The organism is Methanolobus vulcani, from assembly GCF_006546655.1.
Lineage (GTDB): Archaea > Halobacteriota > Methanosarcinia > Methanosarcinales > Methanosarcinaceae > Methanolobus > Methanolobus vulcani_A.
In genome coordinates this window covers 288,357-344,850 of the sequence record NZ_VIAQ01000012.1, presented here as the reverse complement: position 1 = coordinate 344,850, position 56,494 = coordinate 288,357, and the positions used below count along the sequence as shown (strand labels likewise).

Below are 56,494 nucleotides of genomic sequence, written 5' to 3'. Positions count from 1 at the left end.
GCGGTTAATTATGGGGCCTATTTTCCTGACAGCGCCTTCATCATGTAACCTTTCAAGTCTTTCAATAACTTCATCTTCACTGATGCCCAGTTCTTCTCCCAGTTTTTCGTAAGGCTCAGTTTCCAGAGGAAAACCAAACTGGATAGTATTGAGTATCTTTTTATCGGTATCATCAAGAAATATCATTCAAATCACTGTTTTTTAGGTACATATATACAGTACGGCTCTTCTTCCAGGTAGTCGCCTGTAGCAGCATAAGCTCGGGCACGGCAGCCTCCGCATACTGTATTATATTCGCATCTTCCGCATTTACCCTTGAGTTTGGAAACATCACGCAGGTCGTTGAATACTTTGGAGTTCTCCCAGATGTCCTTGAAACTCTGCTCTTTTATGTTTCCTGCAAGTGCGGGAAGATATCCGCAAGGGAATACATCTCCTGTGCTTGATACGAAGCAAAATCCAGTTCCTCCGAGACATCCTTTGGTCATTGCTTCGTAGCCGTGTGTCTTGACACTGATCTCGATGCCTTCTTTTTCCGCACGCTGACGCATTATTCTGAAATAATGAGGTGCACAGGTTGCTTTGAGCTGTATGCCTGCATCCTTCTGCCTGTCATAGAACCAGTTGAGTATTCTTTCATATTCCACAGGCGGAATCTCTTCATTTTCAAGTTCCTTGCCTCTGCCTGTTGGTACAAGCAGAAAAATGTGAAGTGCATCTGCACTAAGTTCCTTTGCCTTTTCCAGTATTTCCGGAATTTCATCAATGGTGCGTTTTGTAATTGTTGAATTGATCTGGAATCCTACGCCTGCACTTTTAAGATTCTCAATTCCTGTTGTTGCACCATCAAATGCCCCCGGCACGCAACGGAAGTCATCGTGGGTTTTGGAGCTTGAACCATCAAGGCTTATGCTCACTCTCTGTATGCCTACACTTTTTATTTTATCTGCCATTTCAGGTGTGACTAAAGTTCCGTTTGTTGCCATGGCAACACGCAGGCCTTTTTCTGTGGCATACTTTGCTATTTCAAAAATGTCATCTCTTACCAGTGGCTCTCCGCCACTAAGTATGAGTATTGGGTTTCCCATTTCCTTTATTTCATCTACGAAATGGAGTGCTTCTTCAGTTGTAAGTTCGCCCTCGGGTTTTTTTTCGGTTGATGAGCCTCTGCAATGTTTGCATGAAAGGTTGCATCCTGCTGTTGTTTCCCAGGCGATGAGTCTTGGAGGTTTTACCATAATTGATCATAAAAATTTTTGTTCGTATACTTATATTACCTTTTTATAGGATGGAACTATACTACTGCACACCCATATTAATACTTGATTATCAGGCCGGACCACTTATGCATATATTGGTTCATTCGTGCTTGATTGTTGATCGAAGGGTTCGTCTTAATGCCAATGACGGACAAATAGGCTGATATAGAGGTGATTCTTTATAGGCGCGTTAGAGATTGCATTTGCAATTACGTGGATTACGTTGATGCTATACCTTGCATACATTATAAGTTCACGTAGAAAGCTGATGCGTCAATTTAGCAGGATAGAAAAGTGATTCTGGTAAATGACCATTGTAGAGGTACTTCCTATGGATAAAACACAAAAAACGATAGTTGCAGTTGTATTTATTACAGTTGTTGCTTTTGTAGGTCTCTGGAACGTTGACCTTTCACAGGGCTATTATATGGTATCTGAAATTTCTCAGAATTCTGAGAAGTTCGTAGGGCATGATGTCAATACAATGGGTATGATCAAGAACGGAACTCTTGATATATCTACAGATGGCACTTCTTTTGCACTTCAGGATCTTGAAGAACCTTCTTATGAAATTAATGTGGAGTATACAGGCTCGCTTCCGGCCAACCTTGTTGAAGGGCAAAGTGTTAGTATAAGTGGAAAAATGCTTTCCTCTACTATGGTTGAAGCAAGTCAGATAGTAATGAGCTGTCCTTCTAAATACTCGGAGTAAGCAGGCGTGGTTATGATACAAATAGAAGATCTGGATGAATATCAACTAATCAAGATGGCCAAGGATGATATGGTCCGGTCTATGGATGATAGTTCCCAGATGAAAAAGATGCTTCTGCATATATGCAGTTCCGGTGGAAAGAATATTCGTCCTGTTATGCTTATATTATGTACTGAGATGTGTGGGGGAAATTCAACAGAAGGTGTTAAAGCTGCACTTGCAATTGAATTTATTCATTCCGCATCTCTTATTCATGATGATGTACTTGACGGAGGTCTTGTACGTCGTGGTGTCGAGTCGGCACACAAAAAATATGGAATACCTGCAGCGATACTTTGTGGTGACTTCCTGATCTCTAAAGCAATCTCTCTAATTTCAGGTTACGGTAACAATGCAGTAAATGAATTCGGTCGTGCCGGGATGTATATGGCTGAAGGTGAAACCATCGATATTTCAAGTGTTGATGATGAGTTCCAGGATAAGAACTACTTTGAGTGCATTAGCAAAAAGACCGGTTCTCTTTTCGCTGCCAGTGCTGCTATTGGTGCATATGTTGCAAATGCAGATGCTGAGACTGCCAAAAAACTAAGGTCTTTTGGTGAAAACGTAGGTAATGCCTATCAGATAGTTGATGATCTGCTTGAGTATCTTAATGAGCTTGAAGATAAGAGTTCTACTTATGAGTCAGTTACGTTACCTCTAATATATGAAAGATCCATGGGCCGTGATAAGGCTGTGGAGATGACTGTAGAGCAGGTTCGTATCTGTGTTAAGAATGCAAAAGACATCCTTGCTTCTTTTCCTTCTTCTGATGCAAGGGATAAACTGGAGTTAATAACTGACCTTATTACAGTGGATATGCTTCCTGCTGATATCCTTTAATTTTATTCAATTACCAGGTGACTTCATGAGGGTTTATGATAAATCAGTAATTAAAGTAAATGCCAGCATTGAAAACGGACGTGTGGTCCTTGATACAGAAGGTCCGCTATCTCCTGTTGCAAAACCTATTATTAAACGTATCAACAAGATATTTCTTGAGGAAAAACCCATCTATTCTGACGAGGATAATATTATCTTCTCCACATGGGCCCCTCCGATGCCCGGTGATATTTTTAATAGGATGATCAGTGCACAGGTGGCTTCTATTTTAAAGAAAAGGGTGCCTGATCAGTTCTCTATAGGTATTACTACGCATTGTCCTTATAATTGCATACATTGCGGTGCAGCCGGTACCGTTGCAGATCCTATTGTTACATTTGATGAGGTTAATAGTGCTATACAACAGGCTATTGATCTTGGTTCTTATTACATAGCTTTTGATGGCGGGGAAACTTTGCTCAGGAAGGACTTTGAGCAAATGGTGGCAAAAGTGGATAAGACTCGTGCTGTTGTTTCATGTTTCACTTCCGGGTTCAGTTTAACTGAACAAAGGGCCAGGGATCTAAAGGCAGCCGGGCTTTTTGCTGCACATCTGAGCCTTGACAGTCCTGATGAGGCTGAACATGATCGTGTGAGAGGTACTGAAGGAGCTTTCCAGAACACTCTTAATGGTATAAGGCATTTTGTCAATGCAGGTGTTCTTGCAGATCTTTTTGTGGTTGTTTCACCTCATAATATCGATGACCTTGATGGTTTCTATAATTTTGCAGCTGACATGGGTATGCAGGAAATGTCAATTTACGAGATCATAGCTGTAGGACGCTGGCTGGATCATGAGGATGAGGTAATAAGCTCTAAGGATGTTGACAGGCTTGGAAAATTCCAGAAATCAATGAATAAGAAAGAGGATGGTCCAAGGGTAACTTCATTCCCGAATTTTATGGGTCCTGATGAGTTTGGTTGTTTTGCCGGCAGAAGGTGGATGCATGCAACTGCAGGGGGAGATGTTTTGCCCTGTGCTTATACTCCTCTGTCATTCGGGAATATTCGTGAGGAAAGTCTTGCTACCATATGGGAAAGAATGGGTAAACATGAAGCATATAATTGTTCTGCAGAATACTGTATGATGCGCAACCCGGAATTCAGGAGCAAATATATCCATACTATTCCAGAAGGAATACCGCTTCCGGTTATGCTAGATAAATCTATGCATTGATTGAAAAAATTCATTATTTGGGATAATCATTAATAATCGCCATACGATGGCGATATTTAATTGTAATATATTAGAATAATCTGTGGTACTATAATGATAAATCATTACTATTTTTGGCTCGCTGGTACCCGGAAAACCGAATACTTTATATGTGAGCTAGCAATAGGAGATGTTGATTTATTCGGGATAATAAGCAATTCATCACATGAGGATTAGCATGGCCAAAGAAAAAATCTTGTCGGAAATCAAAGAGGCAGAAGACAATGCACGCAAAATGGTTGACGACGGTAAGAAAAAGAAAAATGACCGTATCGCCAGTGCACGTGCCGAGGCCAGGGAAATCATAAAACAGGCCGAGCTTGATGCACAAAAATCTGCACAAAGTGCAATGAAATCTGCAGAAGAGTCAATCGCTTCAGATAAAGCAAAGATCATCGAAGGTGGAGAGAGTGAAGCTAAAGGTATAGCGTCCGCTGCTACTCCCAAGATCGATGAAGCTGTCGAGTTACTTATAAACGAATTCGAGAGGGCAATACATGCTTGATCTAAAGCAGATGAACCGTGCTGTGATTGTCGGTCATAAAAATATTTTTGAAGATACCGTCGACGCTCTGCACAAAGCAAATCTGTTCCAGATCGAAGATTACAATGAAGATGATTCCGGTCTCCGTATTGGCAGACCTTTTGAGAATGTAGATGAAGTTTCCAAGAAACTTATCAAGATAAGATCCATTGCAAATATGCTCGGTATCAAAGATGCTGCAGCTAAGAAGCAAGACAAGAAAGCACTTCTTTCTTCTCTGGATACTACTCTTGAAGAGCTTGATGCTGAACTTGATGTCAAGGCTGGACAGAAAAGCAATCTTGAAGCCGAGCTCAAAGAACTTGATTCTCTTAAAAAAGAATTACTTCCATTTGCAAATATTCCTATTGATCTGGACTATTATAGTGGTTATGAGCATCTCTCTGTTTTTGCAGGTGCTATTAAAGAAGATGTGGAATCTTCTATTTCAAAGATTACTTCTTCATATGAGTCATTCTATGATGCTAAAGAAGGTACATTGGTCTTGTTCGTAACCGCTGAAAAGTCAGGAGAGGTTGCTGACCTGCTTGCAAAATCTGGTTTCAGGGAGAGTCGTATCCCTAGCGGATCAGGTGTTCCATCTAGCCTGCTTTCTACCTGCGAATCCAAGGAAGCAGATCTGGTGAAAAAGATAGCATCTATAGATGCAGAAATGGACTCTCTTAAGGATAAATATGCTGACTTTATAATGGCCAGCAATGAGGTTCTTTCAATAGAGGCGCAGAAATCAGAGGCTCCTCTTAAGATTGCAACTTCTGATAGTACTTTCATAATCGATGGATGGGTTCCTGCCAATGACTTTGCTGAACTTGAACGTGTCGTCAAGGAAGCAACAAATGGTCGTGCATTCGTCTCCATGCAGGAGATGACAAAGGCAGATGAAAAGATAGTTCCTATTGAGTATAACAACTCTAATGTAACTGCTCCGTTCCAGGAAATCCTGGATCTTTATGCAAGGCCGGTATACAAAGAACTAGACCCAACCGCATTGCTGTTCATTTCTTTCCCTCTATTCTATGGAATGATTCTTGGGGATATCGGTTATGCATTAATATTGCTTGCAATGGCAGTAGCTATTAAGAAGATTGTTTCTTCTGATGCAGTTAAGCCACTCATGAATATCCTTATATGCTGCCAGGTATCTACTCTGATATTTGGTTTGTTATATGGTGAATTCCTGGGTTTCTCACTTGCAAGTCTTCACACAGAACATGAATCGGTATCTGGATTAATTCCTGGATTCGAGACTATTGAACTTTTTGCATCTCCCGTCGGGGATGAAATGATTACTTTCCCTGTTCACAGGACTCACCTTGTGATGACTTTGATTATTGCCACCGCACTTATAGGCTTTATTCATATCAACATCGGTTACCTGCTTGGTTTCATTAATGAGAACAAGAAACATGGAATGTCAGCAGCTATTTTTGAAAAAGGCAGCTGGTTTGTAATTGAGATTGGACTTCTATTGGCTATTCTCGGATATGCAGCACTCTCCTCTTCTGCAATTGCAATGGTAGGTGTTGTTGTGTTCGTAATAGGTGTGATCATGCTCTTGAAGGGAGAAGGTATCAAAGGACCTGTCGAGTTGCCGTCACTTCTCAGTAACTCACTGTCTTACACTCGTATTATAGCTGTAGGATTATCATCCATCTATATTGCATCAACTGTGAACCTTATCGCTTTCGAGATGATATGGGAACCAGGAACTCCAATAGGTGCAACAACAATATTCGCAATTATCGTGTTCTTAGGTGGACACGGATTAAATACTGCTCTGAGTATTATGGCCCCCGGTTTACACGCACTCAGGTTGCAGTATGTAGAATTCTTCGGAAAATTCTACGAAGGAGGGGGACGCAAATACGATCCATTCGGATATATTAAAAAATACACGGAGGAATAAGAAAATGGCAACAGAAACAGTAGCCTTAATGGGCAACGAAGGATTAAAAGCAATTGGTGCAGGACTCGCAGTAGGACTTACAGGACTTGCATCTGCAATCGCAGAAAGAGACATTGGTAGTGCAGCAGTAGGAGCAATGGCAGAGAACGAGAGTCTTTTCGGTAAGGGTCTTATCCTGACTGTAATCCCAGAAACAATTGTAATTTTTGGTCTGGTAGTTGCATTGTTGATCAGCTAATTTAAGGGCGTGTTTTTCGCTCTTAAATTTTCCAAAGGTGTTGAGCATGGGACTAGAAACTGTTGTTAAAGATATCATGGATGCTGCACAGGCAGAAGTTTCCAACATGGATTCTGAAGCAGATGCAGAAGTAGCCTTGATTCTGGATGAAGCAAAACAGAATGCTAAAAGGATTATGGGCGAGCGTCTTGCAAAAGCAGAAGATGATATTAAAAAGATAAGGCAGCAAGATATATCCAGTGCAAATCTTGAAGTGAAGCGCACATTGCTCAATGCACGCAAGGAAATACTCGATAAAGTATATGTCCAGGCTGTAGAAACCATCTCTGGTTTTTCTCCAGAGAAAAATGAAGAACTTCTCAAGGAACTCATTGCAGAAAATGAGGCAAACGGTAGTAAGATTTATTCTAACACTGAATCCGAGGAGCTTGTCAAGAAGTTATCTTCTCTCGAATACGCAGGTAACATCGATTGTCTCGGTGGCGTTGTTATCGAGAATGAAGATGGTACTATCAGATTGGATTATACCTATGATGTTATCCTTAAAAGCGTGAATGAGCAGTTCTTGAAACAGACATCTGATATCTTATTCGGGTGATTTCTAAATGCAGCTGTTGCAGAAATTTAAGCGTGGTAATTCCAAAAAGTCCCTGTCAAAGGGTCATGCGAATTATGCATATACCATAGCACGTGTACGTGCAATGAAAAGTAAGCTTCTGCCAAAGGAGACCTATCCTAGGCTCATGAACATGAGCATTGATGAAATTACCAGATTCATTGAAGAATCTGAGTATAAAGAGGATATCGATCAACTGGCAAGGCAGTATGAAGGCGTGGATCTTATTGAGCATGCCCTTAACAGAAATCTCGCAGAAACCTTCACGAAATTACTTTATATTTCTGAGGGAGATGTGAATTTCCTTATCGGTGAAAAACTCAAAAAGTATGATATCTGGAATATAAAGACCATTCTGCGTGGTAAATATTGTAATGCATCTACAGAAGAGATTCTTGATGCAATTGTTGCAGGAGGAAGACTGAATTATTCTTCTCTTTCAGAGCTTGCAGCAAAAGCAACTTATGAGGATGTCATCTCTGAGCTTGCAAACACGGAATATTACCCGATATTAGAGAATTATGATGGTACAAATCTTTCTGAGATTGAGAACAAGCTTGATAAAATGTACTATACAGGTCTGTTTGACGCAGTCGGCGGATCAAAGTCTAAAGATCGCAAGCTGTTTGAGGAATTCACCAGGATGGGTATTGATCTGAAAAACCTTATTACTCTCTTCCGTTTGAAGAAGTCAGGAATAACTGATCCTGAAGCAATGGATTTGATGATTGATGGTGGATTAAGGTGCAACCTTAAAGAAACTGGGAAATTGTTGCCTCTTTCCTTTGCAGATTTTGTATCTGAGCTGGAAAGTAATCCTTACTGGGATGTAATTTCAGATATTGTAAAACCTGATATGACTTCATTGGTTGATGTCGAGACCAGACTGAAAAATCACAGGCTTAAATCTGCAGCAAGCTTCTCACATGTTTATCCGAATTCAATTGTACCAATCATGGACTACATGCTAAGTAAGCAGAACGAGATAAGCAACTTGCGGATTATTATTCGCGGAAAAGCTGCCAACCTGGAAGATGATGTAATCAAGGAACAGTTGGTGATCTGATGGAATTAGCAGTGGTCGGCAATAGCGAGTTTGTAACGGGTTTCAGGCTTGCTGGTGTCAAAAAGATATTTGAAGTTAATAATGGCGAACTTGAGCCTACTGTAGAGAAAATACTTGAGGATCGAGAAGTCGGCATTCTGATAATGCACGGTGATGATCTGAATGAACTACCGGAGATGTTGAGATACACTATCAGCGATTCTGTTGAGCCAACTGTTGTGACTCTCGGTGGTAGTGGTGAAAGTTCGAACTTAAGGGAAAAAATAAAGCAATCGGTAGGTGTAGATCTGTGGAAATGAAAGGTGAAATTTATCGTGTGGCCGGACCTGTCGTTACGATTATGGGTATCAAGCCAAAGATGTACGATGTGGTACATGTTGGTCACGAAGGTCTTATGGGCGAAGTTATCAGAATTGAAGGTGACAAAGCTACTGTTCAGGTATATGAGGATACATCTGGTATCAAGCCAGGTGAGCCTGTAGTGAACACTGGTATGTCTCTCTCTGTAGAACTCGGTCCAGGTTTATTAGAAAGTATTTATGATGGTATTCAGAGACCTCTGAAAGTTCTCCAGGAAAAGATGGGAGACTTCATTAATAGAGGTGTGACTGCCAATGGTCTTGACCGTGAAAAATTATGGGAGTTCAAGCCAACAGTATCAAGTGGCGACTCTGTAACCGGTGGTCAGACAATTGGTGTTGTACAGGAAACAATGAACGTTGAGCACAAGATCATGGTGCCACCAACAGTTTCCGGTACGGTTGAAGAAATAAAGTCCGGAAAGTTCAAGGTAGACGAAACAATCTGTGTGCTCGCAGACGGTACTGAAATTTCCATGATGCAGAAGTGGCCTGTAAGAATGCCACGTCCAGTAGAGAAGAAGTTCATTCCAAAAAGACCTCTTATTACAGGTCAGAGAATTCTTGATGGTCTCTTCCCTGTTGCAAAGGGCGGTACAGCAGCTATCCCTGGTCCATTCGGTTCAGGAAAGACTGTTACACAGCAGCAGCTTGCAAAGTGGAGTGACACTGATATTGTAGTATATATCGGATGTGGAGAACGTGGAAACGAGATGGCTGATGTACTGAACGAGTTCCCGGAACTCCAGGACCCAAAGACCGGTCGTCCACTCATGGAACGTACAGTTCTTATTGCAAACACATCCAACATGCCTGTAGCTGCTCGTGAAGCATCTGTTTACACAGGTATCACAATTGCAGAATATTACCGTGACATGGGTTACGATGTATCACTCATGGCTGACTCTTCATCCAGATGGGCAGAAGCAATGAGAGAAATTTCCTCAAGGCTTGAAGAAATGCCTGGTGAAGAAGGTTATCCAGCATACCTTTCTGCAAGGCTCTCAGAGTTCTATGAGCGTGCAGGTGCAGTAAAGTCACTTGCAGCAGAAGAAGGTTCAATTACAGTTATTGGTGCAGTATCACCACCTGGTGGTGACTTCTCAGAGCCTGTTACACAGAACACTCTCCGTATCGTAAAAGTGTTCTGGGCGCTGGATGCAAAACTTGCACAGAGGAGGCACTTCCCATCCATTGACTGGCTTACAAGTTACAGTCTGTACACTCAGGGTCTTTCCGACTGGTTCTCAGAAAACGTTGCACCAGACTGGGTACCACTCAGGGACAATGCAATGGATCTTCTCCAGCAGGAATCCGAACTTCAGGAAATTGTACAGCTCGTTGGTTCCGATGCACTTCCGGAAGACCAGCAGTTGGTTCTTGAGATCTGCCGCATGCTCAGGGAATACTTCCTTCAGCAGAACGCATTCCACCCTGTTGATACATACTGTCCATTCGATAAGCAGTACAAATTACTCAAAGCAATCTCCAAGTACAGTGACATGGCACAGGCAGCACTGGAATCTGGTATCCCTATGAAAGATATCCTTTCAGTAGAATCCAAAGATGAACTTGCAAAGGTCAAGTACGAAGAAGAATTTGATTCCGCACTGAATGTTGTTATGGAAAAGATGGACAAGGAATTTGCAGCACTTGGAGGCAATTAAGATGACCAAGGAATATAAGACAATCACAGAAATCGCTGGACCACTGATCTTCCTCGAGAAGACCGAACCAGTAGGTTACGGTGAACTTGTTCACATCAACCTTCCAGACGGTACAACAAAGAGAGGTCAGGTTCTTGATACTTCCGCTGACGTTGTAGCAGTTCAGGTATTCGAAGGTACAGGCGGACTCAACGAAGAGTCTGGTGTAGTGTTCTCCGGTGAGACAATTAAGCTCCCTGTATCAAAGGACATGCTCGGACGTATCTTATCCGGTGCAGGTGAACCACTCGATGGCGGACCACGTATTGTTCCAGAAGACAGAGTAGATGTAAACGGTGCATCAATGAACCCGTATTCAAGGATGCCACCAGAGGACTTTATCCAGACAGGTATCTCTACAATTGATGGAACAAACACCCTCGTTCGTGGACAGAAGCTTCCTATCTTCTCAGGATCAGGTCTTCCACACAATGAGATTGCACTTCAGATTGCACGTCAGGCAAAAGTTCCAGGTTCCGATGAACCTTTCGCAGTAGTATTTGCTGCAATGGGTATCACAAACGAAGAAGCTCAGTACTTCATGGAGGACTTCGAGAAGACTGGTGCTCTTGAAAGAGCTGTGGTTTTCCTGAACCTTGCAGACGACCCTGCTGTAGAACGTATCATCACACCAAGGATGGCTCTTACAGCTGCAGAGTACCTTGCATACGAACACGATATGCACGTACTTGTTATCCTTACTGACATCACAAACTACTGTGAAGCACTCCGTCAGATGGGTGCAGCCCGTGAAGAAGTACCAGGTAGACGTGGTTATCCCGGTTACATGTACACTGACCTTGCATCACTCTACGAGCGTGCAGGTGTTATCAAGGGATTGAAGGGTTCAGTTACTCAGTTCTCAATCCTCACCATGCCTGGTGACGATATCACTCACCCGATTCCTGACCTGTCAGGATATATCACAGAAGGTCAGATCGTAGTTTCCAGGGAACTTCACATGAAAGGTATCTACCCACCAATCAATGTACTCCCATCACTGTCACGTCTGATGAACTCAGGTATCGGTGAAGGAAAGACCAGAGACGACCACAAGGCAGTATCTGACCAGATGTATGCAGGATATGCAGAAGGTCGTGACCTCAGAGGTCTTGTAGCTATTGTAGGTAAGGAAGCACTGTCCGAAAGGGACCAGAAGATTCTTGAATTCGCTGACCTGTTCGAAGACAGATTCGTACGTCAGGGAAGAGATGAAGACAGGTCAATTGAAGATACTCTTCAGGTTGGCTGGGACATTCTCTCTGAGCTTCCTGTGGCTCTGCTTACCAGGATCGATAACAAGTATATCGAGAAGTACCACCCTGCTCACAAGAGCAACTAACTGAAAGGTGATCCAACATGGGCGTGAAAGATGTAAAACCAACTCGATCAGAACTTATTGAGATCAAGAAAAAGATTAAGCTCTCACAGAGTGGTCACAAGCTGCTTAAGATGAAGAGAGACGGTCTTATCCTTGAGTTCTTTGAGATTCTCAGCAAGGCTAAGGATGTCAGATCTGAGCTGGATGCCGCCTATGAAGAAGCTTCCCGTAAGATCGGTATTGCAAATGCTGTTGACGGTACAATTACCGTCAAATCCACAGCTTTTGCACTTAAGAGCAAGCCTGAGATTGAGCTGGAAAGCCGTAACATCATGGGTGTAGTCGTTCCAAAGATCGAATCATCCAGTGTTAAGAAGTCCATAAACGAAAGAGGTTATGGTATTCTTGGTACCAGTTCATACACCGATGAGGCAGCAGATGCTTATGAGAATCTTGTAGAAAAGATTATCCTTGCAGCAGAGATAGAGACAACCATGAAAAAGCTTCTTGATGATATCGAGAAGACTAAAAGGCGTGTCAATGCTCTCGAGTTCAAGGTCATACCTGAACTTCAGGAAGCAATGGTCTTCATTAGGCTCCGTCTCGAAGAGATGGAGAGGGAAAACACCTTCAGACTCAAGAGGATCAAAGGATAATCCTTTGATAATCCTTTTTTATGAATGATGTTCCAGAAGATCGACCAAATGTGGTCGATCGTTTTTTTCTAAAAATGATGCAACCTGAGAACCTAGGTAGAATTCTCAGATGGGCATGGTATATATCGCTTTTTATGCTAATATTGGGTTATCTCATTATATTTTCAAAAATAAAGCATGTGTTGCCAATATAAACCTATTATTCTAATTATCTTTTTTCAATTTGTTTTTCTTGAAACATCAGCACGATTGAACAATAATTTGTGTATGAGATAAATGGCTGTTACTCAGGAACTTTCAACAATGATGATAAGTTGTAAAACAACAGCTTCTTTAAGCCGGACGTAGATTATGAAATAATATTTAGTTTTGAATCTCTCTCAAAACCCCAAACACCTTCTCAGCATGCTCTTTTACTCTCACGTTGTCCCAGATTTTTGCAATATTACCTTCCGGGTCAATGAGAAAAGTGCTTCTCACGGTTCCCAGATACTCCTTGCCGTAATTCTTTTTCATTCTCCATACATCATACTTCTGGTGAATTGATGTATCTTCATCAGAAAGGAGTGTAATTCCAAGTTCCTTTTTCTCAATGAATTTTATATGGGATTTTATACTATCTTTACTGACTCCGAGGATTATCGCATTTTCAGATTCAAAATCATCTTTCAGGGCTGTAAAATCCTGTGCTTCCTTTGTACATCCTGAAGTATTATCTTTCGGATAAAAATAAAGAACAATCCATTTCCCTTCAAAATCCTTAAGACAAACATTGTTTTCATTCTGGTCAGGGAGACAAAAATCAGGAGCTTTCTGGTTTTCTGTAAGTGAATTCTTGCTCATGTTTTATCTTATGTATTTTTTCATTTAAAGAGTTTAAGCAAGAAATAAAGGTCAGTGATTCGTTCTGCAAAAGAGAGTTTGGGTTGGTTTCTAATCGGGGGCAGAGTTGTAAGTATATGTCAGACCAACCCACCGATTACTAAGTAATAGCTCTATATATATTTGAGCTACATTATGTAAATAGAACCCAATATTTTATATTGGGAGTTTATATCCGCATACAGCTTGTGCCAATTAGGTAAATGAACATATCTGTATAACTGGAGTATATCATAATGGAACTACTGGATATTCAAAACCTTTCTGTTAGTTTTGATGGAAAAACAATCCTTTCAGATTTTAATCTCTCAGTTGTAAAAGGAGATAAAATACTCATCAAAGGTAAATCTGGAATCGGCAAATCAACACTTTTCAGAATGATAATGGGGTTTGGAAAACATCATTTAGGTGAAATATTTCTGGATAAAGTAAAGGTTGATAGTGATAACATATGGGATATCAGAAAAAAAGTTGCTTATGTACTCCAGGATACGGATATAGCGGAAGGAAAAGTAAGTGATCTTGTTGATGAGGTATTTTCATTCAAGGCAAACAAGGATGCCTATGGAAAAGAACAACTTGAAAGAATAATGTCAGATCTATTCTTATCTCCAAGGATACTGAACAAGGAATACATGAAGCTTTCAGGTGGTGAAAAACAGCGAATATGTCTTATGCTGGCATTATTGTCAGGAAAGGATATCTTCCTGCTGGATGAGGTCACGGCTGAACTTGATGTTACATTGAAACAGAAGGTTGTAGAAATGTTCTTTGACAACCCTCAGTGGACAGTACTTTCTATCTCTCACGATAGGGAATGGGAAGACAAAGCTACGAAGGTCATTGATTTTTCAGGCAAGGTGAACTGATGGAAAGTTACGATATCAGTCTGGAAGGTATGCTTTTTTCATTCCTTCTTCTGTTGATCCCGATTATTATAAGCTATTATCTGGGTATGAAATTAATATCCTCGATTATTGAAAGTGCCTTTCGCATGGTTCTTCAGCTTCTTTTTGTAGGCGTTTTCCTTACTTTTGTGTTCGATCAGAACATTGCACTGCTGAATATTGCATGGGTACTTGTAATGATCTTTGTGGCATCACATACAGTACTGAAGAATGCAGAGCTGAAGGCAGGTAAACTGCTTCCTATGCTTTTGCTTTTTATGGCAGTTACTAATTATGCTATGTTGCTATATTTCAACAGGTTCATAATAGACCTGAACAACGTTTTTGATGCAAGGTATTTCATACCCATTGGAGGCATGGTACTTGGTAATTCTCTGAGGGCCAATATCATAGGAATGGAGAATTTTTGCAGTGATATCCAGAGAAATGAGAACCGTTACCTTTTCCGCTTATCGATGGGTGCTGAAAAGACAGAGGCACTTGTCCCATACCTGCGTAAAAGTTTAGGGGTTGCATTGAAACCAACTTTAGCGAACATGGCTACCATAGGTATTGTATTTATCCCGGGAATGATGACAGGACAGATACTAGCCGGTGCGAGTCCGCTGGTTGCTATAGAATACCAGATAGCCATTATGATCGCTATCTTTGTGACAACGATGGTAAATGTGCTACTTGGTCTACTTGTCCTGATGCAGAGGGGATTTGATGGGTACGGTATATTTAGGAAAGAACTGATAAGGAGTTCCTGAAACATTTCAATTCAAATTGCTACTAAGGTGAAGTCCAATCACTCCAATTGCTATGAGAGCCAGAAATCCGATTCTGACGGGTGGCATCGGTTCCCCAAATCCAAAATGGCCTATAAGTGATATCATAGCAACTCCAATTCCTGCCCAGATTGCATAGGCTATGCTAACATCTATTTTTTTCAGGGCAATTGTAAATGATATGAAACTGATTCCATAGAATACAAATATGAGTATGGATGGCAGTGGCTTTGTCAGGCCTTCTGATATTTTCATGCAGGTGGTCCCACAAATCTCAAAAATGATGGCAAATGCCAGATAAATATAGCTCATTATTCCTCTGTATTTTATTTAATACATCATCTTTTAAGATTTATTAAGCTTCGTCATTATCTCTGCCAAGTTTGTCTATATTTCAAACAAATAAGGCTATTAGTGCTACATGAATGTCATATCGTTCACTTAAACCAAATGCTTTTGTATTACTCCTGTATTTATCAGGGGTATATCTGTTTCAGGAAGTCTTCCTATGATCAAAAAAATAGATATCAGAGGAATAATTAATTCCATGGGTCTTGTTTTTGGAGATATTGGTACGAGTCCGATATACACTCTATCGGTTATATTTATCATTACAAAGCTGACAGAGGAACACGTACTTGGTGTTCTCTCCCTTATTTTCTGGACCCTTATCATACTTGTGACTATAGAATATTCATGGCTGGCAATGAGCCTTGGTAAAAAAGGCGAAGGCGGCACTATAGTATTAAAAGAGATTCTAGTTCCGCTGCTCAAATCCGGCAGACAGGTAAGTGTTATTACATTCTTATCTTATGTGGGTATATCTTTCCTTTTGGGAGATGGCGTTATCACTCCAGCAATCAGTATTCTAAGCGCTGTGGAAGGGTTGCGTGTGATTCCTGGCCTTGAATCTATTACACAGAACACATTGATTTTGATTGCCGGGATTATTGCAATAGGTCTTTTTTCTATTCAAAGGAAAGGTACTGAAAAGATAACATGGGTCTTTGGGCCATTAATGGTTATATGGTTTGCTACACTTGCTTTTTCTGGTGTTATTTCTATTTTCTCTACTCCTGAAGTGATAAAAGCCATAAATCCTTATTATGCAGTTGAATTTGTTTTAACTAATGGATGGACAGGTTTCTTTGTATTGTCTGAAGTAATTCTTTGTGCAACGGGTGGCGAGGCGCTATATGCTGACATGGGGCATCTGGGTAAAGAACCAATCATAAAAGCATGGAGAATAGTATTTGTAGCGCTGGTTCTCAATTATCTGGGACAGGGAGCTTTCATGCTTCGCAATCCTGACTCGACCAATGTTTTGTTTGAAATGATCTATCAGCAGGAACCTGTTATATACATTCCATTCTTGATTATGAGTATATTTGCTACTATAATAGCTTCGCAGGCTATGATAAGCGGTATGTTCTCAATAGTTTACCAGGGAATAAGCACAAGAATAGCACCTCTTCTGAAGATAGATTACACATCTGAAGAGATGAAATCCCAGATTTACATAAGCGTTGTTAACTGGTTACTTCTGGTTTCTGTGCTGTTTGTAATGTATGAGTTCAAGGAATCTCATAAATTAGCTGCAGCATACGGGCTGACAGTAACCGGAAGTATGGTGATAACCGGAATCATGATGACTCTGATCTTTTATATCAGAAAACAGATGTTCAGGTCAGTACTTGCGTTCCTTGTAACAATTGTTGATTTTGTGTACTTGCTGGCTAATATGTACAAGATCCCACATGGTGGTTACTGGTCAATTACTATAGCAACTGCTCTTCTTTGTCTTATATTGATCTACACCACCGGGCAGAAAAGACTATACAGATTGCTAAGGCCAATGCCATTTGCTGATTATCTCAAAAAGTATAATCAGGCTTACATGAGGGCATCTAAAATAAAAGGAACAGCTCTTTTCTTTGCACGGGATATGTCTTTTGTTCCTCCGTATATTACGCATACGATGTTTGATAATGGGATTATTTATGAAGACAATGTTGTAATTTCAATTTCTTTGAGCGAAGAGCCGTTTGGTGTAAACACAAAGTTTAGAGAAGAGATTGCCAAAGGTCTGCGTGTATTTGAGATCAAAATGGGGTATATGGAAGTTATCGACCTGGTTGCGATGCTCAAAACCGAAGGAATAGATGAACGCACTATATTCTATGGTGAAGAAGAGATTATTACGGACAATATAATCTGGAGAATATTTGCCCTGATTAAGAAATTATCTCCTTCTTTTGTCCAGTTCTATAAGCTTCCTTCTGAGAAACTTCATGGAGTAGTCACCAGGTATGAGATGTGATTCATATCCATTTCATGAAGATTTTATAAATGGAAATTGTAAGCAGAAAATTTCCAAAAAATAATGGATAATGCCATTATCCATTATTCGGGATCGTATGCAATGGGTGCTTACTCCCCTTTACTATATGTTCTTACAGATTCGATTTTTTCCCAGTCATAGTAGGTATTGATTTTCTGACCGTTTTCCTCCTCTGTAATGCGTATAAATTGCTCCCCGAGGAAAAGAACCACTTTAGAGTAAACTTTACCTTCATTTACCTGAATGTTTACTCCTTCCCTGAGTTTTCTTGACATTGTCCCGTGAAGTGGGGATGATGCATATTCAAATACTTTCTCCCATGTGTCTTTCATTATTTCACCTTTAATTCAAAATAGTGCTTTTAATTCAGTCCATGTATGGTATTTATCATACATCGGATTCTTATGTGGGAGTCTTTTATATATAAGAGTTACTTGTATTTCAGGTGTAATATAGATATAATAGTTAATCAAATAGAATGTAAATCAATATAAAGTTACAACTAATTTGAAGTTTTGAGTTTAAATCTATTAATCCAGATATTCTTTCCGGCAAGGTGAAAATACTTCAACTGCAACAGAATCTTCAATAACCTGTGCTTCATGTGGGATATTGGAAGGGATGTTCCATGAATCACCAGCAGTTACTTCATATGTTTCATCACCGATAGTAAGTAACATTTTTCCAGAAATCATGTATCCTGTTTGTTCATGAAAATGCTCGTGTGATGGTAAATGACTTTCTTTTTGCAGTAAAAATTCAGTCATCAAAGTTTTTTCCCCGTAAACAATCGTTTTCATCATAATTCCGGGAAGCACTTCTTTGTAATCTGATTCGCTATGTTTTGTGAACATGACATAAGCTTACAGCTTATGTTAATTTATTATTTTGCATTCAAAAGAGTAAAAATGAATATCTTTCTTACCCTTCAGCAGGTAAGAAATTATTTTCTGTTTAGTTTTATCAGTACATCGTACTAATGGAAGGTCTTAAAAGCCCCGCAGCGCATGCTGATTTTTTTGATGCTGCACATTTGAAATTCTCTGGCTTTACATCAAGTTGTTCAAAATCTTTCCAGACTCTGAAATGTCTGAAACGCTGTTGCGTCTTTCTGGACAGCTTCCATTCCATTTTAATATCTCCATTTACAGATTTGGTATTCCGTTTTAAGATTTCTGTGAGGTATTCTTCCTCAATAAGTGCTCTTGTTTTCTCCCATATAAGGTAAACGCATGTAATCTCCATAATCTATTGTTTTTTTCTGTTCATCAGTGCACATTTTATATTTTGTAGATCTCTTAGTTTCTTGAATTAGAAAATATAGTTATGTTCCAATACTCTTTTATATGAATATAATCATGATTAAATGTTACAATTCTTGTTTTTAAATTTGTATCGAATTATAGAATGTAAGAATATATCCAGGCATCGGCTATCTTTTTACTACATACTCCATCCGATACAGTTCATATCTTCATATGCTGCATGAGGGTCCCTTGAATAATTCTCTGATCTTATGCAGGTCCTCTGGTTTTCCAAAAATGATACAAATATCTCCTGAATACAGTGAAATATGCCCGTCAGGGTTTGTAATAGTCTCATTTTCCCTTTGAATTGCCAGGATAGTTGCCTTATGTTTATTCCTTATTCCAAGTTCACTGAGGGTCTTTCCGTTGGCAAGACAGCTTTCTCCAACTTTAAAAGTGCTAACTTCCATTCCAGGCAGCTCATCTTTTAGATCAAAGTGTTTTTCTTGATCCTTTGAGTATGATTTTCTGAGCATGCTGTATCCATTGGCACGTACTTCTCTTGTGAATTTATCGATATCTTCCTCAGGAACCAGGTACTTTTTAAGCAGCCTGACAAATATCTCTACAGATGTTTCATATTCCTCTGGAATTATTTCATCAGCGCCAAGCTCACTGAGTCTATTCATCTCGCTGACATAACGTGTTCTTGCAATTATGTAAGTTTCAGGATTCAGGCTTTTTGCCATGTCAATAATTTTTCTTGTCGCAACAAAATCGGAAATTCCAACGACCAGAATCCTTGCAGAATCTATATTTGCAGATTCAAGTACTGCTTCATGGCTTGCATCACCATAGATGATTTTTTCGCCCTTTTTCTTTTCATGGCGCACGGTTTCAGGATTTGTTTCAATTATCACATATGGTATGCCTGCATTCCTTGCGGCATGCGATAAAGTTTTACCATTGAATCCATAACCGATTATTATCAGATGATCTTCTAGTTTTTCATCACTGCTTTTTGATGTAATAGAGGTTGTATAGAACCCATTAATGAGTCTCTGGAAAGGTACAACTTTTGAGGCTCTGTCTGATATCCCGTAAGATGATTCCGTGATAAAAGGAGTCGCAGCCATTGTGATAATAGATACTGCCAGAAATATCTGGTACATATTCTGGTCAAGAAGGGAATATTCCAGTCCGAATGTTGAGAGGACAAATGAGAATTCTCCAACCTGTGCAAGTGAAAGTCCGGCAATAATAATTGTTCGAAGGGGATATCCAAGTAGTAGAGCTGCAATACCTGCTGTGGCTGTCTTAATTATAACTACCGCAATTGCCAGTAAAAGAAGGTATGCAACATTATCTGTAAAGAAGCTGATATCCAGAAGCATTCCAATAGACACAAAGAAAAAACTCATAAAGATATCTCTGAAGGGCATAATGTTACTCATGGCCTGATGACTGTATTCGGATTCTGAAATGATAAGACCTGCCATAAAAGCTCCAAGGGCAAGTGAAAGTCCAATGCTGGATGTAAGCCATGCAGTTGCAAGACAAATAAAGACAATACTCAGGAGGAAAAGTTCCCTGTTTCTTGTCTTTGCTATCTGGTAAAGCAGTGATGGGATGATCCATCTGGCACTTGCAAGGACGAGTAATATTATCCCGATTGCTTTTAGCAGGAACATTCCAAATGTGTCGCTGGATTCTGTAGCTGCCCCTGCAATAATAGGGGTTATCAGTATCATGGGGACGATCATAACATCCTGGAATATGAGGATGCCAAGAGATGTTTTACCATGTGGTGTATCAATCTCTGCTTTTTCCTGAAGCAATTTCAGTACTATGGCGGTACTGCTGAGGGAAATGAGAAATCCGATAAATAGTGCAGTTCCTGAACTAAGTCCAAGGTAGATATCGATATAGTAGACAAGCAGTATGGTTGTTCCTATCTGTAAAGTCCCTCCAAGAAGTACAGGTCTTCTGATTTCCCAGAGTTCCTTGATTGACATTTCTACTCCAATTGTGAATAGGAGGAGGATTATCCCTATTTCTGCAAGGGCTTCTACTTCATTCATGCTGCTGATAATTCCAAGCCAGTGGGGGCCTGCAAGCATTCCTGTTACAAGAAATCCAAGTACTGAAGGCAGTTTTATTTTATTAAAAAGAAGTAATATGACTATTGATAATCCAAAAATAATTCCTATGTCGGTAAACAATGTCAAATCCATTATTTTATCACAACTTTCACTGTCAATGGCAATTCTAAAAATATTACTCATTAACAGTGGTTGCAGGATTTAAAAAAGATTGTGTATGAAGGAGGAATAGATTTATGTATAGTTTCATGGAAAGGGAAATTATAAATGTTGGAAGGGCTTAAAGTCCAGCCCTCTCAACGATTACATCTGCAACTTCTGTTGCGCTCTTGAATGGGAAATCGTCTGCTGTGAGAAGTCCTCCTGCTTCACCTGCTGTTACTGATACATCTCCTGATTTGCAGGTTGTGTCTGCTCCTGCAGGGAATGATGCAAGTAATTTTTCAGGTGTCTCTATAGGGAATGTTGCATCTGCAAGTCCACCGATGATCTGGCTGTGTATGTCATCTCTTACGCTCATTTTTACTATCTCCATTGTTTATTGTTTCTTTTTTCAGGTTGGTTTTTTGGTTAGTTGCTGATGCTTAACTCCGGAGTATGTTTCAGCAATATCTAATACTACAGTTTATAATATATACTTAATCTGCACTGTACTATACTTTGTATAGTGTAGTATACTTAAATGACTTTATTCTACTATACACAAACCTATTTATGTCATCAGAAATAACCATATTCCATGATTCAAGAAAATGACTTCAACTCAGATATTTCAGATATCAAGCGCATGCTTTGTGATATTCAGGGTGACATACGTTCTTTCATGGATTCATCAAACCATCAGCATCTCGATATGCTGGTAAATAATGTGAAGAGTGATTTCTCTGGAGTAATTGTTCGTCATTTGATGGAAGATGCTGACAAGGATCTTGAAAAAAATATGGTGAAAAAGTGTAAGATGCGAAATGATTGCAAAGGTTTGATTTCCAATGTCCTGGAAAAGAATGCAGGTCTTATCAGGGATGGTAATGTACACGAGGCTTCAATTGAGGAAAATCGTCTTGAATTGAAACAGCTCCGTACAAAGGTGCCTTACGACAAATGTGATATCTGCTTTGCCGAAGCATCTGATATTCTCTCACGACAGGTAACACTCATGCATTCCATGAGAATCTATGAGACCAATAAGGACAAGCGCCAGGATCTCAGCCGGCTTCCTCCTGAAGAGGTGGTTGATGATATACTGGAACCACTCTGTCATCAAAAACGATTTGAGATACTCAAAGCGATATCTGCTGAAACTAAAAGCTTCACTGCCCTTTCAAAACTGACAGGTCTTAGAGGTGGTAATCTTCTCTTTCATTTGCAGAAACTTGTTGACAAAGGTATGATTCTCCAGAGGCATGAAAGAGGTGACTATATGATAACAGGAAAAGGTTTCAAGGTCATGGACGGTGTCAGCAGTATTTATTCTGCACTTGAACCGGAGTTAGAAAAGCAAGATAAAACATCAGAATAAATCCAATTTATTCTTTTCCTGTTTTTTTGTAATTCGGGATATCAAGTTCCTGAAGTTTACTTGCAGTAATCTCCTATTTCTGCTTTCCAGTTTCGTCATTATAGTAATGGATGAACTCCATGCTTTGCATTTATCCGCATGAAAGTAAAACTGTAGATTGTAAATCTGAAAAAAGATAGATTTAGATTTCAGATATAAGGCAGAGTAAATGCTCTGCCCTTGTTCTGATATTTGATAAAAGTTTTAGTATCTCTTTGGTCTGTGCTTCTGGAAGCATTCCCTGCAGTAAACTGGTCTGTCTTCTGCTGGCTTGAATGGTACTTCTGTCTCCTGTCCACAGTCTGAGCAGGTTGCCTTGTGCATCTCTCTTGGGCCGCTGTTCTGTCTGAAGTTTCCTCCTCTGCCGCCACCATTGCCACCACGGTTTCCTCCGCCGCCTGGACCTCTTCTAAATCCGCCATCTCTGTTTCCGTCTCTTGAACCGCCTCTAAAACCACTGCTTCTGTCGTCTCTCATATTTATTTTCCTTTGTTGTTTATTTGATCAGTTATCTATGGGTTAGGATTATTCGCACGATTCGTTCAATTTTGATTCTTATCAAGTCTACAATTGTTGCAGCTGAACATAGTCACAACTACTGGATACAAATGATTGTATAATACCACGCGGGTATTCTGTTGTGATTCTCTAGCAGTTATCATTGAGACGGGAACCTCTCTCCCGCAATCTATACGACGCTCTCTTGTTAACGATTAACTTAAAAGAAGTAGCCAGATGAAATTATCCCTTTCTTAACCCGCAAGTAAGTTAACTGTCAATTTGAGAAAAGGCTGGGTAGATATAAATATCTATGCTTTAAGTGCCGAATACTATTATTGGGGGGTAAATATTGAAAACGGGGAGAATTTATGGTACTAAATAAAAAAGGATGTATCCCGTCTTTCCCTTAGAAAAGAGGGATTATTTTTGATCTAATTTTTTATGGTTGTGTCAGTCCATATCCGGACATTACACAAATAGCACTCAGGAGCAACCAGATAATGTACCAGAGTATGCTTCTAAGTACAGTGTGTTCTGATGTGACAGGTTCCTGCTGTATCAGTTCTGGTATGGAGTCAGGTATTGACATTACAGTTTCATTCTCTTCTGCAATATCAGATGCACTGAAGAATCTGTTGTTGTCATCTTCTGTTGTTGTTACTTCTTTACTGTAACTTGCAGAGCCAGATGAACCACCAAATCCACCTGATTTACTGCTATCTTTGTCTTTCTCCTGGGTAGTTTCAGTTCCAGTATCTTCTTTCACAGGTATCTCAAAGTTCACGGTATCTGTATTGGTGACAATTGTACCCATTGGACTGATTCCGGCAGTTGTTGCTGTATTATTTACCCATCCTGCTTCTATGTCTGTCTGGGTCAGAGTGTAGTTGATCGTGTATGTTACGTTCTCTCCGGGCAGAAGTATTCCAGTGAATCCGTTTGGTGCTTCAATTTCACTGGGCGTGAACATTTGATCAGTTACATTCACATTTGTCAGGTTAATGTTTCCTGTGTTCTCTACTGCAAAGTAGTATGTTATATTCTCTCCTTCCTGAGCATATGCGTCATTATTCCCGTCGTTGAACTCTGCAGTCTTATTGATGTTAATCTTCAAATCTTCAGGGTCTTCTTCCTCAGTAATGCCACCATCTTCTTCTACTGGTATCTCAAAGTCCATGGTATCTGTATCAGTGACAATTGTACCCTTCGGACTGATTCCGGCAGTTGTTGCTGTATTATTTACCCATCCTGCTTCTATGTCCGTCTGGGTTAGGGTATAGTTGATCGAGTATGTTACGTTCTCTCCGGGCAGAAGTATTCCAGTGAATCCGTTTGGTGCTTCAATTTCACTGGGTGTGAACATTTGATCAGTTACATTCACATTTGTCAGGTTAACGTTTCCTGTGTTCTCTACTACAAAGTAGTATGTTATATTCTCTCCTTGCTGAGCTCCGTCATTATTCACGTCATTGAACTCAGCAGTCTTATTGATGCTAATGTTCAAATCTTCTGGGTCTTCTTCATCTACATCATTTTCATCATCTGTTTTTGATGTAATATAGGTGAAATAGGTTGCCCAGCTATTTTCATTGATCTTTGTTCCGTTTGCCCAGGCTCCTTCTTCAGAATTTCCATCTGAAACAACCGCATGAGCCACAATGTACAGTGTATTATTTTCAGCAGGCAGATATGTTTCAAGTGGAATTACATATTCATAGGTACTAGTTCCGGCAGGGATACTATCGTTTTTGTATTCAAATTGTCCGGGGGCTATATTTCCACCATTGTTAATTGGCAGACTGTTCGAATAATTTGCTACTCCCAGGTGTGTTTCCAGAATTGTCCAATTTCCTGTGGTTTCATATGTGACGTAGAGATGAGTTGTATCATTTGAAATGGTAACAGTACCAACGTTTATGGCCTGGCCTGCATAAAGAATTCTTGTCGAGTTATTCTCATCGGCGTAAGTTATGCCTGAAAATGCAAATGTAAAAACGACAAATACGGCAGTTAGCAGCAATATATTTTTTGTTTTTGTCATTATACTACCCCTATTTTTGTTTTGAAACTGGTTTTTGGATTGCACCAGATTGTCTGTTTTTGATTGGCGTATAATTATAGCTGCTATTTTTATTATATTTAAATATATGTATAGTTCGATATACTATGATGGTTATTATGATGATATATTAGATTTATAATGTCTACGGGTTAATTTTAACTGTGTTTGCTGGGTGTGTTTCTGTGTTCTGCATGATTTGCCAAGTCAACTTTTAAAAAAATGCGTACTGTAACTGTGATGTGTACATTACATTTTAGAGGTCTAAATGATATTTGCTCATGGATTCGGCGGGTTTACATTTCAAAAAAGACCTGATGGTAGGTTCTGTTCACAATGTTCTTTGGTTCTGGATCACAAAGCACAGAATGAAATTGGAAAGTACGAATCAGCATTGTCTGAGGTATTGAGAGTGGTGGTGCAGAGTGAGAAGGCAAGGGAGATATTAGAATCTGTTCAGAAAAAGGTATAATTGACAGTATAAACAGGGAATGCATCGACAATGATTGCCGATGCCGGAGGAATCGAATAAACAAAGAGTATTGACACCGACAATTGCAATCGGTGTCAGGTGGTACGATGTTCCGGGCTAATTAGGAATACACATAATTCTCTGTATTAATGATATATATGTGATGTAGAAACATAATTCCTTAAAAATAATAAGGAATATAAGAGAGAAACACCGGCATGATAACTGGTGTTTTATGATGACCCGGGTCCGTATCTTACTTAAATCAATTATACGTAGTATAACTTGGAATTAAACTTATTTTTTACAGTGTTTCTGACAAAACATCAGTTCTGTAGGAATATAACCAAAAACGAAATAGTTTAAAATAATTGAAAATAGTTTGAGACATGTAGTTTTGGGAGTGGGGGTTGATGTGTGGGAGTGGTATAAATAGTGAGTTTCCACATGCCTCAGCTTCAAACAGGGAGAATCATATTTATATTTTCCTATTTTGATGTAATGTTAAAAGATTTATGATTATCAATAATCCATCACTTTTCACACTACTCTCTCATGTTCACATCGTTAATTTATTATTTTTACATGTAAACAGCGTGAATTTATTTAGCAATCATTAAGTATTAGTAAATTGTATTTACCAAATGCATTGTAATTCACCTCTGAACACTGATTTTTATCAGTGTTCATTTGTGAGTATGGTGAAAAACTGTCTCAAAGCAAAATGTGAAGGCGAAAGTAAATGTACAGTGATTATCTCAAGCCCGATCAATCTTTTTATACAGGTCATATTAAACTACTTGATAAAGAATAATATGTCGATTACAAATATTTTAGTGGACCCGGCGGGATTTGAACCCGCGGCCTTCACGTTGCGAACGTGACGATCTCCCCCTGATCTACGAGCCCAATAAAGTTACAAAGTTAAAAAATTAATAAAAAAAAGAGTGGTTGAGAGGTTTAGACAGGTCTTCCGACATCTGTTACTGTAACACTCTCGACGCCTTCGACTGCTGCAAAGGCTTCTTCTACACCTTCTGTACCGCCTTCACCGTCACCTACAATGACGACCATGACGATTGCCTTAAGTCCGAATGCAATAGGCTCTATTTCATGAGTACCGTATTCTGCACCTTCAGGAAGTGCTGCGATAACATCGTCCTTAAGTTTCTCGAGGTCTACATCCACGCCTGTTGGCATGATCTTCATTGTTGCTGCAACTTCACCCATTTAGCTCACCTTATGCTCCTTTAAAGCCACATTTAGGGCATTCATATGGGTTGCTCTGCTGCCTGCAGCTTGTACATCTTCCAAGCTCATTACCACAAACGGGGCATGGGAAACGTACGTAACCTGTTTCCACAAGGCTCTTGTTGCATGTGGTACAATTATCAACTTTATTTGCCATTTAAAAATCTCCTTACTATGAGTAATATATGATAAATATGATACTGAAAATCAGCATGTCAGTGATTTCAGTACATACGCAGTATATAATTTAAATATTCCCCTTGATGTGAGTGCCAATGACATTTTTTCCGATAACAGCATCAATGACTCTTTCCGGATACATTCCATTGACCACGACACAGTCCATCTGATTCTCCATTAAATATCCTGCTAATGAACTATCAATACATGTAACTCCCATCCTGGAAAGCTCAAGAGCAGTCATCCATTCCTGAATGATATCATCCGCAATCACACCATCAACATCAGTTACTTTAACAAATCGTGATCCTGTCTCTTTTGCTATCCATGCTCCAATAGTATCAGAAGTAATATCCCAGGAATGTGGGAGCCTGTCAGTTTCCCTCAACATTTTATAGGGCATAAGCACAGAAACACCTTCTGGGAATTCATATATATTTTCCACGGAGTTGATTCTCGTTTTATCAACCAGGAAGTATGCATATTGTTCCATTGAAAGAATTGCCATCCAGTGAGCTGCATCATCTCCTATGGAGTATTTTTGACTGATATCTCTGACTGAGTTAGCAAACACACCACCACCAGGAACAATTAAAATAGAATGTTCATCTCCCTGTTCACAAGTTCCAAAATGTTTCTCAAGGGCAGTAATAATAGAAGCCGAATGTTTCATCAAACTTCCTCCGAGTTTCATAACCGTTCTCATAACAGTCTGTTTCCAATGTGCTTTCAGACAAGTATGACCTCTGCAATATCATACTTACCTGTAATTCATATATTTATTAAATGTACCTTTTCCGGGTTCTTATTCTTTTCCAGGCTGTGAAAGTTCGTTTTCTAATATCCTCGCAGCAGCATATGCAGGGAAGACTTTTGAGATATCATTTCCCCATTTTTCAGCAACAGAGATACATTCAAATCCAAGTCTCTTTGCTGCTTCTCTTATCATAAATTCTCCAAGTCCTGCAGAAACTATCCTGTTGAGTCCATTCTTCTCAGCAACAACAGATATCGTTTCACAAAGAAGACTTATCTGCTTTTCCTTTAACTGTGCTGCAATATTATATACCTCATCAGGTGATATCTCTGTCAGGTCTGCACAGACAACCCTTGCAAGTCTTCTCATGGCATCGGTCTTGCTCTTTCCTGCTCCGTCCGCGGTTTCACAGGTGTACAATTCTTCAGTGATATCTCCAAGCAACAGGTATGCATCAGCAGTGTTTGCAAAAAGTTCAGAGGAAATGTTGCAGTCACCATCTGCTACCTGCACCTTGTCCAGTAAGTAAGCAAGATTTGTCCTGAGGGTACCTGCGTAGAAAAGCTCACTTCGGACAAGCCTTGAAAAATCAGTAAGTCCTGCAACATGTTTTCCATCTTTGATGGGTATTATGTCACTGGTTGTACTTCCTACATCAACGAAAATACAATCTCCTATCTCAGATCCTATCAGCCTTGTGGATGCAGCCCAATTAGCTGCCGCAAGCTCACGCAGACAGGAAGATTCATCGTAGAAGTGCCCGTTGCTGTCTATATACCTGGTCTTGTAATTAAAAGCTTCATCAACACACTTCATTATGAACTGAATGCCCTGGAGTTTATCCTCAAAACAATCTGCCAGTTCCCCTGTCATAACCACACTGACCATGTCAGGTTTAAGTTCTGCAGCAATGTCTTCCAGCGCTTCCGGCAGAGTTGTATCTTTCCACAGCGGGATGTAATGTAATTCAATGATCTCTCCGTCGGCGGAAGCTATCTTAGTATTAGCGCCACCAATATCGATCCCTATTATATTCATATGATGTCCTCAATGTCATCTTTGGTGAAAGAACATTCCCCTCTAAGTTCAACTGACTCCGGAAGTTCTCCATGCATATTCATAAGTATTAAATCTCCGATTTCGCACCCAAGAGTTCTGACAAGTCCGAATATAGCGGTGGTGGGTCTTGGGTTCACATCTATTACGTATGGTTTATCTCCATATACTATATCTATTCCCACATACCCATTGCATCCCAGGGTTTCAACTGTTTTTTTTGCAGTGGTGAATACTTCTCCTTGAAATTCTGCTCTGTAGGGGACCTGATTTCCTTTATAGTCAAATATGGTTTCACCATTCTCCTTCTTTATATCTATCAATTGCCTGTTCAGACTTAAAGGAAGAGATTTATGACCACATATCATGCTTACACTGAGGTGCTCGCCCTCAATATATTCGGTTGCAATATATTCATCTGCCTGCTCATTTATTTTATCAATTTCTTTGAGCCTGACACCTTCGGAAGCACATCCGAATCGGGGTTTAATGACATGTTTCTCCACGGAGTCCATATTCATTATTCCAGGAACGGCAATTGAATTTGATTCAAGCACTTTTGTGCATGTCAGTTTATCCGCACATAGCCTTACTGATTTAGAGGAGCATCCCAGATTCATAGTGTTCTTTTCTATTATTTCTGTGAGGTCACCCAGCAGTTCGTCAGGGCCTATGACAAGAGCCGCATCAGCTTCTTTTGAAACTCTCTCAAGTATATTTTCAAATGTGTTCTCGTCAGATATTATGGCATTTCCATATTTTACCTTGCTTTCCGCGGTAAGGTAGGTCACGTCATGTCCGAGGCGTGTAAAACTCTCAGCAAGCGTGTTTATCATGGCTTTGCCTTCCAGTAATAATGTTCCACCCAGGCCAATTCCCATAGCGTATTCAGCAAGCAGTATTTTCATGCTGGATGCAACTGCATTTATTTGATATATCCTTTGCTATTAATGCCGTACTATATATTCAGGTCATTACAAACTAATTATCCTCTTTCTGTTATCATTGCATTTGAAATTTTAATGACGTTAAAATTTAATGTCAAATTGTAAATTTATCTGGATTTGTGTTATATACTACTACCAATATCGTTAAAAGTGTAGTTGGGATTTTATCCCAATTTAAGGTATGTCGGGTTGGAGCCGGGTTAAGCCGGTTAATGGTGGGAGGTACTAAAAGTAGTATCTTTCCCGATAAGATACCACTTTCACAAAGAAAATAAACCCATATCGGAAGCAAGTGAGTAGAGGAGTAAAGAACCATTGTGTTTTATGGTACATTTTGGACTCAATGGTTTACTCTTCTTGTTACATAGTATTGTTTTTTCTGAATATCAATTTCATTTCTGTCTTTGATTTTTAGTAATTTCAACCAGCCACATTAGTTTAGCATTGCAGAATTCATGTATCACTTAGTTTATATTAAAAATGACTATATACTATGATTACCGATAAAGGATTGGGATGAATATGGATGTAAATACGGAAAATCCATTTGTACAGGCACTGATTGTGTCAACCACAATGGCAGTTTTCATGATTGGCATAGCTTTTGGGCTTATGAGTATGGCTCGTGAAGGCAGCACTCCGGTTCCAATGTATGTAATGCTTCTTATCTTTGCAGTGATCTTTATAGCAGGCTCGGTGTTTTTTGAATCAAGGGGAGCGGATTATATGGGTTCACTTGCAGGCGGAGCAATCATAAGTCTGGTGGCTACTTTCTCTGCAACCGCATTTTTCAGTGGTATCAGATTTGCTATTGGTGGTGGTGTTTCTGAGATTGGATTTGATCAGGTAGTTTCAGCTCTTGCTGTTTGTATGATTGCAAGTATGCTATTGATTCGTGTTTTGCAGCATAAGTTCAGTAATGCTTTTTAAGTAGTATAGTGTTAAATGTATCTGCCCGAAATATGGCTTTATTTTCTTTTTTGTGTACTTCATTTCGCCAAAACAAACAGACTGTACGAAAAGTATTTATAGAACTTCAAACAATCACTAGTTCGATTACACATACCGCGCACAGAATATGCGGAGATATTGAGAATGGCTGATGAACCAGAGAATTGTGAAGATTTAGATTCAAAAACAGTTGATGAAGGCAAAGTCGAAGAAACATCTGCTGAAGATGAGGCTGCACAGCTTCGAGACAAACTCCTGCGACTTACCGCGGAATTTGATAATTTCCGCAAAAGAAGCATCAGGGAGAAAGAAGAATATCGCAAGTTTGCAGTTGAGCAGATTATAATTGAACTCCTTGAAGTCTATGATAATTTCGAGCGTGCATTAGAATCTGCAAAGCAGACAGACGACATTTCATCTGTCATCACTGGTGTAGAGATGGTCTTTAAACAGTTTACCGGGATACTGGAGAAAGAAGGTCTTGAAAAAATACAGTGTGAAGGTGCTGAATTTGATCCCTATCTCCATGAAGCAATGATGCATGTGGAACATCCTGACCACGAGGAAAACACTGTGGTAGATGTCTGCAAGCCGGGATACTGCCTGCACACCAAGGTCATAAGACCTGCAATGGTAACTGTTTCAAAGAAACCTGAAGATAAGTAAACGCGAAGATTTCAGAGAATTTATCCTGAATGGATATCTTCAACATAAATAAAATCAATAATTTACAATTAAACTATAATTCATTCATATAAATGAGGTAATAATATGGGAAAGATATTGGGAATTGACCTGGGAACTACAAACTCCTGTATGGCTGTAATCGAAGGTGGAGAACCTACTATTGTCCCTAACGCAGAAGGTGGAAGAACAACCCCTTCAGTCGTAGGTTTCTCTAAGAAAGGTGAGAAACTGGTAGGTCAGGTTGCTAAAAGGCAGCTGATCACCAACTCCGAAAACAGTGTAAGCTCTATTAAGAGGCACATTGGTGAGGGTGACTACAAGGTAACCCTTAATGACAAGGAGTATTCACCACAGGAAGTCTCTGCAATGATCCTGCGCAAGCTGAAGGAAGATGCGGAATCTTATCTTGGTGAGACAATCACACAGGCAGTAATTACTGTTCCAGCATACTTCAATGACTCTCAGAGGCAGGCAACAAAGGATGCAGGTACAATTGCAGGTCTTGAAGTATTAAGGATTATCAACGAACCAACTGCAGCATCACTTGCATACGGTCTTGATAAGGACGAGGAAGATCACAAAATACTCATTTACGATCTTGGAGGAGGTACTTTCGATGTCTCAATCCTTGAACTTGGTGGAGGAGTATTCGAGGTTCTTTCAACTGCAGGAGATACTCACCTTGGTGGAGATGACTTCGATCAGAGGATTGTTGATTACCTTGTAGAGGAATTCAAGAAGGCAGAAGGCATTGACCTTTCCAAGGACAAAGCAGCACTCCAGCGTCTGAAGGATGCAGCAGAAAAGGCAAAGATTGAGCTTTCAGGTGTAACATCCACCAACGTCAACCTTCCATTCATCACTGCAGATGCAAACGGTCAGCCAAAGCACATTGATATTGACCTTACAAGGGCACAGTTCGAGAAGATGACCTCTGACCTGCTTGACAAGACACTCGTAGCTGTCAACCAGGCAATGAAGGATGCAAAGGTATCCTCATCTGATATTGACAGGGTACTTCTTGTAGGAGGTTCCACAAGGATGCCTGCAGTAACTGAGCTTGTAAAGAAGGCAGCAGGAAAGGACCCATACAAGAACATAAATCCTGACGAGGCAGTAGCAGTCGGTGCAGCTATCCAGGCTGGTGTACTTGGCGGAGAAGTTCACGATGTACTTCTGCTTGATGTCACGCCACTTACACTTGGTATCGAGACCCTTGGAGGAGTTTCAACACCTCTTATCGACAGGAACACAACTATCCCTACCAAGAAGAGTCAGGTATTCTCAACAGCAGCTGACAACCAGCCATCTGTAGAGATCCATGTACTTCAGGGTGAGAGAGGCGTAGCATCTGGTAACAAGTCACTGGGTAGGTTCACACTTGATGGTATTCCACCAGCACCAAGAGGACTTCCACAGATTGAGGTTACATTCGATATTGATGCAAATGGTATCCTCCATGTAACTGCAAAGGACAAGGGAACCGGTAAGGAACAGTCCATATCAATCCAGAAGCCAGGCGGTCTTACAGATGAGGAGATCGATCAGATGGTCAAGGATGCCGAGATGCATGCTGAAGAGGATAAGAAGCGCAAGGACGAAGTTGAGGTCAAGAACACAGCAGAATCTCTTGTTAACGCTGCAGAGAAGACTCTTAAGGAAGCTGATGAGATTGCAACCGATGAGCAGAAGTCAAAGATCGAAGCTGCAATAGCTGATCTTAAGACCGCTCTTGAGTCTGATGACATTGAGGACATCAAGGCCAAGACCGAGGAACTCCAGACTGCTGTCTATGATGTATCCGCTGCAATGTATCAGAAGGCACAGGAAGAAGCTGCAGCTGCAGCATCTGCCGCAGAAGACACTGAAGGTTCTTCTGACGCTGATGATGATACCATTGTGGATGCAGACTACGAAGTAGTTGATGATGATAAGTAATCAAAACATGGATAATGTCGGGTAAGATACTTTAATCTGAAAGTATCTTACTACCCTTAATTTTAAAATAAAATTAATCTTTATAACATCACAGATATAACAGGAATCATCCATGTCTACCCAACGCGATTATTACGAAATATTAGGTATATCCAAGGATGCCACAGAATCCGAGATAAAGAAGTCTTACCGAAAGCTTGCCATGCAATATCATCCAGACAAGAATAAGGAAGAAGGCGCTGAAGAGAAGTTCAAGGAAATATCAGAAGCCTATGCTGTACTTTCCGATTCAGAGAAGAGGGAACAGTATGATAGGTTTGGTCATGCAGGTATAGATGGCCGTTACAGTCAGGAAGATATTTTCAGAAATGCTGATTTCGGGGACTTTGCAGATCTTGGTGATATACTTGGAGGCATATTTGGCGGGGGCGGCTTCGGTGGTTTTGGAGGTTTCGGTGGCTTTGGCGGTGGCCAGAGAAGACAGGGTCCAATGAGGGGCTCTGACCTGCGCTATGATCTTGGAATTACTCTTGAACAGGCTGCTGAAGGTGTGGACACTACTATTAATGTTCCCCGTGCAGAAAATTGTGAATCCTGTAATGGAACCGGTGCCAAGGCTGGCACAAGTCCGAAGACCTGTCCTACATGTCACGGATCCGGTCAGATGACCCAGGCACGTAAGACGCCTTTTGGTACATTCATGTCAACAAGTACCTGTAATGCATGTCATGGACGTGGAGAGATCATTGATGATCCTTGTCCTGCCTGTAAAGGTACTGGCAAGATGAAGAAGGTTCGCAAGATCTCTGTGAAAATTCCAAAGGGTGCTGATAACGGACTTCGTCTGAAGGTAAGGGGCGAAGGCGAGGAAGGCAGTCCTGGTGCACCATCAGGTGATCTCTATGTTGTCATCCATGTGGAACCTCATGACAGGTTCCAGCGTATGGGAGATGATATTGTCTATGAGCAGCCAATATCCTTTGCAAAAGCCGCGCTCGGTGGGGATGTAATGGTCCCGACACTTCACGGTAAAGTGAAAATGAACATCAAGCCAGGTACACAGACTCATTCCATATTGCGCCTGAAGGGCAAAGGTATGCCTCATCTTCACGGACACTCTCACGGTGACCAGCTTGTGAAGATTATTGTTAAGACGCCTACCAAGCTTTCAAATGAGCAGAAGGAACTCTTCAAAAAGCTTCAGGATCTTGATGGTGGACCTGATGTGAAGGCTACTAAAGGTGGAAAAGGTATCTTTGAGAAAGTAAAAGATGCTTTTGAAGCAGGGGCATAGTCCCTTCTTATTTTTCTTTCATATTTCAATTTTTTATCTCTTTTTTAGGACACCTATTTATATTGCTTCACCAGTTTGTGTGGGTAAGATATAATAAGCAATAAGAATATTATGCGGTTTTGTTTCCCGTATCAACAAATGTCTTATTTATAACCTTTTGAAGGTATTATTATGAAGATCGTAATTATTGGAGCTGGTGAGGTTGGTTATCACATCGCTAAGGCTCTTTACCAGACAAACGATGTCGTGGTAGTTGACCAGAATGAGGAAGCATGCGCCCGTGTAGATGAACTTGATGTCCATGTTATACATGGCAATGGTGCCAATGTTTCTATTCTTCATGAAGTTCTTGAAAATGCAGGTCTTCTGGTTGCTGTCACTGGTTCTGATGAGGTGAACATTGTTGCATGTATGGCCTCTAAACTTACTGTACACGACAAGATGAAATTAAAAACAGTTGCAAGAGTGAGCAATCCTGATTATATCGACAAGCCTGTAGCTAAAAGGCCTATGATTGGTATAGACCTCATGATCTGTCCTGAACTATCTCTTGCATCTGAAGTTGCAGAGATCCTTGCTATTCCTTCCGCTATCGATGCAGAACTTTTCGCCGAGGGTAAAGTTGAGATGATGGAATTTGTGGTTCCAAATGATCATAAAATTGTTGGTAAACAGATGCAAGACCTTCATCTTGCAAATTGCTGCATAGTCAGTGCGCTTTTCAGGGATTCAGAGGTTATTATTCCACATGGTGAGGATGTAATAGAAAAAAACGATCATATAGTGGTCATCGGTAAACCTGCTGCCATGAAAGAGGTTCGTGATCTCTTCGGAGAAAAAGTGGGCAAAAGAAGTAAAATACTGATAATTGGTGGCGGCATAGTTGGTTTCTATCTTGCAAAGATGGTGACAAATAATGAATTCGATCTTAAGATCATTGAATCTAATAAAGAAAGGTCACTTGCCATTGCAGAAGAACTTCCCGATGCACTCGTTCTTAATGGAGACGGAACAGATATCAATCTCTTGAAGGAAGAAAGTATTTCAGAGATGGATGTTGTTATTTCTGTGACTAATAGCGATGAGAAAAATCTTTTGTGTTCCTTGCTTGCCAAACAGCTCGGTGTGAAAAAGGTGATTGCCAGGGCCGACCGTTCTGATTATGTCCCGCTATTTGAGATGGTAGGTGTGGACAGTGCTGTAAGTCCAAGGCAGGCAACAGTCAGGGAAGTACTGAAACTGACTTTTGGACAGGGAATAGAATCTATTACTACAATTGAGGGTGAAAAAGCCGAGATCGTAGAGTATACAACATCCAGAAAGTCTAAGATAGTGGGCAAACCTCTGAAAAATGTAAAATTCCCGGCAGGTGCCATTATCAGTATGGTTGTTCATAAGGGAAACACAGTTGTTCCCCGTGGTGAATACGTAATTCAGGAAGGGGATCGTGTAGTTGTATTCAGTCTCCAGTCTGCAAATGCTGAAGTTGAAAAACTGTTCAAGTAGTTCATGACGGGGTGTATTCTTGAAGTACGAAGTCATATTGAATGTTTTAGGTGGTCTTCTCAGGTTCCTGGGTGCTATAATGATCCTGCCTTTGCTGGTAGCAATCTATTATGGTGATTCCATCTATCCTTTTCTGATAGCAGTAGTAATTACTGGCCTTACGGGTATCCTGCTTTCGGCACGATATAAATCATCGGAAGAATGGAACACCAGGGAAGGTTTTGCCATTGTTGCATTGGGGTGGCTTTCAGCCGCTATATTCGGTGCTATTCCCTTCATGCTTGATGGCATAAGTCCAATCAACGCTATTTTTGAATCCATGTCCGGTTTTACAACAACCGGAGCAACAGTTCTTCTTAATATTGAAGCTCATTCCAGAAGTATACTTTTCTGGCGCAGCCTTACACAATGGCTGGGTGGTATGGGTATTATCATGCTTTTCATTGCCATTCTTCCAAAACTTGGTGTTGCGGGAAGGCAGTTGTTCAGGGCAGAAGCTCCTGGTCCGACAGAGGATAAGATCAAACCAAGAATCAGGGAAACAGCTAAGATTCTCTGGCTTGTATATTTTTCTATTTCTTTGCTGGAAGTTATTGCTCTGCTGCTCGCAGGGATGTCCTTTTATGATGCATTGACTCATACGTTTACGACAATGGCTTGTGGTGGTTTTTCCCCTTACGGTCTGAGTGTCGCTGCATTCAATAGTCCTCTTATTGAAGGTATTATTACACTGTTCATGTTCATTTCCGGAGCTAACTTTGCTCTACACTACCGCACTTTGTACACTGACCGGAACAGCCTTGTAAAAGATGATGAATTCAAGTTCTATGCTGGAGTTACGCTCATTGCAACTTCAATACTAACATTCAGTCTCTGGAAAGATATGGGTGAGACGGTATTAACATCGTTCAGGTATGCAGTTTTCCAGGTAGTTTCTATTATGACTACTACCGGGTTTGCAACGGTGGATTTCAATTTTTGGACTGATTCTGCAAAGATTGTATTGCTTGCGGTAATGTTCATAGGTGGTTGTGCCGGTTCAACATCAGGTGGTATTAAAGTAGTGAGATTCCTTCTTCTTCTTAAATACAGTCAGCGTGCTCTTTTTAAGTCAATTCATCCCCGTGCAGTCCAGCCTATAAAATTCAACAAAAAAACAGTTCCTGATGATGTTATGCAGGCAATTGTTTCTTTTGTAGTTATCTATTTTATGATATTTGCAGTGTCTACCGGTCTTCTTTCGTTGATGGGAATGGATATTGTAAGTTCCATCACTGCATCAATTGCAACATTGGGTAACATCGGTCCGGGATTCAATCTTGTGGGACCAATGGCTAACTTCGATGTTGTTCCTTTTGTTGGTAAAATATTGCTAATCGGCAATATGTGGGTTGGCAGACTTGAAGTTTTCACTGTGATAGTGATGCTTACTCCAGAATTCTGGAAAAGATAATAACAAAAAAGTATTAAATTAAGATGAAAAGAAATTAGATAAAGTGATAATATATCACTTTATTATTTTTCAAAGTCAAGTTCGTACTTGACTACAGTTTTGAAAAGAACTCTTAACTCCCATAGGAGTTTCTTATTTGCCTTGAAAAGTGCATAAAGCAAATCAAGAAGGCTCATACTTGAGAAATTTACTCCTTTGAGTGAGTGTCCAAGTGAGTTAAGTTCTTTGTCGCTGAATTTTGTAAATGTATCCTTGACTATCAGACTGTTATCAATCTCACGACCAATGGTTTCTCTCCATTTTTCCTCGTACTCATTAAGAGAGTCTGCTGAGACATTATTTCTGGATATTGCATTATATGCAACCTCGCCAGCAATTTTTCCAGCTTCCATTGCATTTATAATTCCGCCACCAGTGATTGGGTCTGATTGCCTGGCTGCATCTCCTACCAGCATTAATCCGTTAGCAACAGTTTTCTCAATGCTGCCACTTACAGGAACACCGCCAACATCTACCTCCAGTATTTTTGCATCCGGGTATTTATCGTTCACAAAATCGTTCAAGTAGTCAATTGCATGTTTTCCGTTGCCTGATTTATTTCCAAGGATTCCGATTCCAACATTGGCCATGTCGTTTCCTTTAGGGAAAATCCAGACATAACCTGCAGGAGCAATCTCATTACCAAGGTAGAAATAGCAATAGTTCTGGTCAATGCCTGTATTGCTCATAAGGTACTGAGCGCAGGTTTCAATATCTACGGGTTTAATGGCAGTATTAATTCCTGCCCATCTGCCGACCTTTGATTCTACTCCATCAGCACCAATTACTATCTTTGCTTTGATATCGTAAGACTGGCCAAGATGGGATACTTTAACGCCCTTTACAAAATTATTTTCAATAATAAGGTCCGTGGCTCTGGTTTTTACTATTACTTCTGCACCGGTTTTTGCGGCTTCGTATGCAAGAGCCCTGTCAAAGATCTTACGTTCAAGAACGTATCCGACTTCTGCACCGGCGATTTCTTCCGACATTTCAATCATTGTCCCGTCAGGGGCGAAGATGCGTGAGCCTTTTACATCTGCACATATCCAGCGGTGGTCTGGCTCGATGTGCTTTCTGAGCCATACTTTGCTGACTCCTTCAGCACACCTTACAGGATCTCCTATCTCCTGTCTCTTCTCTATTAATAGAACACTGAGCCCTTTCTCAGCTGCTGTTTTTGCAGTGATTGATCCTGCTGGGCCGGCACCTATGACCACAACATCATATTCGTTTTTCACTTTTTCACCTCAATAGCTCCGACAGGGCATATTTTAGCACAGATGCCGCAAGAAGTACACAATTCATTTACTTCTATCCAGGTTTCGACCAATTCAAGTGCACCAGCCGGGCATACACTAACACATGCTCCACAGTAACCGCATTTGAATTTATTTACGTTAATGGTCACCATTATCACCTATAAATTTGTATAATTTGTCACTAATAGTTTAAAAGGAAATATATCTTTCTAATTCTTGTATTTGAATCAGTAATCAGGGAATCCCTTATAGTAAAAGGAATATAAGTGTTTATGCATTGCCTGTAGCATTTATCTTTGCTCTGGCCTTGCCCGTTTTCATATCAAACCTTTCATTAATATATTCAAGTGAGTTCCCATGTCCATGAAGCATTATTTCTACGAGGTCATGCGGTTCATCAATGTCAGTGCTCAGCATAAATGAATCATAAATGAAAACTGAACATCCTCTCTCTTTTGCGATATTACAATGGTTAAGGAAACTTGAACCATAATATTTGACCTGGTAACTAGAAGGGTCTTTTATGAATATGACGTTTGTTCCTCCGCCCTTTCCAGGAACGATTACAACATCCTCTGTTATTGAAACAATGTCTTCTACGTGTTTTGCCCTGACCAGCGGAAGGTCTGCCATTATGATTAATATTGGCTCATTTTCCTGTTCCAAATACCCATTAATGGCTTCATTCAGATCATGTTCGCTGAGAACAATATTGACATCTAAATCTTTAGGAACGCCATTGTCAGGTGTTGTCAATATATCGATTTCCTCGATGCCAGCCTCCTTAAGACTTGAAATGACATCTCTTAGCATGAGTTCTACAAATTCCTCGCGCTCTTCTAAAGTAAGCGCAGGTGAAAGCCTTGATTTTGCGTTCTTCTTTTTATAAGGTATCAATGCTTTCATCGTATTTCCTCATACAATGCATTTCTTTGGACAGGCACACGTCCGGTCTGGCGAATCATCCACTCCATTTCTTCAGCAGGGGTAAATTCTCCGTTTGTTCCTCCTGATGCCGTGGTGATCTTATCTTCCATTAGTGTACCTCCAAGATCATTTGCACCACAGTAAAGTGCTGTCTGCGCCAGTTTTTTTCCAAGTTTAACCCATGCAGCCTGTATATTGTCAACATGCCCGTTCAATATTATCCTTGCAATTGCCTGCAGGCGCAGATCCTCGATACCAGTGGTCATGAACTTTCCGGATTGCATCATCTCTTCACCTACTTTGTTATTATACGGCATGAAAGGCATAGGTATAAGTTCTGTAATACCGCCTGTACGCTGCTGTATTTCCCGTATGGTGAATATGTGTTCCAGTCTTTCTTCAACGGTTTCTACATGTCCGTACATTATCGTAGAATTTGTCCTCAGGCCAACGTTATGAGATGCTTCAACAGTGTCTATCCACTGTTGCCTTGTGATCTTGTCCGGGCAGATGATTTTCCTTACGCGGTCAACAAGTATCTCTGCAGATGTGCCTGTTAGTGTAAGGACTCCACAATCTTTGATAATTGTGCATGCTTCTTCAAGTGTCATGTTATCCATGCCTGCTGCATAATGCACTTCCATGGGTGAAAGTGCATGCATGTTCATTGCAGGGTAGTTCGATCTTATGGCATCAAAAAGCTCAGCATAGTAATCCATGTTGAGTTGTGGGATATATCCTCCCTGTACACAAACTTCAGTAGCTCCTGCTAAATGTGCTTTCTCAACTTCTTTGAGTACATCTTCCGTTGAAAGTATGTATCCTTTTTTTGTCTTAAATGCACAAAAAGCACAGCTTCCGGCACACATATTGGTAAGGTATATGTTACGGTTCACAACATAGGTTACCCTGTCGCCAACAACATCCTTACGCAATTCATTAGCAAAAGAAAAGAGTGCAAAAGGGTCAATATCCATCAGTGAAAGAGCTTCTTCCCTTGATATTTTACCGTTTCTTGCATTCTCTATAATTTCGTCATCAATAAGAGAGTACATACTTTCCTCAGGCTATCTTGAGTTTCATCTGTTCTGGGTTATTGCTGAGAATCGGTTTGTATGTTGTGTTCCGCTGCAACGGCTGTCTTCCTGATGATGTGATGAACCATTCAAGTTCCTCTGCTGACATGAACTGGCCATTTGTAGAGCCTGCGGATGCTGAGATCTTCTCTTCCATAAGGGTTCCGCCAAGGTCATTAACACCGCAGTAAAGAGCTACTTGTGCCAGCTTCTTTCCGAGCTTGACCCAACTTGCCTGGATATTATCGATGTGAGTATTAAGAATAATGCGCGCAAGAGCATATAATTGCAGATCCTGAATTCCAGGGGTTGCGTATTTTCCCTGCCTGATCATCTCATCGCCTATCCTGTTGTTGTAAGGCATGAATGTCAGTGGTACGAACTCCAGGAATCCTCCGGTCTTTTTCTGTATATCTCTGATAAGCATTATATGGTCGATGCGTTCCTCGATCGTCTCTACGTGCCCGTACATTATAGTTGCAGTAGTGTTGATGCCGGTTTGGTGTGCCTGTGTGATTACATCAACCCATTCATCGGTCCTGAGCTTACCAGGGCAGATAATATCTCTTACCCTGTCGGACAGTATTTCTGCGGCAGTACCTGGCATGGTGTCAAGTCCCGCTTCCTTGAGCATTGTAAGAGCTTCACCCACGGTGATACCTGTTTGTTTTGCAGCATGGTATACTTCCATGGGGGAGAATGCATGTGTGTGGATGTGTGGGAACTCTGTCTTGACAGCTCTGATTATGTCTGTATAGAAATTAATGTCCACATTTGGAAGAAGCCCTCCCTGGATGCAAACCTCGGTTGCTCCCTGTTTCTCTGCATCCCTTACTTTTTCAAGTATTTCCTGTATGTCCAGAATATATCCTGTGTTATCACAGAACGCACAGAACCCGCAATTTCCGATACAACGATTAGTGAAGTTTATGTTGCGGTTCACTACATAGGTAACTGTGTCTCCTACAGTTTCCTGGCGCAGCCTGTCCGCAAGTTCAAATAGCTTGAACGGCGGCACTTCTAAGAGAAAAAGCGCATCTTCTTTTGTGGTCATGCCCTGATTGGCTCGTTCAATGATGTCTTCCGGGATAATAGGGTTCATAGTTCTCACTGATACTTTTCTTTTGTATTTAAAGTGTGTGCCCCAATCGAAAATCAAATTTTTCGATAGCCATCATCGTCTGCAAGATTGTGAATAAGCTCTTTCAAATTATCGCTATACCACCCTTTCTTAATGTACTGCGGATAAAGTGGAAGTCTCTCTTTAAGTTCTGTCCCATTCACCATTTCCTTCAATTCAGAGACACTTGGCCACTCAGTTTCAGGGTTTATCCAGTCAATTGTAGTTGGTGAGATGCCCCCAAGGTCACTGGCACCGCATTGGATCAGGATATATGGATCAATCAGGTTTGGTGCAACCTGTATTGCTATGTCATCCGGAAGAATTTCCCTTGCTATCAATACTGCCTGTATCATCTCTTCTTCGGTTGGAGAGGGCATATCTGCCATTGGTGTATCTGGTTTGGGAGTAAAATTCTGTATTATGACTTCCTGTATGTGCCCGTACTCTTCATGTAGTTCTGCAATGGTCAGCAGGGAATTGATCCTATCATCAAGTGTCTCACCTATACCTATTAATATGCCTGTTGTAAAGGGAATATGAAGCTCACCTGCGTAACGAATTGTCTTTATTCTCGTGGAAGGTATTTTTCCAGGAGATCCTTCATGTGCTGCTACATTTGCTGTTGTCTCTAACATCAGTCCCATACTGGCGTTCAGGGGTTTAAGCTTCTCAAGTTCTGTATAGTTCAATATGCCTGCATTGGTATGCGGCAAGAGTCCTGTATTTATGGCTATTTTACACAATTCACATATGTAGTCCACTGTGTTGCTGTATCCTAGCTCTTCCAGCCATTCTTTATACTTGGGCACTTGCTCTGCATATTCTCCGAATGTAAAAAGAACTTCTGTACATCCTGCTTTTTTACCATTTTCTAATATTGGTAAAATTTCATCTATCTTCATAAGTTTTGCATCCGGATCATCAGGGTCGCACCTGAAAGTGCAATACTTGCAGTTATTCCTGCAAATATTTGTGACCGGTACGAAGACATTACGGCAGAATGTTACAAATTCATTCATTGTTACTTCCTTGTTTTAAAGCAACCATTACATAAGTTTAACTGCTTATTATTTTTATACATGTCATTCCATCAAAATATTCTGCATACAGTTCTTTACACCTAGGGCAATACCTTCAACTTCAATGCCACCTTTTCCTTTTGCTCCATCCCCTACTACGAATAGGTTTGACATTGGAGTTCTGTTCTTAAGGTCTGCTCCTGAAGGTGATCTGTTTACAGGCCAATCATTTGAATATGATTGTATCAGGAGTACTTCATATTCTTTTCCTGCGAAAATGTCCCTGAGGTCTTCAAGCCCAAGTTCAATTTCCCTGTCAAGATTATCAAGATCACTCCAGTGAACACATTGGTGTGACATGGTAAGATGTTTACCAGCCGGTGCAAGGGATGGATCAACATTTGTTACTTCGCAGATCCCGTTAACTCTTTTTGCGTAAGGTGTGAGGAGCACGCCACCATGCCCTATCAGTGGTTTATCGGAAGAAAGACAGATCTTAATTCCTGCGGATGGTTTTAGGTCCTTTGACTTGTGTACGTATTCATCCATTCCGCTAACATTCGTCTCGGTTCCTATAAGTTTTGCAGTTAAGGGATGGCCTATATCGCTAATAATAAGATCTGCTTCATGTTCCACGCCATCTACGATAACTGCGGTAACTTTATCGTTATCTAATTTAAGACCTGTAACTTCAGTGGATGTATGTATGGTTCCACCATTGGATGTGATAATATCTACCAGTGCATCAGTAACTCCTTTGCATCCTCCCATAGGAACTCCCGGTCCTCCAAAGTGGTATAGATTCTCAATAATTGCAAAGGCTTCTTCTACGGGTACGTCTGCACCTTTCAGGCTGAGTGCCCACCCAAAGAATGCATCTGAAATGCGGTATGTCCAGTCTTGAGGTATGTGTTTTCTACACCACTCTTCAAAAGACTGTCCTGTTGGAGGATTTTTCCTTGTAGTTGCGATGTAATATATGAGTTTAAGGCGATTTAAAAGCGAGAATGGAATTTTAAAGTCCTCAAAAATAATGTCCTTGTGGCCGAATTTATAATCGATGTCTTTTTTGTTTCGCGGGATTCTTATAACGGATACTGGTTTCCTGCGAATGATTTCTACATCTGCACCTACTTCTTTCAGTAATTGTGAAAGGGGTCCTTCAGGCCCGTGGGGGATCATGTGTAATGCGCCGGTACTCAGCTGGAAACCCTGATATGGGATATTGGTAAACCTTCCTCCGATGATGGGGAGACGTTCGAATATCTCTACTTCATATCCTGCTTTTGAAAGCTTTGCTGCACTCAAGAGCCCTCCCAGTCCTGATCCGATAATAATTGTTTTCATCCTATGCCTCTATTGCTTTAACCGGACAGTATGCGGCACATGCTCTGCACTCGATGCAGGCAGAAGTAAAACTTGCTTTTCCTCTGATCTCAATGGCTCCAAATTTGCAAAAAGCAGCACATTGGCCACAACCTACACAGTTTTTGTTTACTTTCATATTACATTCACCGGATTTCATTGTATAAGGTTTTCAAGAATAAAAAGTCTTATTGTTCTTTTTTTTGTTCTATCGGGCATGAAGAGTTACGCGAGATAATATTATTTTCAATATCTTACACATTTTTGTCATCTAGGGATTTAAACAGAAATATTTATTATTATTAATAACTAATTATATTATCATGGATGAAGTTGATCTGGCTATATTAGAATATCTTTGCAAAGACTCTCGTATGCACAGCACTGAGATTGCAACAGCTCTTAATCTTGCGACATCTACGGTGCATAAGAGAATTGAAAAGATGCGTGAAACGGGGGTTATCAAAGAATTCACTGTCAAGGTCGATACAAATGAAGTTGGTCTTAATGTTACGACTTTTATAGGTGTTAATATCGAGCAGAGTAAGAGGATCAATATTATCAATCGTCTGAAAGCGATTGATGATGTGCTGGAAGTCTATGAGTTGCTTGAGCCATATGATCTTCTTTTGAAGGTGAGAACCTTTGATATTCATTCCCTGAAAGAAAATGTTCTGCAGGTGCTGGGCAACATGGATGGAATAAAAGATTCCCAGAGCATACTGACAACAAAATGCCACAAGGAAAAGAGTTGTGTAATCCTCAAAAAATAAAATTGTCTAATAACATGTCAACGTGAGCGTATTTTTGTTTTTTGTTTCTTTTGAATAAAGTGTTGTATTCATCCTCTGGTACCATCATGATTATTCATGACAATTTTGGCGAACTTTTATATATCATTATGCCAGTTTATTTTTAGGTGAACTTATGAAGAAAGAAGTGATCCAGGTAGTTTCAAGGGATAATGGGGAATTGACATCTCGAAAGGTTAAGGCTGCACCATATGAATTTACCATCGCAACACGTGCCAAATGGGAAATGGTAATTTCTGATGAGGATGCGGAGATACGTGCAGGCGAATTCAAGAAGCTCAATGTAAAAGAGATACATCTGGATCCTGATATGGTGGCACTTCCATGTACATTTTCGCACCATGCAGTTGTTTCTCTTATCAAGGTCGGTGCTAAAGGCGGCGCAAAACCTGTGGACAGTGAACGTGTCATAAATTCGGCCTATATTATTGGTCAGGAAAGTGGAAGGGTAAGAGAAGGTGATCTTCTTGCAGTCCTCAATATCTTCCCGATTATGTTCACACGTGAAGCAATGACACCACGTTCTCTCTAAAGGTGGACTTTATGGAAACTTGCATGATATGTGGTGAACTGCAGGATTTCAAGCAGTTTGAAGGTTATAACATATGCACGACATGCGCAGATATTATGGAAGATGTTATGGGTGAGTACTTCCTGCGCACGATCTGGAAACGTGAACCTAAAGCTCATGCTGCGTATTTGAATTATCTTAATAGCACTACGAAATACATTTCTGATTACAAGAAACTGGCGCAGAGATCAGGTCAGCATACCCGGGAAATCAGCACAAGAGTTCAGGATGCTCTGGAAAATGGGGACGGTCACCCGTCAAAGAAGCGCTATTTTGAGCATATGCAAAAAGTACTTGACTGGCTGGAGGCAACTCCTCACTTTTACCACTATTATTTCAAGGATTACTATGTTTGTCCGGAATGTGGTGCTTCCATATTTGAGAAATACACACGAAGAGACGTTGGTGACTGGATGGTTATTTCCTGTTCTGAGTGCGACGCCGTAATTAAGAAATATTTTTCACTTAAAAGCGTTTAAAAATTATAATCTGAAATATATATTATTTTCAGGCACAGTTTCTTTTCTGCCTGTGCATTTCATCATGATTTCCGTCACTCTTTCTTATTATAGTTTTTGGCTGGTTTTCTGGCTGCGGTATTTTAATTGAGACAATTTAAATATGATGAATTATTATCAATTATTAGAACTCTATCTATTGAAAAATATGTCGACAGATATTGTTTATCTATCCGCACAGTTTGAATAGATATTTGCGTAATCCTTCGCACGAAGGTGTTTTATACAAATAGTCTATGTATCATTATAACTTTCAGGAGAATAGTTTATGTCAGGAATAATCGATATTAGTAACATAGCCAATAGTTACATACCGGTTGCAGTAATTCTCATTGTGGCACTAGTGATGCCTCCCATAACAATGCTTATCATTAAATTGGTAAGTCCGAGGAGTAAAGCATCAGCAAAGTACGCGACATATGAAGCTGGTTCTGTTCCAGTAGGAAATGCCAGAATACAGTTCAATGTCGAATACTATCTTTATGCCATTGCTTTTGTCCTTTTTGATATTGAAGTCCTTTTCCTTTATCCATGGACTACGATTTTCAAGGGACATGATATCACTTCTATCGCAACCGCTGAAATGCTTGTTTTTATCTTTGTTGTATTGTTTGGCTACGTTTATCTGATCAAAAAGGAGGCTCTTAAATGGATGAAATAGAGCAGACGAACGTCGAACAAAATGATGTTTTAAACGTAGGATATACTGACGTTCCGGGAACGATGCTTACGGAGTCAAATGCAATCTGTGATTTCATTAAGAAAACAAAGATTCAGGATGTTCTAAACTGGGGCCGTAAGAACTCTTTATGGTTCACTGTAAATGCAATGGGTTGCTGTGGTGTTGAACTACTTGCAACAGGTATGGCGCATTATGATACCGATCGTTTCGGTATTATTCCACGTAATTCCCCAAGACATGCTGATGTATTGATCATCAGTGGTTATGTAACAAGGAAGTACCTTCCAGCCTTGAAGAGGATATGGGATCAGATGCCTGCACCAAAATGGTGTATATGCTTCGGAGACTGTGCAATCAGTGGTGGTCCTTTCTACGAGTCATACAGTACCCGTCAGAACATTGAGGATTATTTCCCTGTGGATGTTTATGTCCCGGGATGTCCACCCAGGTGTGAAGCTTTGATTCAGGCGTTTGTTGAGCTTCAGAAAAAGATCGAAGCAAAGAAGGACAAAGGTACAGAGTATTGAGGTGAATCAATGGATGCTAATTCTATTATCTCTTCACTTACAGGCAAGTTTCCAGAAGATATTTATGATGCCAGTGTCGAGTCTGACATCAGGATCGTTGCCAAAGTGAAGCCTGAAAACGTAGTGGAAGTTTGCCGCTACCTCAAGGAAGATCTTTCTTTCGGACATCTTTGCTGTGAGTTAGGAGCAGATTATCCGGACAGAAACGAGATTGAAACAGTATACATAATAGGTTCCTATGACCATCCGGTGGTCATCACCATGAAGGCTCTCCTTCCAAGGGATAACCCTGAGATAGAGTCCATAGTAGCTGTTTACTGGAATGCGAACTGGTACGAAAGAGAAACGTACGAAATGTATGGTGTGAAGTACCTTAACCACCCTGACCTTAAACCTCTTTTACTTCCAGAAGAGCTACACGGTGAGTGGCCATGGCGTAAGGATTACAAAGGCTTCCCCAACAAAACAGCTAGGAATTTAGTGTGAGGGTTAAATTATGGATAAAACAGTTGGACCTTCTGAAATGATATTACAAATCGGACCACAACATCCGATGCTTTTCGGCCCCTGGAGATTGAATGTTAAACTGAGGGGTGAGACCGTTGTGGACTCCGAGATTGAAATGGGTTATATTCACAAAGGCATTGAAAAGATCCTTGAAAACAAGACCTATCTTCAGGGCATTACTATAATGGACAGGATATGTTACCTTGAAGCAATGACCAATGAGGAAGTATACGTTGGTTGTGTGGAGAAACTTGCAGGTATCGAAGTGCCTGAAAGAGCTCAATATATACGTGTAATTATAGAAGAGCTTTCCAGAATACAGAGTCATCTGCTTGCTATGGGCGAATATGCTGAATTCGTTGGTTTTGTGACCATGTTCATGTATACCATCAGGGACAGGGAAGATTTGATGTCTCTTATAGACTCCCTTACAGGAGCACGTGTCACACACAGTTTCCTGCGATATGGTGGTGTAAAGGATGATCTGCCTGACGGATTTAAAGAGGATGCCAAATACGTGTTCGGAAACCTTAGAAAAGCCGTTGACAAATATGAAGAATTATTCAGTACTGATTCTATCTATAAGGCAAGAACAAAGGGTGTAGGTGTTCTTACAGCAGATGTTGCAAAGGACCTCGGTGTTTGTGGTCCACCACTTAGGGCAACAGGATTTGCTTTTGATGTCCGTAAGGATGAGCCTTATCTTGTCTACAAGGACCTCGATTTTAAGGTTTGTACACATACAGATGGTGACGTTTACGCAAGAGTTCAGGTACGCCTTGATGAAATGCGTGAAAGTATGCACATTGTAGAGCAGTGCCTTGACCAGATTCCTAACGGACCGATTTTCCCGGAGAATACTCCGTATGGAAAGAGATCTCCTGTAATGAGAGTTCCTCCTGGAGAAGTATTCCATCGCGTAGAGGCTCCACGTGGTGAAATGGGAATGTATATGGTGTCTGATGGATCTGATAAACCATACCGTGTAAAGGTAAGGGGACCTGTGTACCCTACACTGCAGACTCTGCCACCACTGATAAAAGGTGTGCAGGTTGCAGATATCGTGGCTATTGCCGGTAGTATGGACACATGTACCAGTGAAGTTGACAGGTGATTATGATGGATATAGAAGCAATAATCTATAATCCGATCCTGCGAGCTATTTTAGGATTATGCCTTATGGGTGCCGTTTTCGGTGGTGCCTGTATAGCTGTCTGGTTCGAGCGTAAACTCTCTGCCGATGTTCAGCAGAGATACGGTCCTAACAGAGTGGGTCCTCACGGATTACTACAGCTCGCTGCGGATGCTATCAAACTGTTTACAAAAGAAGATATTATTCCTAAGAACGCTGACAGATTATTATTCGTTTCAGCACCTATTCTTCTTATGGGTTCTGTCTTCCTTATGCTAGTAGCACTTCCTTTTGGTGCTATTATTATAAATGGTCAGAGTTATGTGATTGCAGCAACCCAAATGGATATAAGTGTTCTTTATATCGAAGCAGTGTCTGCAATCTCGATTATAGGTATTTTCATGGTTGCATACAGTGCGAACAACAAGTTCTCTACTCTGGGAGCTTTCAGGAACTTTGCACGTATGGTAGGATATGAAGTTCCTCTTGGAATCTGTGTTGTCAGTGTTGCCATTATGGCCGGTTCACTGGACATTGTGAAGATTGCAGAGGCTCAGAGTCCACTGTGGTTCATAATAATGCAGCCACTGGGTTTTGTTGTGTTCTTCATTGCTCTTATGGCTGATATGGGTCGCCATCCATTTGACCAGAACGAGTCCGAGGAAGAACTCATTGCCGGTTTCCTCACCGAATACACAAGTATGAGGTTCGGTTATGTTTTCTTTGCAGAATACATACACCTGATTCTCGGTTCAATGCTTGTTGTACTGTTGTTCCTTGGTGGATGGAACCTGCCAACATTTTTGACAGACATAACAATTGTTGGTGTAATTCTTCCAACAGTATACTACCTGTTAAAGGTGGCTTTGGTAATGCTTGGAATTATCATGATCAGATGGTCTCTTCCAAGGTTCAGGATCGACCAGGTAGTAGACCTTAGCTGGAAAAAACTCCTGCCATTGTCCCTCCTTAACTTGGGATGGGTAATCGCACTTGGTCTTCTGGGGGTGTACTGATTGGTTCTTAAAAATTTCATAACATCTTTAAAGAATATTTATTTCAAACCACCTGTAACAAGAATGTGTCCGGAAGAACCCACAAAGCTTTCAGACAGGTTCAGGGGCTTACAGGAACTGGATAAATCGAAATGTATAGGCTGTGGAATATGTGCCAACACATGTCCTAACAATTGTATCAAGATAGTCAGGGCACGTGTCAATCCGGAAAGTGACAAGCAGAGATGGTTCCCTACAATTGATATCGGTCACTGTATGTTCTGTGGTCTTTGTATCAGTCAGTGTCCAAAGGAAGCATTGTCAAGTTCAAAGGTGTACCTGACAGGTGTGATCCGCTGGAACCACGAGGATCTTCTCTTTACACCGGACATGCTGGCAAGGGAAGTTGACATTAATGCAGAAGAAGAAGCAGGTGAAGAGGTGAGCAGATGGTCGCCACAGTAGGCTCAGTCATTGAAATGATAGTCTTTGCTATCCTGGCTGTTTTATCGATAGTGTTCTCACTCTTTGTAGTAACAGCAAAGGATGTAGTAAGGGCAGCTATTGCGCTTGTAACTACAATGTTTTTGATTGCAGCTATGTACATATTGCTCAATGCACAGTTCCTTGGAGTAGTCCAGGTACTGGTATACATTGGTGCAGTCGGTGTACTGATATTGTTCGCTGTAATGCTTACTAAGAAGGAGTTTGGTGCAGATGCTGAATAAAGAAATATCATTTACAGCGATGGATGTTATCACATCTGTGTATGACTACCTTAAACCACGAATACTTGGAATGATTATCGCACTTCTGTTCCTGTTGGTAATCGTTGTGTCAGTTGCATTTACAAGCTGGCCAACAATGGATCAGCTTCCACAGAACATTGATGATCAGAGTAACATTCAAGCTATCGGTATAATGATTTTCACTGATTTCGTGGTACCGTTCGAAATACTATCAATCGTATTGTTGTCCTCATTAATAGGTGCTATTTACATGGCAAAAGGAGATGATAACAAATGATACCAATTGCACTTTATCTTGCTCTTGCAGCAATCATATTCTCCGTAGGTCTTTACGGACTTATGACACAGCGCAGTGGTATTCGTATTCTCATGTGTGTTGAGCTCATGCTTAATGCTGCAAACCTTAACCTTGTAGCATTCTCAAGCTATCACCATGACCTTACAGGACAGGTATTTGCACTGTTCTCCATTGCACTTGCAGCATGTGAAGCAGCAATCGGCTTTGCTATACTCATGGCCCTTTACAGAATGAAGGATACGATCAGCCTTGACCATATTAACATACTGAGGTGGTAAAAATGGCAGTCGAAAATCTTGCATTCTTAATACCGGTTCTGCCTGCACTGGCCTTTGTGCTTACATTCTTCCTTGGGAAGAAATTGCCAACTGGCGGTGCAATAATACCAATAGCAGCTATTGCTACATCATTCATAATATCTCTATTAATTACATTGAACTTACTTGCAAACCCTGAAGAAGTTGTGAGTCAGTCATATAGCTGGTTTGCCATACTCAACGTAGGTATCCTTGTCGATCCTCTGGCAGCAGTTATGCTTACAATGGTTACATTCGTAAGTCTGCTTATTCACATCTACTCTACAGGTTATATGTCACATGACAAAGCACCTTCAAGGTACTTTGCTGAGACAGCACTGTTTACAGCTTCAATGCTTGGTCTGATTCTTTCAGATAACATCCTTCAGCTCTTCATTTGCTGGGAGCTCGTGGGTGTATGTTCATACCTGCTTATCGGATTCTGGTTCGAGAAACCATCCGCTGCAACAGCAGCAAAGAAGGCTTTCCTGACAACCAGAATTGGTGACGTAATGTTCCTTACAGGTATCATTGTCCTGTTCTCAGACCTTTTCAAGATATTCAACGGCAACGTCCCCGATGGTGTCTATATACTCAGGTTCGATGAGATCTTCGCACATATTCCGGATCTTGCAGCAATTAATGCAAACATCTTTGGAATGGAGGTCAGCCACATTACCCTGATAACACTCCTATTCTTCGGTGGTGCTGTTGGTAAGTCAGGTCAGTTCCCACTCCATGTGTGGCTCCCTGATGCAATGGAAGGTCCAACAACCGTTTCAGCTCTCATACACGCAGCAACAATGGTTACAGCCGGTGTCTATCTGGTTGCAAGAACATTCCCAATGTTCATCGCAGCTCCGGACTCACTCATGGTAGTAGCATACGTTGGTGCTTTCACTGCAATATTCGCAGGAACAATGGGAATTGTCATGAACGACCTTAAGCGTGTACTCGCATACTCTACAGTAAGTCAGCTCGGTTACATGATGCTTGGACTTGGTGTAGGTGCAGCAGTAGGATCTGAAGCAGTCGGTATTGCTCTTTTCCACCTGATCAACCACGCATTCTTCAAGGCTCTTCTCTTCCTGTGTGCTGGTAGTGTGATTCACGCAGTCGGTACACACGATATGAGACAGCTGGGAGGCGTTGCAAAGGTAATGCCAATTACAGCAATTACAATGATTATTGCTTCACTGGCACTTACCGGAATAGGTATTCCAGGCACATCCATCGGTACAAGTGGTTTCTTCAGTAAGGATGCAATCATTGAGAATGCATACCTCTTCGGAGAGACAACAGGTACATGGTTGCCATATATCTTCTCAATCGCAGCAGCTCTGCTGACTTCCATCTATATCTTCAGGCTTATCTTCATGACATTCTATGGTAAGCCACGTACAGATTACGGTGGTCACGAGTCCCCTGCATCAATGACAATCCCACTTTCAATACTCGCACTGTGTGCACTGGTCTTCGGTGGACTTACAACCAAGACATTCAACACATTCGTGAGTGAGACATTCGTGAACAACTTCGTAAACATGGATATTTCAAGCCTGGCAACGCTCGGTGGTTATCACCTTGCAGAACATGCAGGTGAAGAGCCAATGCTTATACTCTGGCTACCACTCATCATGGCACTTGCAGGTCTTGTAATTACATTCCTGATCTACGGACTTAAGATTGTCAACATGGACAAGCTTGTATCAAGAAACAACCCTATTTACAAACTCCTGTACAACAGGTACTACCAGAATTCCATATTCACCAACTTTATCTCAGTCAAGGTAATCTACGAAGGCTTTGCCTTTGCAGGACGTGCAGTTGACAGAGGATTTGACTGGATTGTTAAATGGTTCAGTGACTTTACACTGGAAGCTGGTGAATCACTGCGTCAGTTCCAGACAGGAGCAGTACAGAATTATGCCACAGCAGTAATTACCGGAGTAAGTCTTCTGGTCATTCTCATTAAAGTGGTAATGGAGGTACTCTGATGATGCCGATACTTTCAATGATCGTGCTGATACCTCTGATATTTGCAGCACTTGCATTATTAACAAAAACAAAAGAACAGGCAAGAGTAATAGCACTTGCCGGTACTGTTATTGTACTGTTACTTACAGTATACATGTACTTTAACTTCGATAGCACTATAGCAGATAACCAATTTGAGGAACTTGCACAGTGGGTACCATCCCTTGGAATTACCTACCATCTCGGTGTTGACGGAATCGCAATGCCATTGATTCTTCTCAATGCAATTGTACTTCCACTGCTCGTTCTCTTCACATGGAACGATGACAGGAAATCACCAAACAAGTTCTATGCATGCATACTCGCAACAGAGGGTGCAGTAATCGGTGTATTCGCCGCACTGGACTTCTTCCTGTTCTACATATTCTGGGAACTTACACTCATTCCGCTCTTCTTCATGGTGAGCATATGGGGAGGACCCAACAAACATAAAGCAGCAATTAAGTTCTTTATCTATACTCACGTGGCGTCCCTTGTGATGTTGCTAGGTATATTCGGACTTTACTTCGCAGCATGGGACATGACAGGAACTCCAACGTTGGACATACCAACGCTTATCAGCCAGTTCCAGTTCATTGAATCCGGAATTGCAAAGGATATGATTTTCCTTGCACTGCTCTTCGGTTTCATTGTGAAGATCCCAAGTTTCCCATTCCACTCATGGCTTCCAGATGCATATACTGAGGCACCAACTGCCGGCAGTGTGCTCTTTGTCATGCTCAAGATCGGTGGATATGGTCTCTTTAAGGTCATGCTTCCAATGTTGCCATTCACTGCATCACCAAACCTGATGATAACCATCATGGCAGCTCTCGGTTCTGTAAGTGTTCTCTACGGTGCATTCCTTGCACTCTCACAGAAGGACATGAAGAGAATGGTTGCATACTCCAGTGTAAGTCACATGGGCTATGTAACACTCGGTGCAGCCGGTCTGATATCACTCTCTGTGTCAGGAGCAATGTTCCAGCAGTTCTCACACGGACTTATCATGAGCATTATGTTCATGTCATGTGGTGTTATCAACAACACAACAGGTACAAGGATAATGAACGATCTTGGTGGTCTTGCACAGAAAATGCCAAAGCTGGCAGTCATTATGGTACTGACATTTATGGCATCCCTTGGACTTCCAGGTCTCACTGGTTTCATTGCAGAAGTATCCGTACTTGCAGGAAGCTTCGTGAACCTGCCATCATATGTGATAATTGCAGTGCTTGCCATTGTGATAACAGCAGCATATCACCTTTGGGCTCTCCAGAGGGCTATGTTTGGTGTCTATAACGAGAAACTCGGTACAGTTACAGATATTAATACCTTCCAGACTTTTTCAATGGGAGTCATTGCTATACTCATACTGTACTTCGGACTTCATCCAAACCCGGTATTTGATATGATGATGACGAACTCAGAGCACATAGTCAGCCTGATGGCTGCAATGGGGGTGTAAATTATGAATCTTATGTTAGTAGCACCTGAACTCACCATTGCGGTAACAGGACTGGCAGTATTGCTTATCGGACTGTTCCTTCCAACAGATTCAAAGAAGATACTTGGCTATCTGGCATCCCTTGGTGTCCTGATTGCCTTGGCACTGACAGTTTCAAGTCTTGGAACAGAAGCATTGTTATTCTACAATACGGTGTCAATTGATGCGCTGTCACAGTTCTTCAAGATAGTCTTCCTTGTTGTCGCATTACTCTTCACGATTGCAGGAATCAAATACACTGAAGGCAACAGCAACACAGAAGAGTTCTTTACCCTTGGACTCTTCGCAACAATCGGTATGATGTTCGTTGCATCAGCAAACGACCTCATGGTACTTTTCGTTGCATTCGAACTTGCAAGTCTTGCAACATATGCACTTGCAGGCTTTGAGAAGAAGAATATCAAGTCACTGGAAGCCGCTATGAAGTACTTCATCATCGGTTCACTTTCAGCAGCACTTATGCTTCTTGGTATCTCATATGTCTACGGAGCAACCGGTACAACAAGTATTCCTGAAATTGCAGCAAACTCAGCTACACTTGCATCAAGCCCGATTGGAATTGTTGCAGTAGTTCTTCTGCTTGCAGGATTCGGTTTCAAGATCGCTCTTGTACCATTCCATATGTGGGCGCCTGACACATACCAGGGTTCACCATCAGTTGTATCAGCACTGCTTGCAGCAGGTTCAAAGAAGATGGGTATCGTAGCAGCTCTCAAGGTATTTGTGGTTGCACTCATCGCTCTTAAGGCAGACTGGCAGATCGCTTTTGCAATACTTGCAGTCATCACAATGACATACGGTAACGTTGTAGCCCTTAAACAGACAAGTGTTAAGAGAATGCTTGCATACTCTTCACTTGCACAGGCAGGTTACATCACAATGGCATTTGTGGTACTCACACCAATTGCACTTGGCGGTGGAATATTCTATGCACTGTCACATGGTTTCATGAAAGCAGGAGCTTTCATTGCAACTGCAGCTGTGACATACATGGTACTTTCAGAGAACAAGGATTCAGCTGACCCAGACCACATTGAAAACTTCAGAGGTCTTGGAAAGAGAATGCCAATAACAGCTCTCTGTATGACAATATTCGTATTTGCTCTTGCAGGTATCCCGCTCACAGCAGGTTATATGAGCAAGTTTGTATTGTTCTCATCAACCATCCAGTCAGGCTTTGTATGGCTCGCTGTAATTGCAATTCTTAACAGTGCAATTTCACTGGGCTATTATGCAAAGATTGTCAAGTACATGTACTTCCTACCAACAGACAGTGAGAAAGTCTCAGAACCATTCCCATATACCATTGCAATGATAATTGCAGCAGTTGGTGTACTTGCACTTGGTTTCTGGTCAGAGCCATTTGTCCACTGGGCAATGGAAGCAGCATCAGTACTGCTCACAGGAGGTATGTAAAATGACAGATTGCGATCTTTGTGGAGTCGGAATTCCAACAGTGGTTCCTGTAAGGGTATTCAAACCAAAGTATGAGAATTCCTATCCTCATGGAATGTGGCAGGGACTTTGCGAAGGATGCCTTAATGCAGGTAAAAAAGCCCATGATGCACTGGAAGAGTCACCAAGCTGCGGAACAGCAGGTGTATGTGATTTCTGTGGTGCAATCGCACAGTTGTACGATGTTACAATCAGCAGGCCTTCATTCTCAAAAGGCGCTGACCCTGATACAGTACAT

Annotated in this window: 64 protein-coding genes and 1 tRNA gene (2 of these 65 only partly in view); 40 read left to right on the top strand and 25 right to left on the bottom strand. The window is 40.9% G+C overall.

Going from position 1 to position 56,494, the window contains the following annotated elements:
• Together ahbA and ahbD are read right to left on the bottom strand one after the other, a co-directional pair.
• Positions 1-186, bottom strand: partial view of a siroheme decarboxylase subunit alpha gene (gene ahbA, locus FKV42_RS06695; RefSeq protein WP_154809449.1) — the start only. 270 nt of this gene lie to the left of the window's left edge; the window shows 186 of its 456 coding nt (coding positions 1-186); it begins with the start codon at positions 184-186; its stop codon lies beyond the left edge, outside the window.
• A gap of 5 nt (positions 187-191) precedes the next feature.
• The gene (gene ahbD / locus FKV42_RS06690; RefSeq protein WP_154809448.1) at positions 192-1,238 is read right to left on the bottom strand and encodes a heme b synthase; all 1,047 of its coding nucleotides are present in this window, start codon (positions 1,236-1,238) and stop codon (positions 192-194) included.
• A gap of 202 nt (positions 1,239-1,440) precedes the next feature.
• On the opposite strand from ahbD, the gene FKV42_RS14350 reads away from it, so the two are divergent.
• From FKV42_RS14350 to FKV42_RS06625, 13 genes are all read left to right on the top strand, one after another.
• Positions 1,441-1,557 (top strand): CcmD family protein, encoded by a 117-nt coding sequence (locus FKV42_RS14350; protein ID WP_154809495.1) that lies wholly within the window; start codon positions 1,441-1,443, stop codon positions 1,555-1,557.
• A 9-nt stretch (positions 1,558-1,566) separates the two neighbouring features.
• Complete coding sequence (locus tag FKV42_RS06680) at positions 1,567-1,971, top strand: cytochrome c maturation protein CcmE domain-containing protein (RefSeq protein WP_230375520.1); 405 nt, start codon at positions 1,567-1,569, stop codon at positions 1,969-1,971.
• Between the two features lie 12 nt (positions 1,972-1,983).
• Positions 1,984-2,853: a polyprenyl synthetase family protein gene (locus FKV42_RS06675; protein WP_154809446.1), complete on the top strand. Its 870-nt coding sequence runs from the start codon at positions 1,984-1,986 to the stop codon at positions 2,851-2,853.
• A 25-nt stretch (positions 2,854-2,878) separates the two neighbouring features.
• Positions 2,879-4,069, top strand: a complete 1,191-nt coding sequence (locus tag FKV42_RS06670) for a radical SAM/SPASM domain-containing protein (protein ID WP_154809445.1) — start codon at positions 2,879-2,881, stop codon at positions 4,067-4,069.
• A 235-nt stretch (positions 4,070-4,304) separates the two neighbouring features.
• The gene (ahaH, locus tag FKV42_RS06665) at positions 4,305-4,613 is read left to right on the top strand and encodes an ATP synthase archaeal subunit H (protein ID WP_394348049.1); all 309 of its coding nucleotides are present in this window, start codon (positions 4,305-4,307) and stop codon (positions 4,611-4,613) included.
• Positions 4,606-6,558 (top strand): V-type ATP synthase subunit I, encoded by a 1,953-nt coding sequence (locus FKV42_RS06660; protein WP_154809443.1) that lies wholly within the window; start codon positions 4,606-4,608, stop codon positions 6,556-6,558. Before ahaH ends, FKV42_RS06660 begins: the two co-directional genes overlap by 8 nt.
• Positions 6,559-6,562: 4 nt before the next feature.
• Positions 6,563-6,796 (top strand): V-type ATP synthase subunit K, encoded by a 234-nt coding sequence (locus FKV42_RS06655; RefSeq protein WP_230375518.1) that lies wholly within the window; start codon positions 6,563-6,565, stop codon positions 6,794-6,796.
• 46 nt (positions 6,797-6,842) lie between these two features.
• Positions 6,843-7,394 (top strand): V-type ATP synthase subunit E, encoded by a 552-nt coding sequence (locus tag FKV42_RS06650; protein ID WP_154809442.1) that lies wholly within the window; start codon positions 6,843-6,845, stop codon positions 7,392-7,394.
• A gap of 7 nt (positions 7,395-7,401) precedes the next feature.
• Positions 7,402-8,478 (top strand): V-type ATP synthase subunit C, encoded by a 1,077-nt coding sequence (locus FKV42_RS06645; protein WP_154809441.1) that lies wholly within the window; start codon positions 7,402-7,404, stop codon positions 8,476-8,478.
• Positions 8,478-8,777: a V-type ATP synthase subunit F gene (locus FKV42_RS06640; RefSeq protein ID WP_154809440.1), complete on the top strand. Its 300-nt coding sequence runs from the start codon at positions 8,478-8,480 to the stop codon at positions 8,775-8,777. The genes FKV42_RS06645 and FKV42_RS06640 overlap by 1 nt, the downstream gene beginning before the upstream one ends.
• Positions 8,768-10,504, top strand: coding sequence for an ATP synthase subunit A (locus tag FKV42_RS06635; RefSeq protein WP_154809439.1), 1,737 nt, complete (start codon positions 8,768-8,770; stop codon positions 10,502-10,504). The genes FKV42_RS06640 and FKV42_RS06635 overlap by 10 nt, the downstream gene beginning before the upstream one ends.
• 1 nt (position 10,505) lies before the next feature.
• Complete coding sequence (locus FKV42_RS06630; RefSeq protein WP_154809438.1) at positions 10,506-11,885, top strand: ATP synthase subunit B; 1,380 nt, start codon at positions 10,506-10,508, stop codon at positions 11,883-11,885.
• A 17-nt stretch (positions 11,886-11,902) separates the two neighbouring features.
• A complete protein-coding gene (locus FKV42_RS06625) occupies positions 11,903-12,520 on the top strand; it encodes a V-type ATP synthase subunit D (RefSeq protein WP_154809437.1) in 618 nt (205 codons plus the stop codon).
• Between the two features lie 363 nt (positions 12,521-12,883).
• On the opposite strand, the gene bcp is transcribed toward FKV42_RS06625, so the two are convergent.
• On the bottom strand, positions 12,884-13,363 hold the full coding sequence (bcp, locus tag FKV42_RS06620) for a thioredoxin-dependent thiol peroxidase (RefSeq protein ID WP_154809436.1): 480 nt from the start codon (positions 13,361-13,363) through the stop codon (positions 12,884-12,886).
• A 275-nt stretch (positions 13,364-13,638) separates the two neighbouring features.
• On the opposite strand from bcp, the gene FKV42_RS06615 reads away from it, so the two are divergent.
• Positions 13,639-14,271, top strand: coding sequence for an ABC transporter ATP-binding protein (locus tag FKV42_RS06615; RefSeq protein WP_154809435.1), 633 nt, complete (start codon positions 13,639-13,641; stop codon positions 14,269-14,271).
• Positions 14,271-15,062 carry an ABC transporter permease gene (locus tag FKV42_RS06610; protein ID WP_154809434.1) on the top strand — a complete coding sequence of 264 codons (792 nt, stop codon included), beginning with the start codon at positions 14,271-14,273 and terminating at the stop codon, positions 15,060-15,062. Before FKV42_RS06615 ends, FKV42_RS06610 begins: the two co-directional genes overlap by 1 nt.
• A gap of 6 nt (positions 15,063-15,068) precedes the next feature.
• On the opposite strand, the gene FKV42_RS06605 is transcribed toward FKV42_RS06610, so the two are convergent.
• The gene (locus FKV42_RS06605; protein ID WP_154809433.1) at positions 15,069-15,392 is read right to left on the bottom strand and encodes a DMT family transporter; all 324 of its coding nucleotides are present in this window, start codon (positions 15,390-15,392) and stop codon (positions 15,069-15,071) included.
• A 196-nt stretch (positions 15,393-15,588) separates the two neighbouring features.
• On the opposite strand from FKV42_RS06605, the gene FKV42_RS06600 reads away from it, so the two are divergent.
• Positions 15,589-17,400 carry a KUP/HAK/KT family potassium transporter gene (locus tag FKV42_RS06600; RefSeq protein ID WP_154809432.1) on the top strand — a complete coding sequence of 604 codons (1,812 nt, stop codon included), beginning with the start codon at positions 15,589-15,591 and terminating at the stop codon, positions 17,398-17,400.
• Between the two features lie 110 nt (positions 17,401-17,510).
• Here the strand turns inward: FKV42_RS06600 and FKV42_RS06595 are convergent, their stop codons facing one another.
• The 5 genes from FKV42_RS06595 to FKV42_RS06575 all read right to left on the bottom strand — a co-directional run bounded on the left by FKV42_RS06595 (position 17,511) and on the right by FKV42_RS06575 (position 21,290).
• The gene (locus FKV42_RS06595) at positions 17,511-17,753 is read right to left on the bottom strand and encodes a hypothetical protein (protein WP_154809431.1); all 243 of its coding nucleotides are present in this window, start codon (positions 17,751-17,753) and stop codon (positions 17,511-17,513) included.
• A 198-nt stretch (positions 17,754-17,951) separates the two neighbouring features.
• Positions 17,952-18,275, bottom strand: coding sequence for a cupin domain-containing protein (locus FKV42_RS06590; RefSeq protein WP_154809430.1), 324 nt, complete (start codon positions 18,273-18,275; stop codon positions 17,952-17,954).
• Between the two features lie 109 nt (positions 18,276-18,384).
• Complete coding sequence (locus tag FKV42_RS06585) at positions 18,385-18,552, bottom strand: hypothetical protein (RefSeq protein ID WP_154809429.1); 168 nt, start codon at positions 18,550-18,552, stop codon at positions 18,385-18,387.
• Between the two features lie 343 nt (positions 18,553-18,895).
• The gene (locus FKV42_RS06580; protein WP_154809428.1) at positions 18,896-20,902 is read right to left on the bottom strand and encodes a monovalent cation:proton antiporter family protein; all 2,007 of its coding nucleotides are present in this window, start codon (positions 20,900-20,902) and stop codon (positions 18,896-18,898) included.
• Between the two features lie 148 nt (positions 20,903-21,050).
• A complete protein-coding gene (locus FKV42_RS06575) occupies positions 21,051-21,290 on the bottom strand; it encodes an MTH865 family protein (RefSeq protein WP_154809427.1) in 240 nt (79 codons plus the stop codon).
• Between the two features lie 219 nt (positions 21,291-21,509).
• Between FKV42_RS06575 and FKV42_RS06570 the strand changes: the two genes are divergently transcribed.
• Positions 21,510-22,289, top strand: coding sequence for a winged helix-turn-helix domain-containing protein (locus FKV42_RS06570; protein ID WP_154809426.1), 780 nt, complete (start codon positions 21,510-21,512; stop codon positions 22,287-22,289).
• A 243-nt stretch (positions 22,290-22,532) separates the two neighbouring features.
• Here FKV42_RS06570 and FKV42_RS06565 read toward each other — a convergent pair whose 3' ends face one another.
• Positions 22,533-22,805, bottom strand: coding sequence for a CxxC-x17-CxxC domain-containing protein (locus FKV42_RS06565; protein WP_154809425.1), 273 nt, complete (start codon positions 22,803-22,805; stop codon positions 22,533-22,535).
• Positions 22,806-23,268: 463 nt separating this feature from the next.
• The gene (locus FKV42_RS06560) at positions 23,269-24,870 is read right to left on the bottom strand and encodes a DUF7507 domain-containing protein (protein ID WP_154809424.1); all 1,602 of its coding nucleotides are present in this window, start codon (positions 24,868-24,870) and stop codon (positions 23,269-23,271) included.
• A gap of 286 nt (positions 24,871-25,156) precedes the next feature.
• Between FKV42_RS06560 and FKV42_RS06555 the strand changes: the two genes are divergently transcribed.
• Positions 25,157-25,360, top strand: coding sequence for a hypothetical protein (locus tag FKV42_RS06555; protein WP_154809423.1), 204 nt, complete (start codon positions 25,157-25,159; stop codon positions 25,358-25,360).
• A gap of 837 nt (positions 25,361-26,197) precedes the next feature.
• Here the strand turns inward: FKV42_RS06555 and FKV42_RS06550 are convergent.
• The 6 genes from FKV42_RS06550 to FKV42_RS06525 form a co-directional block, all read right to left on the bottom strand.
• Positions 26,198-26,269: transfer RNA gene (locus FKV42_RS06550), tRNA-Ala, on the bottom strand.
• A 51-nt stretch (positions 26,270-26,320) separates the two neighbouring features.
• A complete protein-coding gene (locus tag FKV42_RS06545) occupies positions 26,321-26,590 on the bottom strand; it encodes an elongation factor 1-beta (RefSeq protein WP_154809422.1) in 270 nt (89 codons plus the stop codon).
• A gap of 10 nt (positions 26,591-26,600) precedes the next feature.
• Positions 26,601-26,768 (bottom strand): zinc finger domain-containing protein, encoded by a 168-nt coding sequence (locus FKV42_RS06540; RefSeq protein ID WP_154809421.1) that lies wholly within the window; start codon positions 26,766-26,768, stop codon positions 26,601-26,603.
• Between the two features lie 90 nt (positions 26,769-26,858).
• Positions 26,859-27,485 (bottom strand): amino acid kinase, encoded by a 627-nt coding sequence (locus FKV42_RS06535; protein ID WP_328287514.1) that lies wholly within the window; start codon positions 27,483-27,485, stop codon positions 26,859-26,861.
• A gap of 111 nt (positions 27,486-27,596) precedes the next feature.
• Entirely contained in the window at positions 27,597-28,586 is a 990-nt protein-coding gene (locus FKV42_RS06530; protein ID WP_154809419.1) for a hydantoinase/oxoprolinase family protein, read from the bottom strand.
• A complete protein-coding gene (locus FKV42_RS06525) occupies positions 28,583-29,512 on the bottom strand; it encodes an ATP-grasp domain-containing protein (RefSeq protein WP_196214070.1) in 930 nt (309 codons plus the stop codon). The genes FKV42_RS06530 and FKV42_RS06525 overlap by 4 nt, the downstream gene beginning before the upstream one ends.
• Before the next feature lie 555 nt (positions 29,513-30,067).
• On the opposite strand from FKV42_RS06525, the gene FKV42_RS06520 reads away from it, so the two are divergent.
• The 6 genes from FKV42_RS06520 (at position 30,068) to FKV42_RS06495 (ending at position 37,380) form a co-directional block, all read left to right on the top strand.
• Positions 30,068-30,481, top strand: a complete 414-nt coding sequence (locus FKV42_RS06520; protein ID WP_154809418.1) for a heat-shock protein — start codon at positions 30,068-30,070, stop codon at positions 30,479-30,481.
• 165 nt (positions 30,482-30,646) lie between these two features.
• Complete coding sequence (gene grpE / locus FKV42_RS06515; RefSeq protein WP_154809417.1) at positions 30,647-31,168, top strand: nucleotide exchange factor GrpE; 522 nt, start codon at positions 30,647-30,649, stop codon at positions 31,166-31,168.
• A gap of 105 nt (positions 31,169-31,273) precedes the next feature.
• Positions 31,274-33,127 carry a molecular chaperone DnaK gene (dnaK, locus tag FKV42_RS06510; protein ID WP_154809416.1) on the top strand — a complete coding sequence of 618 codons (1,854 nt, stop codon included), beginning with the start codon at positions 31,274-31,276 and terminating at the stop codon, positions 33,125-33,127.
• A 112-nt stretch (positions 33,128-33,239) separates the two neighbouring features.
• Positions 33,240-34,421 (top strand): molecular chaperone DnaJ, encoded by a 1,182-nt coding sequence (gene dnaJ, locus FKV42_RS06505; protein ID WP_154809415.1) that lies wholly within the window; start codon positions 33,240-33,242, stop codon positions 34,419-34,421.
• Between the two features lie 171 nt (positions 34,422-34,592).
• Complete coding sequence (gene trkA, locus FKV42_RS06500; protein ID WP_154809414.1) at positions 34,593-35,927, top strand: Trk system potassium transporter TrkA; 1,335 nt, start codon at positions 34,593-34,595, stop codon at positions 35,925-35,927.
• Between the two features lie 19 nt (positions 35,928-35,946).
• A complete protein-coding gene (locus tag FKV42_RS06495; RefSeq protein WP_154809413.1) occupies positions 35,947-37,380 on the top strand; it encodes a TrkH family potassium uptake protein in 1,434 nt (477 codons plus the stop codon).
• Positions 37,381-37,442: 62 nt separating this feature from the next.
• Here FKV42_RS06495 and FKV42_RS06490 read toward each other — a convergent pair whose 3' ends face one another.
• The 8 genes from FKV42_RS06490 to FKV42_RS06455 form a co-directional block, all read right to left on the bottom strand.
• Entirely contained in the window at positions 37,443-38,660 is a 1,218-nt protein-coding gene (locus FKV42_RS06490; RefSeq protein ID WP_154809412.1) for an NAD(P)/FAD-dependent oxidoreductase, read from the bottom strand.
• On the bottom strand, positions 38,657-38,833 hold the full coding sequence (locus tag FKV42_RS06485; protein WP_023844399.1) for a 4Fe-4S binding protein: 177 nt from the start codon (positions 38,831-38,833) through the stop codon (positions 38,657-38,659). The genes FKV42_RS06490 and FKV42_RS06485 overlap by 4 nt, the downstream gene beginning before the upstream one ends.
• 118 nt (positions 38,834-38,951) lie before the next feature.
• Positions 38,952-39,587, bottom strand: a complete 636-nt coding sequence (gene cofC, locus FKV42_RS06480) for a 2-phospho-L-lactate guanylyltransferase (RefSeq protein ID WP_154809411.1) — start codon at positions 39,585-39,587, stop codon at positions 38,952-38,954.
• The gene (cofH, locus tag FKV42_RS06475; protein WP_154809410.1) at positions 39,584-40,663 is read right to left on the bottom strand and encodes a 5-amino-6-(D-ribitylamino)uracil--L-tyrosine 4-hydroxyphenyl transferase CofH; all 1,080 of its coding nucleotides are present in this window, start codon (positions 40,661-40,663) and stop codon (positions 39,584-39,586) included. Before cofH (FKV42_RS06475) ends, cofC begins: the two co-directional genes overlap by 4 nt.
• 7 nt (positions 40,664-40,670) lie before the next feature.
• Positions 40,671-41,786: a 5-amino-6-(D-ribitylamino)uracil--L-tyrosine 4-hydroxyphenyl transferase CofH gene (gene cofH / locus FKV42_RS06470; RefSeq protein WP_154809409.1), complete on the bottom strand. Its 1,116-nt coding sequence runs from the start codon at positions 41,784-41,786 to the stop codon at positions 40,671-40,673.
• A 53-nt stretch (positions 41,787-41,839) separates the two neighbouring features.
• Positions 41,840-42,826: a 7,8-didemethyl-8-hydroxy-5-deazariboflavin synthase subunit CofG gene (gene cofG, locus FKV42_RS06465; protein WP_154809408.1), complete on the bottom strand. Its 987-nt coding sequence runs from the start codon at positions 42,824-42,826 to the stop codon at positions 41,840-41,842.
• A gap of 63 nt (positions 42,827-42,889) precedes the next feature.
• Positions 42,890-44,173: a phytoene desaturase family protein gene (locus FKV42_RS06460; RefSeq protein ID WP_154809407.1), complete on the bottom strand. Its 1,284-nt coding sequence runs from the start codon at positions 44,171-44,173 to the stop codon at positions 42,890-42,892.
• A 1-nt stretch (position 44,174) separates the two neighbouring features.
• Positions 44,175-44,330 carry a 4Fe-4S binding protein gene (locus FKV42_RS06455; RefSeq protein ID WP_023844394.1) on the bottom strand — a complete coding sequence of 52 codons (156 nt, stop codon included), beginning with the start codon at positions 44,328-44,330 and terminating at the stop codon, positions 44,175-44,177.
• Between the two features lie 184 nt (positions 44,331-44,514).
• Between FKV42_RS06455 and FKV42_RS06450 the strand changes: the two genes are divergently transcribed.
• The 16 genes from FKV42_RS06450 to fpoO form a co-directional block, all read left to right on the top strand.
• The gene (locus tag FKV42_RS06450) at positions 44,515-44,964 is read left to right on the top strand and encodes an Lrp/AsnC family transcriptional regulator (protein WP_154809406.1); all 450 of its coding nucleotides are present in this window, start codon (positions 44,515-44,517) and stop codon (positions 44,962-44,964) included.
• A gap of 154 nt (positions 44,965-45,118) precedes the next feature.
• Positions 45,119-45,535 carry a DUF22 domain-containing protein gene (locus FKV42_RS06445; RefSeq protein ID WP_154809405.1) on the top strand — a complete coding sequence of 139 codons (417 nt, stop codon included), beginning with the start codon at positions 45,119-45,121 and terminating at the stop codon, positions 45,533-45,535.
• Between the two features lie 11 nt (positions 45,536-45,546).
• On the top strand, positions 45,547-46,053 hold the full coding sequence (locus FKV42_RS06440; RefSeq protein ID WP_154809404.1) for a hypothetical protein: 507 nt from the start codon (positions 45,547-45,549) through the stop codon (positions 46,051-46,053).
• A 307-nt stretch (positions 46,054-46,360) separates the two neighbouring features.
• Positions 46,361-46,753, top strand: coding sequence for a F420H2 dehydrogenase subunit FpoA (gene fpoA / locus FKV42_RS06435; RefSeq protein WP_154809403.1), 393 nt, complete (start codon positions 46,361-46,363; stop codon positions 46,751-46,753).
• Entirely contained in the window at positions 46,741-47,301 is a 561-nt protein-coding gene (fpoB, locus tag FKV42_RS06430) for a F(420)H(2) dehydrogenase subunit B (RefSeq protein WP_154809402.1), read from the top strand. The genes fpoA and fpoB overlap by 13 nt, the downstream gene beginning before the upstream one ends.
• Before the next feature lie 9 nt (positions 47,302-47,310).
• Complete coding sequence (fpoC, locus tag FKV42_RS06425; protein ID WP_154809401.1) at positions 47,311-47,787, top strand: F420H2 dehydrogenase subunit FpoC; 477 nt, start codon at positions 47,311-47,313, stop codon at positions 47,785-47,787.
• A 10-nt stretch (positions 47,788-47,797) separates the two neighbouring features.
• The gene (fpoD, locus tag FKV42_RS06420) at positions 47,798-48,922 is read left to right on the top strand and encodes a F420H2 dehydrogenase subunit FpoD (protein ID WP_154809400.1); all 1,125 of its coding nucleotides are present in this window, start codon (positions 47,798-47,800) and stop codon (positions 48,920-48,922) included.
• A gap of 2 nt (positions 48,923-48,924) precedes the next feature.
• Positions 48,925-49,956, top strand: a complete 1,032-nt coding sequence (fpoH, locus tag FKV42_RS06415; RefSeq protein WP_394348048.1) for a F420H2 dehydrogenase subunit FpoH — start codon at positions 48,925-48,927, stop codon at positions 49,954-49,956.
• Entirely contained in the window at positions 49,957-50,400 is a 444-nt protein-coding gene (gene fpoI, locus FKV42_RS06410) for a F420H2 dehydrogenase subunit FpoI (protein WP_154809399.1), read from the top strand.
• On the top strand, positions 50,385-50,663 hold the full coding sequence (locus FKV42_RS14200) for an NADH-quinone oxidoreductase subunit J (protein WP_154809398.1): 279 nt from the start codon (positions 50,385-50,387) through the stop codon (positions 50,661-50,663). Before fpoI ends, FKV42_RS14200 begins: the two co-directional genes overlap by 16 nt.
• Positions 50,653-50,961 carry a F420H2 dehydrogenase subunit FpoJ gene (fpoJ, locus tag FKV42_RS14195; protein ID WP_154809397.1) on the top strand — a complete coding sequence of 103 codons (309 nt, stop codon included), beginning with the start codon at positions 50,653-50,655 and terminating at the stop codon, positions 50,959-50,961. The genes FKV42_RS14200 and fpoJ overlap by 11 nt, the downstream gene beginning before the upstream one ends.
• Positions 50,958-51,260, top strand: coding sequence for a F420H2 dehydrogenase subunit FpoK (gene fpoK, locus FKV42_RS06395; RefSeq protein ID WP_154809396.1), 303 nt, complete (start codon positions 50,958-50,960; stop codon positions 51,258-51,260). The genes fpoJ and fpoK overlap by 4 nt, the downstream gene beginning before the upstream one ends.
• Before the next feature lie 2 nt (positions 51,261-51,262).
• A complete protein-coding gene (fpoL, locus tag FKV42_RS06390) occupies positions 51,263-53,275 on the top strand; it encodes a F420H2 dehydrogenase subunit FpoL (RefSeq protein ID WP_196214069.1) in 2,013 nt (670 codons plus the stop codon).
• Positions 53,275-54,762, top strand: coding sequence for a F(420)H(2) dehydrogenase subunit M (fpoM, locus tag FKV42_RS06385; RefSeq protein ID WP_154809394.1), 1,488 nt, complete (start codon positions 53,275-53,277; stop codon positions 54,760-54,762). Before fpoL ends, fpoM begins: the two co-directional genes overlap by 1 nt.
• 3 nt (positions 54,763-54,765) lie before the next feature.
• Positions 54,766-56,217, top strand: a complete 1,452-nt coding sequence (gene fpoN, locus FKV42_RS06380) for a F(420)H(2) dehydrogenase subunit N (protein WP_394348047.1) — start codon at positions 54,766-54,768, stop codon at positions 56,215-56,217.
• Between the two features lies 1 nt (position 56,218).
• Positions 56,219-56,494: the 5' portion of a F420H2 dehydrogenase subunit FpoO gene (gene fpoO, locus FKV42_RS06375; RefSeq protein WP_154809392.1), read on the top strand. 87 nt of this gene lie beyond the right edge of the window; only the first 276 of its 363 coding nucleotides appear in the window; it begins with the start codon at positions 56,219-56,221; the stop codon falls past the right edge of the window.

What these genes read in the sequence shown, in the direction of transcription:
- ahbD (WP_154809448.1), bottom strand. Translation starts at nt 1,238, where the DNA reads ATGGTAAAACCTCCAAGACTCATCGCCTGGGAAACAACAGCAGGATGC.
- FKV42_RS06680 (WP_230375520.1), top strand. Translation starts at nt 1,567, where the DNA reads ATGACCATTGTAGAGGTACTTCCTATGGATAAAACACAAAAAACGATA.
- FKV42_RS06675 (WP_154809446.1), top strand. Translation starts at nt 1,984, where the DNA reads ATGATACAAATAGAAGATCTGGATGAATATCAACTAATCAAGATGGCC.
- FKV42_RS06670 (WP_154809445.1), top strand. Translation starts at nt 2,879, where the DNA reads ATGAGGGTTTATGATAAATCAGTAATTAAAGTAAATGCCAGCATTGAA.
- FKV42_RS06660 (WP_154809443.1), top strand. Translation starts at nt 4,606, where the DNA reads ATGCTTGATCTAAAGCAGATGAACCGTGCTGTGATTGTCGGTCATAAA.
- FKV42_RS06655 (WP_230375518.1), top strand. Translation starts at nt 6,563, where the DNA reads ATGGCAACAGAAACAGTAGCCTTAATGGGCAACGAAGGATTAAAAGCA.
- FKV42_RS06650 (WP_154809442.1), top strand. Translation starts at nt 6,843, where the DNA reads ATGGGACTAGAAACTGTTGTTAAAGATATCATGGATGCTGCACAGGCA.
- FKV42_RS06645 (WP_154809441.1), top strand. Translation starts at nt 7,402, where the DNA reads ATGCAGCTGTTGCAGAAATTTAAGCGTGGTAATTCCAAAAAGTCCCTG.
- FKV42_RS06640 (WP_154809440.1), top strand. Translation starts at nt 8,478, where the DNA reads ATGGAATTAGCAGTGGTCGGCAATAGCGAGTTTGTAACGGGTTTCAGG.
- FKV42_RS06630 (WP_154809438.1), top strand. Translation starts at nt 10,506, where the DNA reads ATGACCAAGGAATATAAGACAATCACAGAAATCGCTGGACCACTGATC.
- FKV42_RS06625 (WP_154809437.1), top strand. Translation starts at nt 11,903, where the DNA reads ATGGGCGTGAAAGATGTAAAACCAACTCGATCAGAACTTATTGAGATC.
- bcp (WP_154809436.1), bottom strand. Translation starts at nt 13,363, where the DNA reads ATGAGCAAGAATTCACTTACAGAAAACCAGAAAGCTCCTGATTTTTGT.
- FKV42_RS06615 (WP_154809435.1), top strand. Translation starts at nt 13,639, where the DNA reads ATGGAACTACTGGATATTCAAAACCTTTCTGTTAGTTTTGATGGAAAA.
- FKV42_RS06610 (WP_154809434.1), top strand. Translation starts at nt 14,271, where the DNA reads ATGGAAAGTTACGATATCAGTCTGGAAGGTATGCTTTTTTCATTCCTT.
- FKV42_RS06605 (WP_154809433.1), bottom strand. Translation starts at nt 15,392, where the DNA reads ATGAGCTATATTTATCTGGCATTTGCCATCATTTTTGAGATTTGTGGG.
- FKV42_RS06600 (WP_154809432.1), top strand. Translation starts at nt 15,589, where the DNA reads ATGATCAAAAAAATAGATATCAGAGGAATAATTAATTCCATGGGTCTT.
- FKV42_RS06595 (WP_154809431.1), bottom strand. Translation starts at nt 17,753, where the DNA reads ATGAAAGACACATGGGAGAAAGTATTTGAATATGCATCATCCCCACTT.
- FKV42_RS06590 (WP_154809430.1), bottom strand. Translation starts at nt 18,275, where the DNA reads ATGTTCACAAAACATAGCGAATCAGATTACAAAGAAGTGCTTCCCGGA.
- FKV42_RS06585 (WP_154809429.1), bottom strand. Translation starts at nt 18,552, where the DNA reads ATGGAATGGAAGCTGTCCAGAAAGACGCAACAGCGTTTCAGACATTTC.
- FKV42_RS06580 (WP_154809428.1), bottom strand. Translation starts at nt 20,902, where the DNA reads ATGGATTTGACATTGTTTACCGACATAGGAATTATTTTTGGATTATCA.
- FKV42_RS06575 (WP_154809427.1), bottom strand. Translation starts at nt 21,290, where the DNA reads ATGAGCGTAAGAGATGACATACACAGCCAGATCATCGGTGGACTTGCA.
- FKV42_RS06570 (WP_154809426.1), top strand. Translation starts at nt 21,510, where the DNA reads ATGATTCAAGAAAATGACTTCAACTCAGATATTTCAGATATCAAGCGC.
- FKV42_RS06565 (WP_154809425.1), bottom strand. Translation starts at nt 22,805, where the DNA reads ATGAGAGACGACAGAAGCAGTGGTTTTAGAGGCGGTTCAAGAGACGGA.
- FKV42_RS06560 (WP_154809424.1), bottom strand. Translation starts at nt 24,870, where the DNA reads ATGACAAAAACAAAAAATATATTGCTGCTAACTGCCGTATTTGTCGTT.
- FKV42_RS06555 (WP_154809423.1), top strand. Translation starts at nt 25,157, where the DNA reads ATGATATTTGCTCATGGATTCGGCGGGTTTACATTTCAAAAAAGACCT.
- FKV42_RS06545 (WP_154809422.1), bottom strand. Translation starts at nt 26,590, where the DNA reads ATGGGTGAAGTTGCAGCAACAATGAAGATCATGCCAACAGGCGTGGAT.
- FKV42_RS06540 (WP_154809421.1), bottom strand. Translation starts at nt 26,768, where the DNA reads ATGGCAAATAAAGTTGATAATTGTACCACATGCAACAAGAGCCTTGTG.
- FKV42_RS06535 (WP_328287514.1), bottom strand. Translation starts at nt 27,485, where the DNA reads ATGAAACTCGGAGGAAGTTTGATGAAACATTCGGCTTCTATTATTACT.
- FKV42_RS06530 (WP_154809419.1), bottom strand. Translation starts at nt 28,586, where the DNA reads ATGAATATAATAGGGATCGATATTGGTGGCGCTAATACTAAGATAGCT.
- FKV42_RS06525 (WP_196214070.1), bottom strand. Translation starts at nt 29,512, where the DNA reads ATGAAAATACTGCTTGCTGAATACGCTATGGGAATTGGCCTGGGTGGA.
- FKV42_RS06520 (WP_154809418.1), top strand. Translation starts at nt 30,068, where the DNA reads ATGAATATGGATGTAAATACGGAAAATCCATTTGTACAGGCACTGATT.
- grpE (WP_154809417.1), top strand. Translation starts at nt 30,647, where the DNA reads ATGGCTGATGAACCAGAGAATTGTGAAGATTTAGATTCAAAAACAGTT.
- dnaK (WP_154809416.1), top strand. Translation starts at nt 31,274, where the DNA reads ATGGGAAAGATATTGGGAATTGACCTGGGAACTACAAACTCCTGTATG.
- dnaJ (WP_154809415.1), top strand. Translation starts at nt 33,240, where the DNA reads ATGTCTACCCAACGCGATTATTACGAAATATTAGGTATATCCAAGGAT.
- trkA (WP_154809414.1), top strand. Translation starts at nt 34,593, where the DNA reads ATGAAGATCGTAATTATTGGAGCTGGTGAGGTTGGTTATCACATCGCT.
- FKV42_RS06485 (WP_023844399.1), bottom strand. Translation starts at nt 38,833, where the DNA reads ATGGTGACCATTAACGTAAATAAATTCAAATGCGGTTACTGTGGAGCA.
- cofC (WP_154809411.1), bottom strand. Translation starts at nt 39,587, where the DNA reads ATGAAAGCATTGATACCTTATAAAAAGAAGAACGCAAAATCAAGGCTT.
- cofH (WP_154809410.1), bottom strand. Translation starts at nt 40,663, where the DNA reads ATGTACTCTCTTATTGATGACGAAATTATAGAGAATGCAAGAAACGGT.
- cofH (WP_154809409.1), bottom strand. Translation starts at nt 41,786, where the DNA reads ATGAACCCTATTATCCCGGAAGACATCATTGAACGAGCCAATCAGGGC.
- cofG (WP_154809408.1), bottom strand. Translation starts at nt 42,826, where the DNA reads ATGAATGAATTTGTAACATTCTGCCGTAATGTCTTCGTACCGGTCACA.
- FKV42_RS06460 (WP_154809407.1), bottom strand. Translation starts at nt 44,173, where the DNA reads ATGAAAACAATTATTATCGGATCAGGACTGGGAGGGCTCTTGAGTGCA.
- FKV42_RS06455 (WP_023844394.1), bottom strand. Translation starts at nt 44,330, where the DNA reads ATGAAAGTAAACAAAAACTGTGTAGGTTGTGGCCAATGTGCTGCTTTT.
- FKV42_RS06450 (WP_154809406.1), top strand. Translation starts at nt 44,515, where the DNA reads ATGGATGAAGTTGATCTGGCTATATTAGAATATCTTTGCAAAGACTCT.
- FKV42_RS06445 (WP_154809405.1), top strand. Translation starts at nt 45,119, where the DNA reads ATGAAGAAAGAAGTGATCCAGGTAGTTTCAAGGGATAATGGGGAATTG.
- FKV42_RS06440 (WP_154809404.1), top strand. Translation starts at nt 45,547, where the DNA reads ATGGAAACTTGCATGATATGTGGTGAACTGCAGGATTTCAAGCAGTTT.
- fpoA (WP_154809403.1), top strand. Translation starts at nt 46,361, where the DNA reads ATGTCAGGAATAATCGATATTAGTAACATAGCCAATAGTTACATACCG.
- fpoB (WP_154809402.1), top strand. Translation starts at nt 46,741, where the DNA reads ATGGATGAAATAGAGCAGACGAACGTCGAACAAAATGATGTTTTAAAC.
- fpoC (WP_154809401.1), top strand. Translation starts at nt 47,311, where the DNA reads ATGGATGCTAATTCTATTATCTCTTCACTTACAGGCAAGTTTCCAGAA.
- fpoD (WP_154809400.1), top strand. Translation starts at nt 47,798, where the DNA reads ATGGATAAAACAGTTGGACCTTCTGAAATGATATTACAAATCGGACCA.
- fpoH (WP_394348048.1), top strand. Translation starts at nt 48,925, where the DNA reads ATGATGGATATAGAAGCAATAATCTATAATCCGATCCTGCGAGCTATT.
- FKV42_RS14200 (WP_154809398.1), top strand. Translation starts at nt 50,385, where the DNA reads ATGGTCGCCACAGTAGGCTCAGTCATTGAAATGATAGTCTTTGCTATC.
- fpoJ (WP_154809397.1), top strand. Translation starts at nt 50,653, where the DNA reads ATGCTGAATAAAGAAATATCATTTACAGCGATGGATGTTATCACATCT.
- fpoK (WP_154809396.1), top strand. Translation starts at nt 50,958, where the DNA reads ATGATACCAATTGCACTTTATCTTGCTCTTGCAGCAATCATATTCTCC.
- fpoL (WP_196214069.1), top strand. Translation starts at nt 51,263, where the DNA reads ATGGCAGTCGAAAATCTTGCATTCTTAATACCGGTTCTGCCTGCACTG.
- fpoM (WP_154809394.1), top strand. Translation starts at nt 53,275, where the DNA reads ATGATGCCGATACTTTCAATGATCGTGCTGATACCTCTGATATTTGCA.
- fpoN (WP_394348047.1), top strand. Translation starts at nt 54,766, where the DNA reads ATGAATCTTATGTTAGTAGCACCTGAACTCACCATTGCGGTAACAGGA.